This is a genomic window from Gordonia sp. NPDC058843 (assembly GCF_042743165.1).
Lineage (GTDB): Bacteria > Actinomycetota > Actinomycetes > Mycobacteriales > Mycobacteriaceae > Gordonia.
Map to the genome: position 1 here is coordinate 1 of NZ_JBHYNC010000037.1, position 49,124 is coordinate 49,124.

Annotated in this window: 44 protein-coding genes; 25 read left to right on the forward strand and 19 right to left on the reverse strand. The window is 67.2% G+C overall.

Annotated features, from left to right (window positions below):
• Window positions 1-181 precede the first annotated feature (181 nt).
• Window positions 182-673, reverse strand: a complete 492-nt coding sequence (locus ACFW3F_RS19885; RefSeq protein WP_388060426.1) for a nitroreductase family deazaflavin-dependent oxidoreductase — start codon at window positions 671-673, stop codon at window positions 182-184.
• A complete protein-coding gene (locus ACFW3F_RS19890) occupies window positions 673-1,836 on the reverse strand; it encodes a steroid 3-ketoacyl-CoA thiolase (RefSeq protein ID WP_388060428.1) in 1,164 nt (387 codons plus the stop codon). The genes ACFW3F_RS19885 and ACFW3F_RS19890 overlap by 1 nt, the downstream gene beginning before the upstream one ends.
• Window positions 1,837-2,175: 339 nt before the next feature.
• On the opposite strand from ACFW3F_RS19890, the gene ACFW3F_RS19895 reads away from it, so the two are divergent.
• The 5 genes from ACFW3F_RS19895 to ACFW3F_RS19915 all read left to right on the forward strand — a co-directional run bounded on the left by ACFW3F_RS19895 (window position 2,176) and on the right by ACFW3F_RS19915 (window position 5,798).
• Window positions 2,176-3,495 carry a cytochrome P450 gene (locus tag ACFW3F_RS19895; protein WP_388060430.1) on the forward strand — a complete coding sequence of 440 codons (1,320 nt, stop codon included), beginning with the start codon at window positions 2,176-2,178 and terminating at the stop codon, window positions 3,493-3,495.
• Window positions 3,492-3,941, forward strand: coding sequence for a nuclear transport factor 2 family protein (locus ACFW3F_RS19900; protein ID WP_388060432.1), 450 nt, complete (start codon window positions 3,492-3,494; stop codon window positions 3,939-3,941). The genes ACFW3F_RS19895 and ACFW3F_RS19900 overlap by 4 nt, the downstream gene beginning before the upstream one ends.
• A gap of 245 nt (window positions 3,942-4,186) precedes the next feature.
• Window positions 4,187-4,618 (forward strand): RNA polymerase sigma factor, encoded by a 432-nt coding sequence (locus ACFW3F_RS19905; protein ID WP_388060434.1) that lies wholly within the window; start codon window positions 4,187-4,189, stop codon window positions 4,616-4,618.
• Window positions 4,615-5,253 (forward strand): hypothetical protein, encoded by a 639-nt coding sequence (locus ACFW3F_RS19910; protein ID WP_388060436.1) that lies wholly within the window; start codon window positions 4,615-4,617, stop codon window positions 5,251-5,253. Before ACFW3F_RS19905 ends, ACFW3F_RS19910 begins: the two co-directional genes overlap by 4 nt.
• The gene (locus ACFW3F_RS19915; protein ID WP_388060438.1) at window positions 5,250-5,798 is read left to right on the forward strand and encodes a carboxymuconolactone decarboxylase family protein; all 549 of its coding nucleotides are present in this window, start codon (window positions 5,250-5,252) and stop codon (window positions 5,796-5,798) included. The genes ACFW3F_RS19910 and ACFW3F_RS19915 overlap by 4 nt, the downstream gene beginning before the upstream one ends.
• 41 nt (window positions 5,799-5,839) lie before the next feature.
• Here ACFW3F_RS19915 and ACFW3F_RS19920 read toward each other — a convergent pair whose 3' ends face one another.
• The 3 genes from ACFW3F_RS19920 to ACFW3F_RS19930 are packed head-to-tail and all read right to left on the reverse strand — an operon-like array spanning window position 5,840 to window position 9,121.
• Complete coding sequence (locus ACFW3F_RS19920; RefSeq protein WP_388060440.1) at window positions 5,840-7,018, reverse strand: thiolase domain-containing protein; 1,179 nt, start codon at window positions 7,016-7,018, stop codon at window positions 5,840-5,842.
• On the reverse strand, window positions 7,018-8,067 hold the full coding sequence (locus tag ACFW3F_RS19925) for a thiolase domain-containing protein (RefSeq protein ID WP_388060442.1): 1,050 nt from the start codon (window positions 8,065-8,067) through the stop codon (window positions 7,018-7,020). Before ACFW3F_RS19925 ends, ACFW3F_RS19920 begins: the two co-directional genes overlap by 1 nt.
• A 16-nt stretch (window positions 8,068-8,083) precedes the next feature.
• A complete protein-coding gene (locus ACFW3F_RS19930; protein WP_388060444.1) occupies window positions 8,084-9,121 on the reverse strand; it encodes an OB-fold domain-containing protein in 1,038 nt (345 codons plus the stop codon).
• An 87-nt stretch (window positions 9,122-9,208) separates the two neighbouring features.
• Here ACFW3F_RS19930 and ACFW3F_RS19935 point away from each other — a divergent pair, with 87 nt between their 5' ends.
• Entirely contained in the window at window positions 9,209-10,246 is a 1,038-nt protein-coding gene (locus ACFW3F_RS19935) for an LLM class F420-dependent oxidoreductase (protein WP_388060446.1), read from the forward strand.
• Window positions 10,247-10,340: 94 nt separating this feature from the next.
• Here the strand turns inward: ACFW3F_RS19935 and ACFW3F_RS19940 are convergent, their stop codons facing one another.
• Window positions 10,341-11,162, reverse strand: coding sequence for a crotonase/enoyl-CoA hydratase family protein (locus ACFW3F_RS19940; RefSeq protein ID WP_388060448.1), 822 nt, complete (start codon window positions 11,160-11,162; stop codon window positions 10,341-10,343).
• 109 nt (window positions 11,163-11,271) lie between these two features.
• Between ACFW3F_RS19940 and ACFW3F_RS19945 the strand changes: the two genes are divergently transcribed.
• Window positions 11,272-12,897: an acyl-CoA synthetase gene (locus ACFW3F_RS19945; RefSeq protein ID WP_388060450.1), complete on the forward strand. Its 1,626-nt coding sequence runs from the start codon at window positions 11,272-11,274 to the stop codon at window positions 12,895-12,897.
• A gap of 23 nt (window positions 12,898-12,920) precedes the next feature.
• Window positions 12,921-14,060 carry an NAD(P)H-dependent flavin oxidoreductase gene (locus tag ACFW3F_RS19950; RefSeq protein ID WP_388060452.1) on the forward strand — a complete coding sequence of 380 codons (1,140 nt, stop codon included), beginning with the start codon at window positions 12,921-12,923 and terminating at the stop codon, window positions 14,058-14,060.
• Between the two features lie 56 nt (window positions 14,061-14,116).
• Here ACFW3F_RS19950 and ACFW3F_RS19955 read toward each other — a convergent pair whose 3' ends face one another.
• From ACFW3F_RS19955 to ACFW3F_RS19975, 5 genes are all read right to left on the reverse strand, one after another.
• Window positions 14,117-14,869 (reverse strand): DUF1275 family protein, encoded by a 753-nt coding sequence (locus ACFW3F_RS19955; protein WP_388060454.1) that lies wholly within the window; start codon window positions 14,867-14,869, stop codon window positions 14,117-14,119.
• A 460-nt stretch (window positions 14,870-15,329) separates the two neighbouring features.
• The gene (locus ACFW3F_RS19960; RefSeq protein WP_388060456.1) at window positions 15,330-15,923 is read right to left on the reverse strand and encodes a hypothetical protein; all 594 of its coding nucleotides are present in this window, start codon (window positions 15,921-15,923) and stop codon (window positions 15,330-15,332) included.
• Window positions 15,924-16,457: 534 nt separating this feature from the next.
• The gene (locus ACFW3F_RS19965; protein ID WP_388060458.1) at window positions 16,458-18,008 is read right to left on the reverse strand and encodes a long-chain-fatty-acid--CoA ligase; all 1,551 of its coding nucleotides are present in this window, start codon (window positions 18,006-18,008) and stop codon (window positions 16,458-16,460) included.
• The gene (locus tag ACFW3F_RS19970) at window positions 18,005-19,129 is read right to left on the reverse strand and encodes an acyl-CoA dehydrogenase family protein (protein ID WP_388060460.1); all 1,125 of its coding nucleotides are present in this window, start codon (window positions 19,127-19,129) and stop codon (window positions 18,005-18,007) included. Before ACFW3F_RS19970 ends, ACFW3F_RS19965 begins: the two co-directional genes overlap by 4 nt.
• Before the next feature lie 25 nt (window positions 19,130-19,154).
• The gene (locus ACFW3F_RS19975; RefSeq protein WP_388060462.1) at window positions 19,155-20,357 is read right to left on the reverse strand and encodes an acyl-CoA dehydrogenase family protein; all 1,203 of its coding nucleotides are present in this window, start codon (window positions 20,355-20,357) and stop codon (window positions 19,155-19,157) included.
• A 147-nt stretch (window positions 20,358-20,504) separates the two neighbouring features.
• On the opposite strand from ACFW3F_RS19975, the gene ACFW3F_RS19980 reads away from it, so the two are divergent.
• The 13 genes from ACFW3F_RS19980 (at window position 20,505) to ACFW3F_RS20040 (ending at window position 34,858) form a co-directional block, all read left to right on the forward strand.
• The gene (locus ACFW3F_RS19980; RefSeq protein WP_388060464.1) at window positions 20,505-20,699 is read left to right on the forward strand and encodes a ferredoxin; all 195 of its coding nucleotides are present in this window, start codon (window positions 20,505-20,507) and stop codon (window positions 20,697-20,699) included.
• Between the two features lie 82 nt (window positions 20,700-20,781).
• Complete coding sequence (locus tag ACFW3F_RS19985; protein ID WP_388060466.1) at window positions 20,782-21,672, forward strand: 3-oxoacyl-ACP reductase; 891 nt, start codon at window positions 20,782-20,784, stop codon at window positions 21,670-21,672.
• A 63-nt stretch (window positions 21,673-21,735) separates the two neighbouring features.
• Window positions 21,736-22,500, forward strand: coding sequence for an MlaE family ABC transporter permease (locus ACFW3F_RS19990; RefSeq protein WP_388060468.1), 765 nt, complete (start codon window positions 21,736-21,738; stop codon window positions 22,498-22,500).
• A gap of 3 nt (window positions 22,501-22,503) precedes the next feature.
• Window positions 22,504-23,355 (forward strand): MlaE family ABC transporter permease, encoded by an 852-nt coding sequence (locus tag ACFW3F_RS19995; protein WP_388060470.1) that lies wholly within the window; start codon window positions 22,504-22,506, stop codon window positions 23,353-23,355.
• A 3-nt stretch (window positions 23,356-23,358) separates the two neighbouring features.
• Window positions 23,359-24,534 (forward strand): MCE family protein, encoded by a 1,176-nt coding sequence (locus ACFW3F_RS20000; RefSeq protein WP_388060472.1) that lies wholly within the window; start codon window positions 23,359-23,361, stop codon window positions 24,532-24,534.
• Window positions 24,527-25,585 carry an MCE family protein gene (locus ACFW3F_RS20005; RefSeq protein WP_388060474.1) on the forward strand — a complete coding sequence of 353 codons (1,059 nt, stop codon included), beginning with the start codon at window positions 24,527-24,529 and terminating at the stop codon, window positions 25,583-25,585. The genes ACFW3F_RS20000 and ACFW3F_RS20005 overlap by 8 nt, the downstream gene beginning before the upstream one ends.
• Window positions 25,582-26,802, forward strand: a complete 1,221-nt coding sequence (locus tag ACFW3F_RS20010) for an MCE family protein (protein ID WP_388060476.1) — start codon at window positions 25,582-25,584, stop codon at window positions 26,800-26,802. Before ACFW3F_RS20005 ends, ACFW3F_RS20010 begins: the two co-directional genes overlap by 4 nt.
• Before the next feature lies 1 nt (window position 26,803).
• Window positions 26,804-28,078: an MCE family protein gene (locus ACFW3F_RS20015; RefSeq protein WP_388060478.1), complete on the forward strand. Its 1,275-nt coding sequence runs from the start codon at window positions 26,804-26,806 to the stop codon at window positions 28,076-28,078.
• The gene (locus ACFW3F_RS20020; protein WP_388060480.1) at window positions 28,075-29,358 is read left to right on the forward strand and encodes an MCE family protein; all 1,284 of its coding nucleotides are present in this window, start codon (window positions 28,075-28,077) and stop codon (window positions 29,356-29,358) included. Before ACFW3F_RS20015 ends, ACFW3F_RS20020 begins: the two co-directional genes overlap by 4 nt.
• Window positions 29,358-30,791 carry an MCE family protein gene (locus ACFW3F_RS20025; RefSeq protein WP_388060482.1) on the forward strand — a complete coding sequence of 478 codons (1,434 nt, stop codon included), beginning with the start codon at window positions 29,358-29,360 and terminating at the stop codon, window positions 30,789-30,791. Before ACFW3F_RS20020 ends, ACFW3F_RS20025 begins: the two co-directional genes overlap by 1 nt.
• Window positions 30,788-31,699 (forward strand): hypothetical protein, encoded by a 912-nt coding sequence (locus tag ACFW3F_RS20030; protein ID WP_388060484.1) that lies wholly within the window; start codon window positions 30,788-30,790, stop codon window positions 31,697-31,699. The genes ACFW3F_RS20025 and ACFW3F_RS20030 overlap by 4 nt, the downstream gene beginning before the upstream one ends.
• Window positions 31,700-31,776: 77 nt before the next feature.
• The gene (locus ACFW3F_RS20035; RefSeq protein WP_388060511.1) at window positions 31,777-32,403 is read left to right on the forward strand and encodes a hypothetical protein; all 627 of its coding nucleotides are present in this window, start codon (window positions 31,777-31,779) and stop codon (window positions 32,401-32,403) included.
• Window positions 32,404-32,743: 340 nt separating this feature from the next.
• On the forward strand, window positions 32,744-34,858 hold the full coding sequence (locus ACFW3F_RS20040; protein ID WP_388060486.1) for a heavy metal translocating P-type ATPase: 2,115 nt from the start codon (window positions 32,744-32,746) through the stop codon (window positions 34,856-34,858).
• A gap of 30 nt (window positions 34,859-34,888) precedes the next feature.
• On the opposite strand, the gene ACFW3F_RS20045 is transcribed toward ACFW3F_RS20040, so the two are convergent.
• Both ACFW3F_RS20045 and ACFW3F_RS20050 read right to left on the reverse strand, forming a co-directional pair.
• Entirely contained in the window at window positions 34,889-35,455 is a 567-nt protein-coding gene (locus ACFW3F_RS20045; protein WP_388060488.1) for a TetR/AcrR family transcriptional regulator, read from the reverse strand.
• A 1-nt stretch (window position 35,456) separates the two neighbouring features.
• Window positions 35,457-36,698, reverse strand: a complete 1,242-nt coding sequence (locus ACFW3F_RS20050; RefSeq protein WP_388060490.1) for a cytochrome P450 — start codon at window positions 36,696-36,698, stop codon at window positions 35,457-35,459.
• 192 nt (window positions 36,699-36,890) lie between these two features.
• On the opposite strand from ACFW3F_RS20050, the gene ACFW3F_RS20055 reads away from it, so the two are divergent.
• Complete coding sequence (locus ACFW3F_RS20055; protein WP_388060492.1) at window positions 36,891-37,811, forward strand: hypothetical protein; 921 nt, start codon at window positions 36,891-36,893, stop codon at window positions 37,809-37,811.
• 474 nt (window positions 37,812-38,285) lie between these two features.
• On the opposite strand, the gene ACFW3F_RS20060 is transcribed toward ACFW3F_RS20055, so the two are convergent.
• From ACFW3F_RS20060 to ACFW3F_RS20075, 4 genes are all read right to left on the reverse strand, one after another.
• A complete protein-coding gene (locus ACFW3F_RS20060; RefSeq protein WP_388060494.1) occupies window positions 38,286-38,996 on the reverse strand; it encodes an FABP family protein in 711 nt (236 codons plus the stop codon).
• A gap of 200 nt (window positions 38,997-39,196) precedes the next feature.
• Window positions 39,197-39,502 (reverse strand): DUF1416 domain-containing protein, encoded by a 306-nt coding sequence (locus ACFW3F_RS20065; RefSeq protein WP_388060496.1) that lies wholly within the window; start codon window positions 39,500-39,502, stop codon window positions 39,197-39,199.
• A 5-nt stretch (window positions 39,503-39,507) separates the two neighbouring features.
• Complete coding sequence (locus tag ACFW3F_RS20070; protein ID WP_388060498.1) at window positions 39,508-40,347, reverse strand: sulfurtransferase; 840 nt, start codon at window positions 40,345-40,347, stop codon at window positions 39,508-39,510.
• Window positions 40,348-40,759: 412 nt separating this feature from the next.
• Window positions 40,760-41,617, reverse strand: coding sequence for an LmeA family phospholipid-binding protein (locus ACFW3F_RS20075; RefSeq protein ID WP_388060500.1), 858 nt, complete (start codon window positions 41,615-41,617; stop codon window positions 40,760-40,762).
• A gap of 212 nt (window positions 41,618-41,829) precedes the next feature.
• On the opposite strand from ACFW3F_RS20075, the gene ACFW3F_RS20080 reads away from it, so the two are divergent.
• Together ACFW3F_RS20080 and mshD are read left to right on the forward strand one after the other, a co-directional pair.
• Window positions 41,830-42,645, forward strand: coding sequence for a winged helix-turn-helix domain-containing protein (locus tag ACFW3F_RS20080; protein WP_388060502.1), 816 nt, complete (start codon window positions 41,830-41,832; stop codon window positions 42,643-42,645).
• On the forward strand, window positions 42,626-43,543 hold the full coding sequence (gene mshD, locus ACFW3F_RS20085; RefSeq protein ID WP_388060504.1) for a mycothiol synthase: 918 nt from the start codon (window positions 42,626-42,628) through the stop codon (window positions 43,541-43,543). The genes ACFW3F_RS20080 and mshD overlap by 20 nt, the downstream gene beginning before the upstream one ends.
• A gap of 15 nt (window positions 43,544-43,558) precedes the next feature.
• On the opposite strand, the gene ACFW3F_RS20090 is transcribed toward mshD, so the two are convergent.
• On the reverse strand, window positions 43,559-46,180 hold the full coding sequence (locus ACFW3F_RS20090) for an alpha/beta fold hydrolase (protein ID WP_388060506.1): 2,622 nt from the start codon (window positions 46,178-46,180) through the stop codon (window positions 43,559-43,561).
• Window positions 46,177-47,511 carry a lipopolysaccharide biosynthesis protein gene (locus tag ACFW3F_RS20095; RefSeq protein ID WP_388060507.1) on the reverse strand — a complete coding sequence of 445 codons (1,335 nt, stop codon included), beginning with the start codon at window positions 47,509-47,511 and terminating at the stop codon, window positions 46,177-46,179. Before ACFW3F_RS20095 ends, ACFW3F_RS20090 begins: the two co-directional genes overlap by 4 nt.
• 410 nt (window positions 47,512-47,921) lie before the next feature.
• Between ACFW3F_RS20095 and ACFW3F_RS20100 the strand changes: the two genes are divergently transcribed.
• Window positions 47,922-48,833, forward strand: coding sequence for a glycosyltransferase family 2 protein (locus tag ACFW3F_RS20100; protein ID WP_388060509.1), 912 nt, complete (start codon window positions 47,922-47,924; stop codon window positions 48,831-48,833).
• Window positions 48,834-49,124: the final 291 nt, after the last annotated feature.

A 49,124-nucleotide genomic window follows, 5' to 3' on the forward strand; every position in this document is an offset into this window, starting at 1 on the left:
CTTCGAGGCTCGTCGCTTGCGCTCCTCGCACCTCAGGGAGCAGGGGTTATGCGGTTCTTTCGGATCAGGGAGCAGATCGGGGCTCCTCGCACCTCAGGGAGCAGATCGGGGCTCCTCGCACCTCAGGGAGCAGAACGGCGCTCCTCGCACCTCAGGAACCAATGGTTCTGCGGGCGACCGCTCAGCGGGCGGGTTCGCAGATGACCACCGGGATCGTACGTTCTGTCCACGCGGCGTAGGTGTCGTAGTCCGCGTAGGTGTCGACCAGATCGGGCCAGAGGTCGGCGCGCTCGGCGTCGGTGGCGGTGCGCGCGACGAGCTCGTACTTCTCCTTACCGAGCTGGATCGTGACCTGCGGATTGTCCCGAAGGTTCAGATACCAGGCGGGATTCTTTGCCGAGCCGCCCTGGGAGGCCACCACCACGAACGAGTCACCGCGCCGCAGGTAGATCAGCGGTGCGGTGCGAGGTTGTCCCGACTTACGGCCGATGGTGGTCAGCAGACACACCGGGGCCGGCTTCCGAAGTCCCGCGCCGACGCGCCAGGTGCCCCCGATGCGACCTCCCGTCGCCTTGTACAGCGCGGTGTTCGCCTTCGAGCCCAGCTTGATGAACTTGCTGACGACCGGCGAATCGAGTTGTGCCGGTTTGTTGTCCGGATCGAAGGCAGGCATCAGATCCGCTCGATGATGGTGCCGGTGGCCATCGCGCCGCCCGCGCACATCGTGACCAGCGCAGTCTGACCGTCGCGACGCTCCAGCTCGTGCAGCGCGGTGGTGATCAGTCGAGAGCCGGTGCTGCCCACGGGATGCCCCAGAGCGATGGCGCCGCCGTTCACGTTGACCTTGTCCAGGTCGGCGCCGTGGACCTGCGCCCAGCTGAGTACCACGGATGCAAAGGCCTCGTTGATCTCGACGATGTCGATGTCGGACAACGACATACCCGACTTGGCCAGGACGCGCTCGGTCGCCTGGACCGGACCGTCGAGATGGAAATGCGGCTCCGAGCCGACGAGCGCCTGCGCCTTGATGCGCGCGCGTGGGGTCAGACCCAGCTCGCGTGCCCTGGACTCGTCCATGATGAGTACGGCTGCCGCGCCGTCGGAGATCTGCGAGGACGTCCCGGCGGTGTGGATACCGCCCTCCAGAACGGGTTTGAGCGTGGACAGTGATTCGAGGGTGGTGTCGCGCAGTCCCTGATCGCGGCTGACGTCCAGGACGTTCCCGGTCAGTTCGCCCTCTTTGGTGCGCTCGGGCGCCTTGAGGCTCAACACCTCGCGATCGAAGCGGCCCTCGTCCCATGCGTGACGCGCGTTCCGCTGACTGCGTTCGCCGAGCGCGTCGATGTCGGCGCGCGTGATGCCTCGACGCTTGGCGATTCGCTCGGCCGCCTCGAACTGGTTGGGCATGTCCACGTCCCACGAATCCGCGTGATAGGGGCCGGCGTTGGTGCCGACGTTTGCGCCGAGCGGGACGACGGACATGGTCTCCACACCGCAGGCGAGGCCGATGTCGATCGCGCCGGCGGCGATGAGGCCGGCGATCAGATGATTGGCCTGCTGTGCCGAGCCGCACTGGGCGTCGATGGTGGTCGCCCCGGTCGCCTCCGGTAGGCCCGCGGACAACCATGCCTTGCGCGTGATGTTCCCGGCCTGGGCGCCCGCCTGGGTGACGCAGCCGCCGATCGCCTGTTCGACGAGCGCCGGGTCGATGCCCGCCTTCTCGAGGAGGCCCCGCTGGGTGATCCCGAGCAGCTCCTCGGCGTGCAGGCCCGAGAGCCAGCCGCCACGCTTGCCGATCGGCGTCCGCGCCGCTTCCACGATGACCGGAACGCCCATGGTCACTCCTTCGTTGGTCCAGTGAACCCCGTTGCGCACGGAGTTGGCCTGTCGACGGGGTGCCGAGGCCGCTGAGTTCACGCTAGAACACGTTCTATGTTTGCGTCTATGGTGGGCCCAGAACCTGTCCCTGGACGCCACCCGGGGGCTCTGCCCGAACGACCGCGTCCGCGCTGCACGATGGCGAATGTGGCCGAGTTCGCGACCGAACGCCGCAGGTGGGGGCCGCGGACGTGCGGCAAAACTAGAACAAGTTCTCATCCGGGGGTGTCGTACGCGTCACAGTGTGCTTGAATGTGATTGAAACAGGTTCTAAATCTCTCAGCGAGGTGGTGTGACGTGACCCAGGCCCAGAGCGCCCCGATCGGCAGCGAGCCGACCCCGGCGGATTCTGCGCGCACGAGCCCTTCCGACGTCGTCGCGAAGTGCCCGTTCATGGAGCAGGAAGGGTGGGATTTCACCAACCCAGACCTGCTCGAGCAGGGAATTCCCGTTCAGGAGTTCGCGCAGCTACGCAAGACCGCGCCCGTCTGGTGGAATGCCCAGGCGTCGGGCAAGGGGGGTGGTTTCCACGACGGCGGCTACTGGGTGATCTCCAAGCACGCCCATGTCCGCGAGATCTCCAAGAACAACGAGGACTGGGAAACCAACGCCAACGGCGTCATCATGCGTTTCGACGACGAGATGACCGCCGATCAGATCGAGATCACCAAGGCGTTGCTGATCAACCACGATCCGCCGGAGCACACGCGTCTGCGCAAGCTGGTCTCCAAGCTCTTCACCCCGCGAGCTGTGCACTCATTGGAAGAGAAGCTCGACGACGCCGCACGCGAGATCGTCGCCCGGGCCGCGGAAAAGGGCAGTGGCGACTTCGTGAAGGACGTCGCCGTCGACCTGCCGCTGCTGGCCATCGCAGACCTGCTCGGCGTGCCGGAGGCGGACCGGGAGAAGCTGTTCGACTGGTCGAACTCGATGATGAACGCGGACGACCCGGATTACACGACGGATCCGCAACAGGCGAACGCCGAGATCCTCGGTTACGGCTACACGATGGCCGAGGAGAAGCGAAAAAACCCCGGCGAAGACATCGTCACCACGCTGGTGAACGCCGACATCGACGGTCAGTCGCTCGACGAGACCGAGTTTGGGTTCTTCTTCATCCTCCTGACCGTGGCCGGCAACGAGACCACGCGTAACGCGATCAGCCACGGGATGAACGCCTTCCTGGACAACCCCGATCAGTGGGAACTGTTCAAGAAGGAGCGTCCGGCGACCGCGGTCGACGAGATCGTCCGATGGGCGACCCCGGTCAACTGCTTCCAGCGGACGGCCAAGCGGGACACGCAGATCGGCGGCGTCGACATCGCCAAGGGTGAGCGCGTCGGCATGTTCTACGGCTCGGCGAACTACGACGAGGACGTCTTCGATGATCCGTTCTCGTTCAACATCATGCGCGACCCCAACCCGCACGTCGGGTTCGGCGGCAACGGTGCCCACTTCTGCGTCGGTGCGAATCTGGCGCGGATGGAGATCAACCTGATGTTCAACGCGCTGGCCGACATGGTGCCCGACATCACGAAGCTCGCCGCACCGCGCCGCCTGCGGCACGGCTGGATCAACGGGGTCAAGGAACTCCGCGTCGACTACGGCACCAAGTGACCGCGGCAGAGGAGGCACCGGCCTACCTCGGGATCGACCGGGAGAACCATCCCGCAGTCGTGGCCGGTCGTCGTTCGCGTGAGTTCGTCGAGTCCCGGGACAAGCAGGCCTGGATCGACAACTTCGCCGTCGACGCCACAGTCGAGGACCCGGTCGGGCCGTCGATGTTCGACCCGGAAGGCGTCGGATTCCGTGGACACGATCAGATCTCCGAGTTCTGGGACAAGTCGATCGGGACGACCGAGAGCATCGAGTTCCGCTTCGACGAGGAGATCATCTGCGGGAACGAGGTGGCCTACATCGGCAGCATCGTGACCCACATCGCCGGTCACGTCTCCGAGGCTCGGGGGGTGTTCACCTACCGCGCCGATGCGGAGGGGAAGCTGTCGGCACTGCGCGCCTTCTGGGAGGTCGAGAAGACGATCAACTCGGTGCGCAAGGCCTGAAAAAGGCCGCAACACAGTCCGCCGCGGGCGGGACAGGTGACATCACCTGTCCCGCCCGCGGCGTTTTCGTGATCCGCCGTTACAGGCCGGGGGTGGCGACGGAAGATGTATCGAGGCGGTTCGCCGACCGCTGCTGTGCCCGCCGATGCGAGAGGTGAGACAACTCGAAGACCGGGGCGATCGACGAGTTCGACGCGGTGTACCGCGAACACGTTGCGAGTGTGTGGCGCTACGTGCGGACGCGCGTGCCGTCGACTGCCGACGCCGATGATGTCACCGGAGAGGTGTTCGCCAGGGCGGTACGTTCCTGGAATCGATTCGACGCAGGGCGGGGCACGATCGGCGCATGGCTGATCGGCATCAGCCGCCACGTCGTCGCAGACTGGTGGTCACGGCAGTCGCGGGAGGTGCCGGTGGCGGAGATTGTCGCCGACGGCGACCGCACCACCCCGCCGCGCGGCGACCCCGAGGCGGCGATGCTGCGGGCGGCCGACGTCGACGACGTCCGCAGCCGGTTGTGGCTGCTGACCGACAGGGAGCGTGAGGCGGTGACCCTTCGATTCGCGACCGAACTGACGTCGGAGGAGATCGGCGCCGCGATGGGTATATCGTCGACCGCCGCTCGGATGCTGGTCCATCGCGGTGTGGCGAAGCTGAGGGAGGTGATGTCGCGATGACATCACGAGACCCCGATGATCGGCGCTCACAGCGCGGGGATGCGTTCGACCCTGCACACGTCGCGGCTGCCGAGCAGCTCGACGATGCGATCTCAGCCGTCCTCGCCGGACGGCAGGGGGCGGGATCGCCGGCTCCGGAACTGCGATGGCTGGCCACGGCGTTTCGCCCGGACCCGCCCGACTCCACCTACGCCGAGGTAGACCGGCGGGTCCGGATGTCGATGACCGCGCAGACGAGTCGCCTGCGCTGGACGGCGGCGCAGGTGGCCGCCGCGGTGCTCGGCGTGATCCTCGTCATCCACGGGATCGGGAACATGGTTGCCGGCGAGTGGATCTCGACGTCGCTCGGCGAACCGTACAACCAGCATGCGATGGTCGACGGGGGGTTGGCGTTCATCGCCCTGGGTGCATCGGTCGCCGTCGCCTCGACACGTCGGCGCTGGCTGCCCGTCGCGGTCATCGTGGGTGTGCCCCTCGGGCTCGTCATGGGTGGGCGTGGTGTTCACGAGATCGGTGTCTTCGCCTGGGGGGCGGTGGCGCACGGCGCGGTCGGTGTGGCCGCGCTGGTGCTGCTGGTCACATATGTCCTGGGCCGGCGTTACAACCGGCGGACGGATCGGGAAGGACGGGTATGAGAGCACTGCATCGAATCCGGAACTATGTACGCGCGATGGGTCGGGCTCGCCGCCATCGCACCGAGCTGGTGGGTCATCTCGCACGACGACCGCTGGTGGCCGGGGCGACGGTCGGCATGGAGAGCGCGATGCTGCTCTCCAACCGGATGGACCCGAAACTGAAGGAGCTGGCCGAACTCAAGACGGCGGGCATGGTCAGCTGCGAGTTCTGCCTCGACATCGGCTCGGCGCTCGCGTCGGGTGCGGGCATCACCGAACAGCAGCTGCGCGATCTGCCCCGCTTCCAGGAGTCGACCGCCTACACCGACCTCGAGAAGCTCGTCATCGGCTATGCCGAGGCCATGACGAGTACGCCGGCCGTCGGCGAGGATCTCGCGGAGCTGCGTCGTCGGCTGGCCGTACATCTGTCGGAGACGCAGATCGTCGAACTCGCCATGACCGTCGCCTGGGAGAACCAGCGGGCACGTCTGAACCAATCGCTCGGCGTTCGGCCCACGGGGATGTCCGACGGCCTCGCCTGTGCTGTACCCGAACACATTTCGTAGCCTTCATGCGCACATGGCGCATGAAGGCTACGAGATCCGCCTCAGTGCAGGGGCTTGTCGGCGCCGACGAGCCACATCGAGAAGTATTGCGAACCACCGCCGTACGCGTGCCCGAGGGCCTTGCGGGCGTCCGGAACCTGGTGGTCGCCGGCCTTGCCCATGACCTGGATGGCGGCCTCGGCGAACCGGATCATGCCCGACGCCCCGATCGGGTTCGACGACAACACGCCTCCGGATGCGTTCAGCGGGATGCGGCCGCCGATCTCGGTGTCGCCGGCCTCGGTGATCTTCCAGCCCTCGCCCTCCGCGACGAAGCCGAGGTTCTCCAGCCACATCGGCTCGAACCAGGAGAACGGCACGTAGATCTCGGCGGCGTCGATCTCCTCGAGCGGGTTGCTGATCCCGCCGGCCTTCCACAGCGCCGCGGCCGCGTCGCGTCCTGCCTGCGGGCTGACGACGTTGCGGTGCGCGTAGGACAGCGGCTCGGTGCGCATCGCGGTGGCGTGGATCCACGCCACCGGATCGCCCCCGGCGGTTGCCGCATCGGCGACCTCTTCGCTTCCGATGACGACCGCGCACGCCCCGTCCGACGATGGGCAGGTCTCGTCATAGCGGATCGGATCCCACAGCATCTGCGAGCTCATGACCTTCTCGACGGTCTGGTCCGGCTGGTGCAGATGAGCAAGCGGATTCAGCGCTCCGTTGCGACGATCCTTGGCGGCGACCATCGCACCGATGTGCTCGGGAGCCCCGGACTGCCGGATGTAGGAGCGCACGTGCGGCGCGAAGAAGCCACCCGCGCCGGCGCCCACCGGCTTGGTGAATGGTACCGGGATCGACAGGGCCCACATCGCGTTGGACTCCGATTGCTTCTCCCAGGCCACGGCCAGCACCCGCTTGTGTACTCCCGCGAAGACCAGCGACGCCGCAACGTTGGCCGTCGAACCGCCGACCGAACCCGCGGTGTGCACTCGGATGAGGCGTTTGCCGACCGCGCCGATGGCCTCGGCCATCGCGAGCTCGGGCATCATCGAACCCTCGAAGAGGTCCGGTGCCTTGCCGATGACGATGGCGTCGATGTCGTCGAGCGACACCTTGGAGTCGAGGAGCGCGGCGTCGATGGCCTCACGGACCATGCCCGCCATCGTGACGTCGGACCGTTTGGCTACATACCGTGTCTGCCCGGTGCCCAACACCGCGGCACGATTGTTGTGTCCCATCAGTTCTCGCCTCCCGAGTTCGTTTGGGCACTCAGGGTGACCACCATGTTCTGTTGCAGGAGCGGACCACTCGACGCATGAGCGACCGCGGTCCCGGCGTTGCCGCCGATGATCTCGTTGGCCGCGTAACCGATGCGCTGCAGACCGGCGGAGAACAGCGAGTTGCCCGCCAGGGAACCGCCGGAGGGATTGATCCGCACCGAGTCGGGCAGACCGAGCGCGTTGCGGACGATGATCTCCTGATGCGTGTACGACGCGTTGATCTCGGCGACGTCGACCGCGCGGCTGCGGCCACCGAATGCGGTGTCGCCGGCCAGCTTCGTCGACGGCGAGACCGTGAGGTCGCGAGCGCCGAAGTTGGGCGTGTCGATGCGGTGGTCCCATCCGGTGACGAAGGCGGGGTTGGCCACCAGCTCGCGGGCTTTGCGTTCGCTGGCGATGACGACCGCGGCTGCGGCGTCGGTGTAGGGCGCGATGTCATGCTGCCGCAACGGGTTCGCGACGTAGTCACGACCGAGGAGTTCGTCGACCGAGCCACCGAAGGTGCGCGCGCCGACCTCGGCCATGTCGGCTTCGGTCCACACGCCCGCGTCGAGACCGGCGCGTGCCTGCAGGGCACCGAGGGAGCGGGCGTCCGGGTGCAGCGGGGCGACGGTGTAAGGATCGGTTTGCAGGGTCAGCGTCTGATCGGCGTTGCCGGCGGTGGCCTTGCCGAAGCCGTAGGCGAGGGCGAGGTCGACCTCGCCCGTCGCGATCTTCACCCAGGCCTCGTACAGCGCCCACGCGCCGTCCATCTCGACGTGTGACTCGTTGATCGGCGGCATGGCGCCGATCGAGTCGATCGCGGAGATGAACGAGAATGCGCGTCCGGCAAGGTAGTCGGAGGAACCGCTGCACCAGAACTCGATGTCGGTGCGGACGATGCCGAGTTCGGCATAGAGCTTGTCGAAGCAGGGGATCAACATCTCGACACCGTTGGTGGTGCCGTGGGAGCCGGCGATGTTGGGGCTGTGCGCGAAGCCGATGATCGCGATTGGTGGCAGTGTCATCAGAGGTGGTCCTTCATCACAGGTGGGCGCGGTAGGTGTCGTACTCGGCGTCGGGCTCGCCGGTGGGCGCGAAGTGGCTGATGTTGCCGATCGAGTATTCCCACTCGTTCTCCGGGAGCCAGACGGCCTTGACGCGCATGCCCATTCGGACGTCGGTGGCCTCGCAGTCCAGGATCAGGTGCAGGAACGGGATGTCGGCGCCGTCGAGGAGCACGTAGGCCGCCACATAGGGCGGCTTGATCCGCTGCCCCTGGAAGGGCACGTTGACGATGCAGAAGGTGGTGACGATGCCGGTGTGGGCCAATTCGACACGCTCGGACGCCGGTGAACCGTCGGCGGGGCTGACCCCACGGGGTGGGAAGTACACGCGTCCGGCGTCGACGCCCGACCCGATGCGGGTGCCGATGAGCTTGCCCGCCTTGAGGCCTTCGAGATAGACGGACTCTTCTTCGTTGGCCGAGTGCGTGATCTCGGTGCTGACCGGGGTGGGGATGATGACGAGCCCCGTCTCGGCGCCCTTGGGGGCATCTGCGGTGTTGGCCGGTGCGGTGGCGGGCTCCTCGCCGGGTGCGAAGTGCGCGATGTCATCGATCCGGCCGATGCGCGCCGCGCCGAAGACCGCGTGAACCCGCATGCCGGTCGACACCTCGTCGGGCGAACCGACCGAAACCGCATGCAGCAGTGTGGTGTCCGCGCCGTCGAGACGGATCAGCGCCCACGCGAACGGGGTGTCCAGTGGTTGGCCCGGCACCGGCTCGGGATTCCACGTCCAGGTGGTCACCGTGCCGACGGTCGACACCTCGACGAACTCGGCGGACTGCGCGCCGGTGACGGGGTCGAATTCGACCGGGGGGACCGAGACCTTGCCGTCACTTCCCTTGGACCCGATGATCCGGCCGTCGCGTAGCGCGAGCGCGAACTGGCTCAGGACCGGGCCCAGCGACCGTGTGTAGTCGAAGGAGTTGGTCAGGGGAGCGGTCAGGATGGGGGACTTCGGCTCGGGCACCTCGGCAACAGGATTCGGGGCGGCCGGCGACGATACGCTCGTGGTCACGTCTTCGAGTAGAACACGTTCTAGTATTGGACACAAGATGCATGTCAGGCCGTGGGAATCTGCGGCCGCACTGGAAAGGGAGTGCCGGTGAAGCTCGGTCTGCAACTGGGGTACTGGGGTGCCGATCCGATTCGAGAAGCGCCGGAGTTGATCGCGGCCGCGGAGGAGTGCGGATTCGACGCCGTGTTCACCGCGGAGTCGTGGGGATCCGACGCGTACACGCCGCTCGCGTGGTGGGGTGCCGCGACCTCGCGCATCCGGCTGGGTACCGCGGTGGCCCAACTGTCGGCCCGCCCACCGACCTCTCTCGCCATGCATGCGCTCACCCTCGACCACCTCTCCGGCGGCCGGCACATCGTCGGGCTCGGGGTGTCGGGTCCGCAGGTGGTGGAGGGTTGGTACGGCGAGCCGTTTGCGAAGCCGTTGGCGCGCACCCGTGAATACGTGCGAGTCGTGCGGGACGTGCTCGCCCGGCAGGACAAGGTGACCAACGCGGGCCCGCACTATCCGCTGCCGTATCCGGGTGACGCACCCGGGGCAACCGGGCTCGGGAAACCCCTCAAGCCGATCACGCATCCGCTGCGCGCCGACCTACCGATCTGGTTGGGTGCCGAGGGCCCGAAAAACGTCGCGCAGACTGCCGAGATCGCCGACGGGTGGCTCGCCATCTTCTTCAGCCTCGGCCTTGCCGACCAGTACAACTCGTGGCTCGACGACGGATTCGCCCGTCCTGGTGCCCGGCGCTCGCGGGAGGATTTCGAGGTGGCCGCGACGGTCCAGGTGGTCATCACCGACGATGTGCCCGCGGCGATCGACCGCTACCGGCCGTCGACCGCCCTGTACGTCGGTGGAATGGGCGCCAAGGAGAAGAACTTCCACGCCGAGTTGTACAAGCGGATGGGTTACGCCGATGCGGTCGACGAGATCGTGAGCCTGTTCCTTGCCGGCAAGAAGGCCGAGGCGATGGCCGCGGTGCCCGACGAGATGGTTCGCGAGACGATGCTCGTCGGCACGGCCGACGAGGTGCGTGCACAGATCAAGGAATGGGAGGCGGCCGGGGTCACGATGCTGATGGTCACCGCCCGCGACAGCGCCACGATCCGGGAGCTCGCAACGCTGGTCTGAACGCGAGATCGCCACCTCCGCGCGGAAATCGCGGCCCTCGGGCTCGCGGCTCGTGTCGGAGGTGGCGATTCGGCAGTGGGTCGACGTCAGGGGGTCATTCCCCGGTGAACTCCGGCGCGCGCTTCTCGGCGAACGCGCGGGGTCCGACCTTGGCGTCCTTCGATTTGAAGACCGAGATCCCGATCTTCGCGTCGAGCTCGAAGGCGTCGAGTTCGTGCAGGCCCTCGGTGTCACGGATGGTCTTGAGGATGCCCTGCACCGCGAGCGGGCCGTTCGCCGCGATCTTCTCGGCCAGGTCGAGCGCCTTGTCGAGAGCGGTGCCGTCGTCGACGACGTGACCGATGAGGCCGTACTCGAGCGCTTCGCGGGCGGTGATGTGGCGACCGGTCAGCAGGATGTCGCAAGCCACGGTGTACGGGATCTGCCGGACGAGCCGAACCGCACTGCCGCCCATCGGGTAGAGACCCCAGCGAGCCTCGGAGACACCGAATTTGGCACTCTCACCGGCGACCCGGATGTCGGTGCCCTGCAGGATCTCGGTGCCCCCGGCGATCGCCGGTCCCTCTACTGCGGCGATGAGCGGCTTGGTGAGGCGGCGTCCCTTCAGCAGGGCCGGCAACGACGCCGGGTTCCACGCACCCGAGTCGACGGTGTCGCCGGGTGCGTTCTTGTTCATGCTCTTGAGGTCGGCGCCCGCACAGAAGTACCCGCCCGCACCGGTGAGGATGGCCACCCGGATGTCGGGGTCGGCGTCGACCTGATCCCACGCCTCGGTCATGATCCGCATCATCTCCGTCGACAACGCGTTGCGCGCCTCCGGGCGGTTCATCGTCACGATGAGGATGTGCCCGCGCTTCTCGATGAGGCACTCGGGCGCCTTCTCGGTGACGGACTCGGCGGGGGTGGTTGTGGTCATCGCTGCACTCCGGTGTCGCTGTGCTGGGGTGGTGTCGCTGTGCTCAGGTGATCGCGGCGGCGAAGATTTGCCGCTTGCCCAGAACGATAACACGTTCTAATTTTGAACCATGGCCTACACGATCGCCGACCTCATCGAGCATGCCGTCGACCTGGTTCCCGAGCGCATCGCGCTCGAGTCCGGAGACCGCACGCGCTCCTACGCCGAACTGGAGGCGCGGTCGAACGCCCTCGCCCACCGACTGCGGGAGCTGGGTGTCCAGCCCGGTGACCGAGTGGGGCTGTACAGCAGGAACACCATCGAGTCGGTGGAGGCGATGGTCGCCATCTTCAAGGCGCGCGCGGTCATGGTCAACGTCAACTACCGCTACGTCGAAGCCGAGCTCGAACACATCTTCACCGACTCGGGGATGAAGGTGCTGATCCACGAGCGCAGCTTCGCCACACGCGTCTGCAACACGTTGCCGAAGTCGCCGGAGCTCGCGCATCGGATCGCCATCGAGGACGGTTCGTCGGTCGACCTGTGCTGTGACGGTCATGGCGACGCCATCCGCTTCGAGGACGCGATCGCGGCGTCGTCGACCGAACGTGACTTCGAGGAACGCAGCGACGACGACCTCTACATGCTCTACACGGGCGGCACCACCGGGAAGCCCAAGGGCGTGGTGTGGCGACAGGTGGACGTGTGGCGTGTTCTCGGCGGTGGAATCGACTGGTACACCAGCGAACCCGTACCCGACGAATGGCATCTCGCCAAGACCGGTGCCGAGGGCGGGCAGCTCGTCCGCTATCCGATCCCGCCGTTCATCCACGGCGGTTCCCAGTGGGCGATCTTCCAGTCTCTGTTCGCTGGTGGAAAAGCTGTGGTGTACCCCGAGTTCAGCGGTTCCGCGGCGTGGGACATCGTCGAGCGGCACAAGGTCAACGTCGTCTTCATCACCGGAGATGCGATGGGACGCCCCATGATCGAGGCGCTCGAGAACGGCGGGGAGCGCGACCTGTCGAGCGTGCTGTCCGTTGCGTCGTCGGCCTGCCTGTTCTCCCCGAGCGTCAAAGAACAGTTCCTGGACCGTTTCCCGAACTCCGTCATCATCGACGCGATCGGTTCGTCGGAGACCGGTTTCGGCGGGATGGGCGTCGTCGCCAAAGGCACTCCGCACACGGGAGGCCCGCGCGTGAAGGCCGACAGCGAGACCCACGTCCTGCGCGAGGACGGCACTCCGGTCGAACCGGGCAGTGGTGAGGTCGGGGTCCTTGCACGGTCGGGCCATGTGCCGCTGCGGTACCACAATGATCCGGAGAAGTCGGCCAAGACGTTCCGCGTCTTCGACGGTGTGCGGTACTCGTTGCCCGGTGACAACGCGGTCCTCGAGGCCGACGGGACGATCACCATGCTGGGCCGCGGGTCGGTGTCGATCAACACCGGCGGTGAGAAGGTCTTCCCCGAAGAGGTCGAGGGCGCGCTCAAAGCCCACCCCGACGTGTTCGACACCGTTGTCGTGGGTGTCGCCGACGATCGGTGGGGCCAGCGGGTCGCCGCGGTCATCGCCACCCGGGACGGTGCGCGACCGTCGCTCACGAGTCTCAACGACGTGGTCCGAAAAGAGCTGGCCGGCTACAAATGTCCGCGCAGTGTGTGGTTCGTGGACGAGATCAAGCGTTCTCCTGCAGGCAAACCCGACTATCGCTGGGGAGCTTCGGTCACCACCGAGCGTCCCGCCGACGAAGCGCTGTAGAGCGCCGAAAGCGAGCTGGCATCATGCGCACTGAACTGGCCGAGAAGTTCGGCATCGAGTATCCGATCTTCGGATTCACCCCCAGCCAGGACGTGGCCGCGGCGATCAGCCGCGCCGGCGGCCTCGGCGTGTTGGGCTGTGTCCGCTTCAACGAGGCCGAGGAGCTCGACGAGGTCCTCGAGTGGATGCACGAGAACACCGACGGCAAGCCGTTCGGGGTCGACATCGTGATGCCCGCCAAGATCCCGACCGAGGGCTCCAAGATGGACCTCGACTCGATGATCCCGCCGGAGCACCGCGCGTTCGTCGAACGCACCCTCGACGATCTCGGCGTCCCGCCCTTGCCGGGTGGTGAACGGATCGATGCGGGTGTGCTCGGCTGGCTGCACTCGGTGGCGCGTTCGCACGTGGATGTCTCGATGGAGCACCGGCGGAAGTACGGGCAGATCAAGCTGATCGCGAACGCCCTCGGGTCACCGCCGTCGGATGTCATCCAGACCGCGCACGACAACGGTGTGTTGGTTGCGGCGCTGGCGGGTGCGAAAGAGCATGCGCTGCATCATGTCGAGGCGGGTGTCGACATCGTCATCGCCCAGGGTTACGAGGGTGGCGGACACACCGGCGAGGTCACCTCGATGATCCTGTGGCCCGATCTCGTCGATGCGGTCGGCGACACTGCGCCGGTTCTCGCCGCGGGTGGTGTCGGCAGCGGGCGGCAGATCGCCGCGGCCATCGCCCTGGGTGCGCAGGGCGTGTGGATGGGCACGTACTGGTTGACCGCGGCCGAGTACAAACTCGGTGTGCCCGAAGGGTCCGATGAGCCGTCGACGGTTCAGCAGGCCTTGCTCAAGGCGACCTCGCGCGACACCGTGCGGCGCCGAATCTACTCGGGAAAGCCTGCGCGACTGCTGAAGACGGCCTGGACCGACGCCTGGGACGCCGACAACGCGCCGGACCCACTACCCATGCCGTTGCAGAACCTGCTGGTCGCCGAGGCGCATGCGCGCATCTCGCAGGCCGACAACCCCGACGTGGTCGCCATGCCGGCCGGTCAGATCGTCGGACGCTGCAACGCGATCACGCCGGTTGCCGACCTCATCGCCGACCTCGTCAGCGAGTACGACGAGGCCGTCGGCCGGATGAACAAGACGCTGGGCGGTTGAGGACTCCGGGGCACTCGCGAACGGACGCGGCAGGTCGGCGGCGCGGGAACGTCATGTCAGCGGACGTCGGCACGCAAGAACTTCGGATGATCCAGGCGCCAGGTGATCGTCGCGACGACCACCGCGACCACGGCCAAAGTCAGCAGCGAGTTCCGTTCGTCGAAGGCGTTGAACAGCAGGCCGCCTAATCCCGCACCGGCGAGGAATCCCGCATAGGTGCTCAGGTGAGCGACCCATCCCCATCGCTTGGCGCCGGCCACGTGCAACCCGGCGCCCTGGCCGATCTTCACCAAAGTGCCGGTCACATAGGACAAGGGCATGACGACCTCGCCTTTGCGGCTGATCGAGGTGTTGAGTGCGCCGAGACCGAACGCCAGGCAGAGGACCGGGCCGGCGCCGAATTCGCGATTGCCGTTCTCCAGGCCGATGTCGATCAGCCACGCCGCGATCGTCGAGCCCGCGGTCAGCATCGTCGCCCCGTGCCGGGCCTTGCGCCACACGTACATCCTGGCCAGGGTGGCCACGAACACGCCGAAGACGAATACCACCACGGTGAGCAGAGCTGTGAAACCGAGCCGATGCGCCCCCTTGACGTGCTCGAGCACCAAGCGTTCGCTGTTGCCCGTCATGAATGTCACGTACCACCCGGAGGAGTACAGCCACGCCGCTGCGCCGGTGGCGCCGGCCAACGCGGCGAGGACGGCTGCGAGAACCATCTCCCGCCCGTCGTAGAAGGGGCCCAGCAACTCCTTTCGGGTTGAATCCCTGCGAGATTCGGCAGAGGTTGCGGTGCGTTCGACAATGGTCATCGGGTCGGATCCAGTCCTGTCGGTAGGGCTGCGGTCGTGATCGGCCTTCGAACGGGGAGTCTGTCCCGGCGGCATTGGCGGTTCGGTTTCCCTACTTCCAGAGCACCCGAAGTCCACCGGATGTGCCACGTGAAACCGACCACAGGGCGAGCCGGCTGGGGGAGTTGGTCACCGTTGGACGCGTCAGCGGAACCGGCAGGCTTGCGCGACCGTCGCCACGCGGAGGCGGCCCCCTTGCTGGTTGAGTGGCGGCTCGGACTCGGGCGGGGGTGACCACTCCCTGCTGGTTGAGCCGGCACCGAGCGCAGCCGCCGGGCCGAGCAAGCGACGCAGGAGCGCGTCGAGGTCGAGGAGCCGTGTCGAAGCCACCTGGAGACCGGGCAAGTGACCTCGACGGACGTGCGTCTCCGGCCGCGGCCGGACCTCATCTGCTGCCGCGGGCTGCTCGACGCGTAGGTCGCTACGGCGAGGTGTATTCGCCCCACAGGTCGTCGACGATGTCGGCGACATCGGGTGGCAGGCAACTCGCGTCGTGGCAGGGTCCCGGCGGCATGGGGGTCGGCGCGATCAGGGTGCCCACCTCGGCGGGAAGCACCAGCCGCGTGGTTTGTGCGGTCGACGGCTTTCCGGTGGGGCCCAGGGTGCCCCACTGTTCGACGCCGTCGACCCCCGGCACGGTGGTGCATCCCCAGTACAGGTCGTAGGCGCCGTCGGGAAGGGCGGTGGACCCGGTCGGGCCGTCATCGAACACCTCCAGCGCCACGGTTCGGGTCCCGCCGGGCGCGATCAGAGAGCGCGGGTCAACCGGGTTGACGTACCCGAAGGGTGGTCGGGACTCGCTGTCGGCCGCGGACCCGGCCGGCAGCCCGAACAGCTTGCATCCGATCACCGCCGCGGACCTGTTCGTGATGGTCACGGTGACCGCGTTGCCCGACGCCGATTGGGCGATGGTGACATCGCGGGGGGCGGCGTTCGCTACTGCGGGGAAGATCATTGCCGCGGTTACGCATACAAGTGCGGCTCCGAGTGTGCGGGGCAGGTGTCGACCGGTCATGGAATCAGATCCCCTCGTCGTGGGTGCTGGTGCCAGTGTCACTCACTCGGAGCGCGAATTCGCGATCAATGGAGACATACACCGTCACCGGGTGGGCGGACGTGTCGAACGGTGGTGGGTTTACTCGACGGCGCGGTGGGCCCGCCGCCAGCCAGAAGGCGGTGAGATTGGCAACATCGGAAGATCGGTATGACGTTGTGTCCGGAAACCGGGCACAACGTCATACGGATTCTCCGGGGAGACCCTTCGAGGCTCGTCGCTTTCGCTCCTCGCACCTCAGGGGGCAGGGGGGGCACTGTCGCTTTCGCTCCTCGCACCTCAGTAGCCGTTGTGGACTCCGAAGAACACTCGCGAGCGTCCGGAATTTCATGCTCCCTGAGGTGCGAGCGAAGCGAGCCACGAAGGGGTACGCAACGTGTCTCACCAGGCCCTTCGAGGCTCGTCGCTTTGGCTCCTCGCACCTCAGGGAGCAGAGGCGGGTCGCTTCTTTCGGATTTGGGAGCAGGGGGCGCTGTCGCTTTCGCTCCTCGCACCTCAGGGCGCGGCGGGGTCTGACGTCGTCGACCGGTAGCTCCGACCGTCGCGAACCCACGTGGGCGGGGTCGTGTCAGAAGCCAGCAGTCGCTTGACGGTCTTGAAGGTCGCCGTCTCGGGGAGTTCGTCGACGATCCGCACGCGGTGCGGCCACTGCTTCGGCCCGAGATCGTCCTGGGCGGAGAGGAACTCGGCGAAGTCGCCTGCCGCGATGTCGTCGGCCACGAGGACCGCCTCGATCTCGTCGCCGATCTCCACCGGCACGCCGTGGACTGCGACCTGGCGGATCGCGGGGTGGCGCAGCATGACCCGCTCGATGGGCCCGGTACCGATGTTCTCGCCGTCGACGCGCAACCAGTCTCCGAGGCGGCCGGCGAAGTGCAGGTAGCCGTCGTTGTCCACCCAGGCGAGATCGCCCGTGTGGTAGATCCCGTCGCGCATCCGCTCGGCGGTGGCGTCAGGGTCGTTGTGATAACCGGCGAAAAGGCCCGGCCCCGAGAGGTTCACGATCTCGCCGACCTCTCCGACCGGAACGGTCTCGCCGGTCTCGACGTCGACGACAGCGGTCGGCTCACGCAGCGGCCCTAGAGCGTCGTCGGGGGTGTCGGGGGTCCGGGTGATGGCCACCCCGCCCTCGGTGGAACCGAAACCGTCGACGACGCGGCAGCCGAAGCGCTCGGCGAATCGGCGTCGGTCGCCGGCCGAGGCCTCGTTGCCGTACATGATCCGCAGGGGACCTGCGGCGTCGTCGGGATTCGGCTCGGTCGCGAGGATGTAGTGCATCGGTTTGCCGACGTAGTTGGCATAGGTCACGCCATAGCGGTGGACATCGTCGACGAACCCGCGTGCGGAGAAGCTGCGCCGCAACGCGATCGACGCGCCGCCGGCCACCGCGACGCACCACCCGGCGATCATCGCGTTGGAATGGAACATCGGCATCGACAGATAGGCGACGTCGTCCGGGCCGATGCCGAATCGTTCGGCGAGCATCGGGCCGCTGGTCGCGAAGGTCCGATGCGTACATCGCACGGCCTTCGGATCACCGGTCGTCCCCGAGGTGAAGATCAGCATCATGAGATCGTCCGGCGCCGGTTCGACGAGCGGCGCCGCCGAACTCGCGTCCACCGCAGCCGTCCACTGGGGCGAATCGACGTCGACGACAAGGGTTCCGCCGAGGTCGAGGCCGTCCAGAAGGTGTCGGGTGTCGTCGCCGCACAGCACGATCTGGCATTCGGCGCGGGCGATGTCGGCGACGAGGGCGGCACCCCGTCGGGTGGTGTTGAGACCGACCAGTACGAATCCGTGGCGCGCCGCCGCCGCGAACAGCGCGCTGAACTCCGGTGTGTTGGTGAGCAGGACGCCGACGTGGCGTGGAAGGTCCTCCGTCAATCGTTCCCGAAGCACCCCGGCCCGCACGGCCGCGTCGTCGAGATGATCTGCCCACGAACGAAACTCGCCCGCGAACCAGACACCACGCTCACCGACCCCGGCCAGGGGTGCGAGCAGGTCGGCGACCGTCGAGGCGCGCGTCGGCGCGACCGAGTGGTTCACGCCGGCGCGGCAGCCAGTTCGGCTCCGATGGCCCGCACCGAGGCGGTGGCCGAGCCGAGCGCGAACTCATTGTGCTTGGCGCGCAGGAAGTACCGATGCACCGGGTGGCTGGTGTCGAGGCCGACGCCACCGTGCACGTGCACGGCCGTGTGTGCCACGCGGTGGCCGGCCTCGGCTGCCCAGAACTTGGCGGTGGCAACCGCGTTCTGCAGCTCGGGGGTCCGGCCGCTCGAGTGGTCGAGCAGCCAGGCCGCCTGCGTCGTCGTGAGGGCAAGCCCCTGCGCGTCGATGTACCCGTCGGCGAGACGTTGGGCGACCGCCTGGAACGATCCGATCGCCCGCCCGAACTGCTCACGCTCGCGTGCGTACTCAGCGGTGAGCTCGAGCCCACGTTCGACGATTCCGGTCTGGTCGGCGCAGCACGCCAGGGTCGCACGCGCGACGAGGGTCGCGGCCGTGTCGGCGCCGCCGTTCAGAACGGCGTCGGCGGAGACCGGCGTGCCGTCGAACTCGACCTGCGCCGAGGGGATCAGCCCGGTGGAGAGAGTGGGGGTGACGACGACGCCCGGGGCGTCGGCGGCCACTACCAGGACGACGACACCGTCGGGTCCGGTGGCGGTGACCACGAACATGTCTGCGGCCTCGGCGTAGGGAACGTCGACCTTGACGCCGGTCAGCGCACCTTCGGCGGAGAAAGTGGTTGCCGGCGAGCCGAAGTCGGTGAGGAGATCCTCCTCGATGGCGACGGTCAGCACGGATTCGCCCGTGGCACCCGGTGCGAGGATCCGTTCACGTAGCGGGGTCGAACCCTGAGTGGCGATCACCGGCAGGGCGGCGATCGCGTGGGGTCCGAACGGTACGCGGGCCAGGACCCGGCCGAGTTCGGTGGCCACGAGCGCATTCTCGACGACACCCAGGTCGCCGCCGGCGTCCCCGGCGACCTCGGACGACAGCTCGAGGCCCAGGAGTCCGGCACCGCCGAGCTCGCGCCACAGGTCCGCGTCGAGCGCGGCCCGTGCGGCCTCCAGTTCGGCGACCCGCTCGGGGGTGCTGATCGACGTGGCGATGTCGCGGGCAAGTCCGCGGACGTCGGCGCCGGATTCGGGAAGCGAGAAATCCATTGGTGGGAATCCTTTTCAGTGAGGATCAGCGACGCTGGTGCGGCAGGCCGAGGGCGAGCATCGCGATGATGTCGCGCTGGATCTCGTTGGTGCCGCCTCCGAAGGTGAGGATCAGCGACGTGCGCTGGTAACGCTCGAGGCGCCCGTTGAGGTGTGCACCCGTGCTGCCGGTACGCAGCGTCGCGGCGGGACCGACGACCTCCATCAGCAGGCGGTAGGCCTCGGTGGCGAACTCGGTGCCGTAGACCTTCGTCGCCGAGGCATCGGCCGGGCTCGGCGATCCGCCGGAGCTCGCGACCGAGGCGATCTTCCAGTTGATCAGTTTGAGGAACTCGACCTTGGCATGCACCCGGGCGAGGTTCTGTTGCACCCACTGCGCGTCGATCACCCGGTGGCCGTCGCCGGTCTTGGTCTGCTGGGCCCACGCGACAGTTTCGCGCAACGCGGTCTGGATCGGTGCCGCGCTGCACAGCGCGACGCGCTCGTGGTTGAGCTGATTGGTGACCAGCGGCCACCCGCCGCCCTCTTCGCCGACGATCGACGACGTGGGCACCCGGACGTCCTGGTAGTAGGTCGCGCTGGTGTCGACTCCCGACATGGTGTGCACCGGTGTGTAACTGAAGCCCTCGGCGTCGGTGGGCACGATGAGCATGGAGATGCCCTTGTGCTTCTTGCCGCCGGGCTCCAGCGTCGACGGATCGGTGCGGCAGGCGAGCCAGATGTAGTCGGCGTACGCGACCAGGCTGGTCCACATCTTCTGGCCGTTGATGACGTAGTCGTCGCCGTCGCGGACCGCGGTGGTCCGAAGCGCGGCGAGGTCGGTGCCTGCTCCCGGCTCGGAGTACCCGATCGAGAAGTGCAGCTTGCCGGCGGCGATCCGAGGCAGGAAGTACGCCTTCTGCTCGTCGGATCCGTAGTTCATGATCGTCGGCGCCACGGAGTTGATGGTGAGGAACGGGACGGGTGCGCCCGCGATCGCGGCCTCGTCGGTGAAGATCAGCTGATCCATCATCGACCGGTTCTGACCGCCGAACTCGGTGGGCCAGCCCAGGGCGAGCCAGCCGTCGGCACCCATCTGGGCGACGACGTCGCGGTAGGCGTCGCCCTCGCCGAGTTCGCCGTCGCCGCCGGTGAGCGCGGCACGACGCTCGTCGGTCATGAGTCCGGAGAAGTAATCGCGGAGTTCCCTGCGGAGCTCGGCTTGTTGATCGTTATAGGCGATGCGCATCGACACTCCAAGGGGTGGATCGGCTAGCGTCCGGTCCCGGCTTATGGTCAAGTTGACAGGCGAAGTGCTCGTGCACTTCTGAAACACGTTCTAACCTGTTCTCACAGCCCAGTCAACAGGTGACCCATCGACGAGGAGACGGTTCCGATGCGTATCAAGGCAGATTTCGATCTCTGCGAGTCCAACGCCATCTGTGTGGGGATGGCACCGGACTTCTTCGACCTGGATGGTGACGACTACCTGGTCATTCTCCAGGAGGAGATTCCGGCCGACCGCGTCGAGGAACTGCGCCAGGTCGCGGCCAACTGCCCCAAGTCGGCCCTGATGGTCGTGGAGGACTGAGTTCGCCGAAAGTGCCGTTCGGTTCCATCCGATGGTGAATCATGCTAGAACAAGTTCTAGTTTTAGTTCAGGAGGATGTCGGGTGGGTTATTCGTTGGACGGTCGTGTCGCGGTCGTCACCGGTGCAGGTGCAGGTCTCGGTCGTGCGGAGGCCATCGGTTTGGCTGCGGAGGGGGCCGCGGTCGTCGTGAACGATCTCCCCGCGGCACTCGAACAGAGCGACGTGATCGACACGATCACGGCCGCCGGTGGCCGCGCGGTCGCCGTGCCCGGTGACATCGGCGACTCGGCCACCGCCACCGCCATCATGACGACGGCGACCGAGCAGCTCGGCTCGCTCGACATCGTCTTGAACAACGCGGGCGTGGTGCGCGACAAGATGCTGTTCAACATGACCGACGACGAGTGGGATCTGGTGATCCGCGTCCATCTGCGCGGTCACTTCCTGCTCACCCGCAATGCCGCATCGCATTGGCGCGCAGCCTCGAAGGAGGCGGGTGGCCCGGTGTACGGCCGAATCATCAACACCGCGTCGGAGGCCGGGCTGCTCGGTCCCGAGGGGCAGGCCAACTACGGCGCGGCGAAGGCTGGTATCACCGCATTGACGCTCTCGGCGTCGCGCGCCCTCAAGCGATATGGCGTGCGGGCCAACGCGATCTGCCCGCGAGCCCGGACGGCGATGACGGCGTCCGTGTTCGGCGAGGCGCCCACCGACGGTGTGGATCCCCTCGACCCCGAGCACGTCGTGCGGCTGGTGTCCTACCTCGCCGGCCCCGAGTCCGACGCCGTCACCGGTCAGGTGTTCGTCGTCTACGGCCCCAAGGTCACCCTGATGGCCGCGCCCACGGTCGACGAGGTCTTCGTCGCCGACGGCGACGCATGGTCCGCGGAGGACCTCGCGAAGACCCTGACGGGTCACTTCGCCGACCGCGATCCGGGACGCACTTTCTCGGCAAGCGCTCTGGTCAACTGACCAATTCGTCTGGATTGTGCGTGATAGGTTTCGCGATGGTGCGAGGGTGAAGGGGGGCCGGAGGTGCTGAGCAGACTGGCCACACCCTTGGGCGGGATCGGGGATTTCGTTGCGCTCGGGGTCGAGTCGGCGCGCGAGCTGTTCCACCGCCCGTTCCAATGGAGGGAGACCGTCGAGCAGTCCTGGGCGATCGCCCGCGTGTCGATGGTGCCGACGCTCCTCGTCGCCATCCCGTTCACGGTGCTCGTCAGCTTCACCCTGAACATCCTCTTGCGCGAGATCGGTGCGCAGGACCTGTCGGGTGCGGGTGCCGCGCTCGGCACCATCACCCAGATCGGTCCGATCGTCACCGTGCTGATCGTCGCCGGTGCGGGCGCCACCGCGATCTGCGCCGACCTCGGTGCCCGGACCATCCGCGAAGAGATCGACGCGATGAAGGTGCTCGGCATCAACCCGATCCACCGTCTGGTGGTGCCACGCATCGTGGCCTCCACCGGGGTGGCGCTGCTGCTCAACAGCCTCGTCTGCACGATCGGCATCGGCGGCGGTTTCATCTTCTCCGTCTATCTCCAGGACGTGAATCCCGGTGCCTTCGTGGCCAACCTGACACTGCTCACCGGGTTCGGCGAGCTGATGATCTCGATGGTCAAGGCGGCTCTGTTCGGCCTGTTCGCCGGGATGGTGGGCTGCTATCAGGGACTCAACGTCAAGGGTGGCGCGAAGGGCGTCGGCGATGCCGTCAACGAGACCGTCGTGTACTCGTTCATGGCGCTGTTCGTCGTCAATGTCGTCGTCACCGCGGTCGGTCTCAAGGCAACGGCGGGCTGAGGGATGGTACTTCCGTTCACCACTCGGTTCCGGACCGCGCGCGTCGCGGCCAAGCGGGCGGGCGAGGACTGGGATCAGATCGGCGATCAGGCGCTGTTCTACTGGGACAGCGTCGTGTCGATCCCACGTGCGATCACGCACTACAAGAAGGAGACATTGCGGCTCATCGCCGAGATCTCCATGGGCACCGGCGCGTTGGCGATGATCGGCGGCACCGTCGTGGTCGTGGGGTTCTTGACGCTGTTCACCGGCGGCACGATCGCGGTCCAGGGCTACAGTTCGCTGGCCAACATCGGCGTCGAGGCGCTCACGGGCTTCTTCTCGGCGTTCATCAACGTGCGCATCGCCGTCCCGGTCATCTCCGGAATCGCGCTCGCCGCGACCATCGGTGCGGGTGCCACCGCGCAGCTCGGTGCCATGCGGGTCTCGGAGGAGATCGACGCTCTGGAGACGATGGCGATCTCGTCGATTCCGTACCTGGTGTCCACGCGCATCATCGCCGGCCTGATCGCGATCATCCCGCTCTACGCGCTGGCGTCGCTGGCATCGTTCCTCGCGAGCCGGTCGGCGACAGTGTTCCTGTACGGCCAGTCGCCCGGTGTCTACGACCACTATTTCGACACCTTCCTCATACCGTCGGACATCCTGTGGTCGTTCGTGCAGGCGATCTGCATGGCGGTCGCCGTCATGCTGATCCACACCTACTACGGCTACAACGCCTCCGGCGGGCCGGTCGGCGTCGGCGTCGCCGTCGGGAACGCGGTCCGCGCATCGCTCGTTGTTGTGGTCGTGATCACACTCCTGACCTCCCTCGCCATCTATGGCGCCGATGGCAAGTTCAACCTGGCGGGCTGAGTCATGAGCAAGAGACAAGAGCGTTCACGGGCCACCCGCCGAACGGCGGCCGTGGTCATGGTTGCCGTGCTGCTGGCCCTGATCATCGGGGCGAGCGCGTCGTTCCTCGGCGCCTTCAAGGAGACCCAGCAGGTAACACTCGTGGCGCCCCGCGCCGGACTGGTGATGAACCCCGACGCCAAGGTCAAGCTCCGCGGCGTCGAGGTGGGTCGCGTCGCCGAGATCGCCGAGCGCGGCGGTGATGCCATCCTCACCCTCGACATCGCCGACGGTGACCTGGCCAGGATTCCGGGCAACGTGATCGCCGACATCAAGTCGAACACCATCTTCGGCGCCAAGGCCGTGAACTTCGTGGTGCCGGGAGAGCCGGAGGGCACGCTGACCGCGGGTGCCGAGATCCCGGCCGACCGGGTGGTCGTCGAACTGAACACCGTGTACCAGCAACTGGTTTCGGTACTCGCCCAACTGCAGCCGGAGAAGCTCAACGCCACACTCGGCGCGATCAACACGGCGCTGCAGGGTCAGGGCGAGGAGATCGGCGTCGCGCTGGAGCAGCTGACCGGGTTGCTCGGCAAGACCAATCCACATCTACCTGCCCTCAATCGGCTGTTCCGGGAAGGTGCGACCGTCACCAACGTGTATGCGGACTCGATGCCTGATCTGCTGCGCACCGTCGACAACTTCACCGTCGTCGGGAACACGTTGGTGGACAACACGTCCAACCTCGATGCGTTGCTCATCAACGCCACCGGGATGGCGAACACCATCGACGGGGTCATCGCGCCGTCGAAAAAGACGCTCATCGGTGCGCTCTCGGATCTCGATCCCATCGCCGCACTACTCGGTTACAACGCGCCCGGCATCAAGTGCTTCCTCACCGCCGGTGCGGTCGCCGCCGAGGTCGCGGCGCCGTTCCTCGGCGAGCGCAACGGCATGCTGATGCTCGACGCCGGCCTGCTTCCCGGCAAGGATCCCTACGCATACCCCTACGACCTGCCCAGAGTGGGCGTGGAAGGCCCGCCCACCTGCCAAGGGGGACTGAGCAATCCCGCCACCAAGGTGCCGGCCCCCTTCTACGTCGGCGACAACGCGCCGCAGCCCTACGAGCCCAGGACCAAGGCGAAAGTGAACTCGCAGAAGCTTTTCCAGATCCTGTTCGGGGAGCCGCCCCGTGGATAACCGCGCCCGCGCCTTCCGCGCGACCCTGATCAAGCTGGGCGCCTTCACCGTGGTGATGGTCCTGGTGTTCGTCGCACTCGTCGTCGTCTTCAGTCGTTACCGCTCCGGAGCCTCGAACGAGTACAGCGCCGTCTTCACGAGCGCCTCGGCGATCAGCTCGGGCAGCAAGGTGAAGATCGCCGGTGTGGAGGTGGGTTCGGTCGGCGGTGTCGAACTGAACCGCGCCAACGAGGCGGTCATCACCTTCAGTGTCGACCAGCAGTATCCGCTGCCCGAGTCGGTCCGCGCGCTGATCCGGTACGAGAACCTCACCGGCGACCGGTATCTCGAGCTGCAGCAGGGGAGCGGCAACACGTCGACCTTCCTGGCCGACGGCGCCGAGATCCCGGTCGGCCAGACCGAACCAGCTCTCGACCTCGACAAGCTCGTCGGTGGCTTCAAGCCGCTGTTCCGGACACTGAACGCCGACGACGCCAATGCGCTGACCAGTTCGCTAATCGCCGTGTTCCAAGGACAGGGCGGCGCGTTGAACACCCTGCTGAGCAACACCGCGTCGTTCACCGACTCGCTCGCCGACCGGGACCAGTTGATCGGCGACGTCATCGACAACCTGAACACGACCCTCGCCACGCTCGACGGCGACCGGGAGGGTCTCGACACCAGCGTGGACCTGCTGCAGCAGCTGGTGACCGGTCTCGCCGAGCAGAAGGGCACCATCGGCAACGCGCTGACGCAGACCTCCCGCGTCACCAACGGTCTCGCCGACCTGCTGGGAACCACCCGGCCGACCCTGCAGTCGATGGTGACCAACACCGGGCGCGTCTCGGAGGAACTCTTGGCCGCAGAACCGTTCATCCGAAATCTGATCTCGCGACTACCCGAGGACTACAAGATCCTGTCGAACCTCGGCTCCTACGGCGCCTGGCTCCAGATCTACTTCTGCCGCATCCGGCTGATGCTCCCGGCGCCCGGCGGTCAGACCATCCTGTACACGTCCAACAACGTCATGGGGAATTCCACGACTGCGGGCGGAAGGTGTGACGGCTCATGAGTCTTCCGTTCGGCGGCCTGTTCTCCAGCCGCAGACCCGTATCCGACGAGGCCGATGTCGCCCGCGAGGAGAAGCGCGGACAGCGGAGTCGCGCCCAGGTCGGCGTCATCGGCATCGTCGTGGTCGGTCTGGTGGTCATCACCGCGATGCAGATGGACAAGCTGCCCTACCTCTCGCCCATCAGCACCTACACCGCCTACTTCGACGATGCGGGCGGACTCACCAAGGGCGACATCGTGTCCGTGTCCGGCGTCCAGGTGGGCACCGTGGAGTCGATCGAACTGGCCGGCACCGACGCCGGGACCAAGGTCAAGGTCGGCTTCCGCATGGACGACACCGTCGAGATGGGGGCCGATTCCCAGGCCGCGATCCGAACCGAGACCGTGCTGGGCCGACGCAATCTCACGGTCATCCCGCACGGTGGTGAGCGGATCAAGCCCGGTGGTTCGATCCCGGTCGGCAACACGATCTCGCCGTATTCGCTGCAGGATGCCCTCGAAGGTGCCACCGACACCGTCGCCGACACCGACACCGACCAGCTCAACAAGGCCTTGAACACCCTGACGATCACGTTCTCCGAGACCCCGGATCAGGTCCAGGGCGCGGTCAACGGTGTCGCACGGCTGTCCAAGGCGGTCGCCGATCGCGACAACGAACTGCGGGCTCTGCTGGCCAAGGCCAACCAGGTGAGCAAGATCGTCGGCGACCGCAACGAGCAGATCAACCGGCTCCTGATCGACGCCAACGCCCTCGTCGGCGAAATCCAGATGCGCCGGTATGCGCTCAATCAGCTCATCAAGGGCATCGGTGACGTCACCACCCAGTTGCGCGGCTTCATCGCCGAGAACAACGCACAGCTCACGCCCGTCCTGGAGAAGTTCGACCGCGTCGCGACGATCCTGACCGACAAGGAGAAGGAGCTCAAGGAGACGATCGACCGTCTCGGGCCGTTCGCGAACACCTTGGGCGAGGCTGTGGCGTCGGGTCCGAACTTCGACTCTCTCGTGGGGCTCAACACCTTCGGCGACTACACCGCGATCTTCCTCAACGCCCTGCGTGGCCGGTACCCGCAGCTGTGGCAGTCGCTCCAGTACTCGAGCTTCCCGTTGCTCCCCCAGCCGTGGAGCCAGGGACCTCCGGTGGGAAGCGATCCGCCGCGCGGACCCCTGCCCACCCCGACCTATCCCACGCCCGCGCCGACCACGAGGGGGAGGTGACATGACCGTCGGAAGCATGACCATCGGACGCAAGGTGCTCTTCGGAGTGCTCGCCGTGGTTCTCGCGATCGCCCTGATCCTCGTGGGCTGGAAGGTGTTCACGAAGTCCACGACGAACACCTACACCGCCTACTTCGCCGGCGTCGCCAGCCTCTACAAGGGCGACCCGGTCCGTGTGCTCGGCGTCAACGTCGGCAGTGTCTCGGCCATCACCCCGCGGGAAAACGACGTGAAAGTCGAACTGCGCGTGGACAAAGGCGTCGACGTCCCGCAGGACGCGAAGGCGGTCATCGTCGCGCAGAGCCTGGTCTCGGGCAGGTTCGTGCAGCTGACGCCGGTCTACTCCGGTGGGCCCCAGATGTCCGACGGCGCCGACATCCCGATGGATCGCACGGCGGTGCCGATGGAGTGGGACGACATCAAGGCCCAACTCACCCGTCTCACCGAGGCAATCGGCCCAGAGGGAGCCGATCCGGGCTCGGCGGCCAAGGCCGTCAACGTCTTCGACGAGAATCTCGAGGGCAACGGGGAGGCGATCAATGCGTCGATCCGCGAGGTGTCCGACGTGATCGGCACCCTCGCATCCGGCAGCGGCGACCTGTTCGCCACGATCCAGAGCCTGCAGAAGCTCACCGAGGCACTGTCGGGCAGCCATGAACAACTCGTCCAGTTCAACGGCCGGATGGCCTCGGTCAGTTCGGTTCTCGCGGACAACACGACCGAACTCGACGAGGCGCTCAAGGGTCTGAATGCGGCGATGACCGATGTCCAGACCTTCATCGACACCAACAAGACGGCGCTGTCGTCGTCGGTGGAACGGCTGGCCGCGGCCACGAAGATCGTTGCGGACAAGGACGAACAGGTCCGGGGCGTCCTGCACTCGGCGCCCAACCAACTCGCGAACTTCTACAACATCTACAACCCGCTGTCGGGTTCGCTGTCCGGCGTGTTCGGTCTGGGTAACGGCACCAACCTGATCACCCTGCTCTGCGGTTCGATGGAATCGACCAAACGGCCCGGAACCACGATGGCAGACGTCGACAAGTGCGTGGAGATCCTCGCTCCTGTCCTGTCGTCGATCTCGATGAACTATCCGCCGTTCCTGACGAATCCGGTGCAGGGCCGGAATGCGACGCCGAACCAACTCGAGTATCAGAACTCGAGCGTCGAGGCGCGTGCCGGCGCCGGCGTGACCCGCCTGGACAACGAGACCCGGCGCGACAACCGCGGCAGCCCGCTCGGCGATCTGCTCGTGCCGTTCGGAGGTGGCCGATGAGATCGGCACGCATGCGCGGTGGGTTGGTCGCGGGAGCGGCAACGCTCGCCCTCGTCCTCGCCGGATGCTCCTTCGACGGGCCCAATTCACTGCCCGTCCCCGGCGCCGAGGGCACCGGCGGCGGCTCGTACGAGATCACCGCCCTGATCCCGTCGGCGGTCGGTCTGGTCAACAACGCACCGGTGCTCATCGACGACGCGACGGTCGGGAGCATCGGCGACATCGAGGTCGAGGACTGGAACGCGCTGGTGACGATCCGGCTCAACGACGGCGTCATCGTGCCCCGCGGGTCGCATGTCATGGTCGGGCTGACCAGCGTGCTGGGCTCGACCCACCTCGAGATCGTGCAACCCGCCGAACCCGAGGGTGGCCGGCTTGCACCAGGTGACGAGATCCCGCTCACCAAGTGTCCCGAGCAGTCCAACATCGTGACCGATCCCGCAGTGCCGGCGGTGCCCGACATCAATGCGGCACAGCAGGTGTCGGCATGTACCTATCCCAGCACCGAGCAGGTGCTGAGTTCGCTGTCGGTCGTGCTCAACGGTGGTGGGTTGTCGCAGATCGGCGACATCGTGCACGAGATGAGCCAGGTCTTCGGTGGGCGCGAGGATCAGATCAAGAAACTCATCCCTCGGCTGAACACACTTGTTGCCGACCTGAATGCGCAGAAGGGCAATATCATTCGGGCGACCGAGGGACTGGACCGGTTGTCTCGCACCATGAACGAGCAGGCCGGCACCATCGAGCGTGCGCTCGCCGACAGCCCGCAGATCCTGCAGCTGCTCGTCGACCAGCGTCAGCAGTTCCTCGACACGCTCGGTTCGGTCGCGACATTGTCGAAGACCGCGAACGACATCCTCGACGCCAACTCCGAGAACATCGTGACGATCGTCGAAGGCGTCGAACCGGCACTCGATCAGCTCCAGGCGGCCGGACCGGCGATGACCCAGTCCCTCAACATCCTGCTGACGTTCCCGTTCTACGAGCCCACGATCCGTCGAATCGTGAAGGGCGACTACGTGAACTCCGATCTCGTGCTCGACCTGACTCTCGAGCGCCTGAACAAGACGATGTTCGCCAGTCTCGGCGTCACCGGACCCGAGGGCGTCTTCGGCCGTCCCGCCGGTGCCGCCGCCCGCGGACTCGACCCGTTCATCGCACCGCTGCAACCCGGTGGTGAGCGCCTGCCCGACTCGGCCGAACCCATCCCGGCGAACATGATCCCGCAGGTGTCACCGACCACGCCCGCGGCGGTCCCGGCCGCGGGAGGTGGCCGCTGATGAAGATCACGCGTTTCGTCCGTATGCAGCTGATGATCTTCGCGATCGTGACCGTGGTCGCGATGGTCGTGATGGCACTGTTCTACATCCGCATCCCGTCGATGTTCGGCGTCGGCAGCTATCAGGTGCAGCTGCTCCTGCCCACCAGCGGCGGGCTGTATCAGAACGCGAACGTCAGCTATCGCGGGGTCTATGTAGGCAAGGTCGACTCGGTGCAGCTGACCGACACCGGCGTCGAGGCGGTACTCACGATCGAGAACAGCGCGGAGATCCCGGCTTCGGCGATTGCCTCGGTGCGCAGCGTCTCGGCGATCGGTGAGCAGTTCGTCGAGTTCACGCCGGACCCCGACGCGAGCGAGTCCGGCGGATTCCTCCAGGACGGCGCAACGGTGTCGACCGACAAGGTCCCGGTGGAGATCTCGGCCATGCTCGACCAGGCCGATCGCCTCCTCGCCGAGATCGGGGACACCCGCTTGCGGTCGCTGATGGACGAGGCGTTCGTCGCGTTCAACGGCACCGGCGAGGCGTTGCAGCGTCTGCTGGATTCGATGGTCCTGTTCGTCGACGAGGCGAACAAGAACACCGACACGACCATTCAGCTCGTCGAGCAGGGCGCACCGTTGCTGGCCACCCAATCGCGCACGGCCGACGACATCCGCTCCTGGACACGGAACGTCACCGCATTCACCGATCAGCTGCGAGCGAATCGGCCCGAGATCGGCGACATCCTGCGCAAGGGTCCGGCGACCGCGTCGAAGAGCCAGGAGCTCTTCGAATCCCTCGGTGCCTCGTATCCGCTGCTCGTGTCGAACCTCGGGACCATCGCCAAGACCCAGGTGGTGTACCTGCCGAACTGGAAACAGGTTCTGGTGCTGTACCCGCGCCTGATCAATTCGCTGATCACGGCGTTGAACACCGGTACCACACGGTTCGGACCGAACGTCAACTTCTCACTCGCCTTCCAGGACCGGCCGCCCTGCAACATCGGCTTCCTGCCCAAGGAGGACTGGCGCTGGCCGTCGGAACAGACCGCGCGTGAGCTCCCGCCGGGACTGCTGTGCCGGGTGCCGCAGAACTCCAACATCGCTGTTCGCGGTGCCCGCAACTATCCGTGCGCGGAGTTCCCCGGCCGCCGTGCACCCACGCCGGAGGAGTGCGTGACCGGCTACGTGCCGAAGCCGGGTTCCGTCGACCCGTTCCAGAGCGGCCTGCCGTTCGGCCTGAAATGGCAGCCGGCGTCCTCGGGTAGCGTGACACCGGGCACACCGAAGGACTTCGACGCGGAGCCTGCGGTGTACGCGACGACATACGATCCGGACTCCGGCGACTTCATCGGCCCAGACGGGAAGACCTACAACGCCGGGGCCGGAAGCGATCAGCAGGGACAGAGCAGTACATGGCAGACGATGATCACCGGGACGGTCACTCCGTGACACCAGACGGTTCCCGCACGACGTCCCCGGATCGTGCGGGTACGGGCGATCGCCGGAATGCAAAGCGGCCTGTGCGATCGGCGCCGATCCGGCGTGGACGTCCGGCCGCGAAGAAGCCGTCGAAAGCGGCCGGACCGGCTCCCGCTCCCGCTTCCGAGGAGCCCACGAAGTCGGCCACAGCGGCAGACTTGCCGACAGACACCGACGGTGCTGAACGGGACGCGACGTCGACGGTGTCCCTCGAGAAGCCGCACCCGGAGGCCGACGACGCCACCGCGGGTGCGATCGCGCCCGACCCGTCCGAGGTCGAGAAGACGGTCAGCTATCGCGAGCGTCGACGCGCGCGTACGGCTGCGGCGTCATCGGACTCGCGGGCGCCGAAGAGCAAGCGCCGCATCCGTTACCGCGGGTCCGGTCGTCGCTCGCCGCGGGCGATCGTGGGTGTGGTGGTGGCTCTTGTGGTCATCGTCGTATGCGCCGTCGCATCGGTGGTGTTCGCTCTCGGTATCGCGCGTCAGGACCGGACCGACGACCTCCGCGCCGAGTACTCCTCGTTCGCGTCCCAGGTTCTGGTGAACCTCACCAGCATGAATCCCGACACCGTCGACCAGACGCTCACGTCGGTGCAGGAGGACACCAGCGGCAAGGTCAAGCAGGAGGTCCAGAACAACATCCAGCAGGTGGCTGCCCTCGTGCGTGACGGCAAGTTGGAGACCCGTTCGCTCATCCTCAGTTCCGCGGTCACCAAGGCCGAACCCGACGAGGGCTCGGTGATCATGGTCTTCGGTTGGCATCAGCGCTCTCTCGACGGCGAGGTGCCCTCGCAGGAGAAGGTCTTCCGCTGGCGGGTGGACATGACGCGCATCAACGGCGACCTCAAGATGACCGACTTCGAGTGGGTGGCGTGATGACGTCGAAGTCGAAGCCGAAGTCGAAGTCGAAGTCGAAGCCGGAGCCGAAGCCGAAGTCGGGCTCGCGACTCGCGATGGGGAAGGGGCGCCTCGGTCTGGTCGCTCTCGGTGTGGTGCTGGTCGCCGTGCTGGCCATCACCGCGTTTCTCGGGTTCCGCTTCACCCAGGGGCGTGCCGTGGAGGATGCGCGCGAATCGTCGCTGGCGGCGGCGCGCGAGTATGCGACGACGATGTTCGGCTACAACGCCGAGAACGTCACCGAGCACATCGACCAGTCGATGAGCGTGCTCACCGGGCCGGCCAAACCCGAGTACACCAAGCTGATCACCGACAACAACCTCGCCGCTGAGGTGCGCAAGCAGTCGGTGGTGTCCGAGGTGACCATCCAGGACGCGGGTGTGGTGACCAACACCGAGGATGCCTCGCAGGTCCTGATCTTCATGAACCAGTCGGTGACCCGCGGCAACAAGGAACTCGTGAGCATCAACCCGTCGCGCCTCACGTTCGACATGAAGCGGGAGGGCGACCGGTGGCTCATCAACGCCATCGAGGTCATCACCGATGACACCTTCCGGTCGAAGATCGAGGTCGTCGAGTCGCTGCCGCCCGACGCGAAACCGCTGCCCGACCCGAGTTCCACGCCGTCCGGGGCGCCGCCCGCGTCACCCGGCACGTCCGGGGCGCCGGTACCAACCCCCTGACCGCCTTAATCCGTTGCGGCCCGCCGGAACCGGGCGTACCTTCGCGGGTACACAAGGAAGGAGGTGGTCTGATAGTGATTTCTCATCGGACATGTGAGGTGACCATCCGTTAGCAGTTGACCGTGTGGCATTCGTGTCGCACCGAGGCGGGATTCCCGCCGGTCGGCGCAAACGAATACCAGGTGGTCACCCGGCCCCCGCATCCCGACCTGGTCCGGTCGGCGCAGGCCCCTCGAGGGCGATGCGGGGGTCGTTCCGTGTTCGGGGCGCGGTGCTGATACCCATACGGGGTAGATGTAACCCTGGTGCAGGTACCCCCATGGGGTATATTCTGGTCCGCATGGACACTCATCACGATCACGTGCGCGCGGTATCACCGCCGGCGGCGGGCCATGCTCCCCGCGCGCACGCCGCACCCGGGCACAGCGGCCACGACGACCACAGCGGACACGTCGATCAGTTCCGGCGGCTGTTCTGGATCATGCTCGTCCTCGCGGTCCCGACCGTCGCCTTCAACGACATGTTCGCCGACATCCTGGGTTACGGGCTGCCCGACGCGGAATGGGTGCGATGGGTGTCGCCGCTGTTCGGCACGGTGCTCTACCTGTGGGGCGGACGCCCGTTCCTCGCCGGCGCGGCCGGCGAGATCCGCACCCGTCGCCCGGGAATGATGCTGCTGATCTCCCTGGCCATCACCGTCGCCTTCGTCGCCTCCTGGGGGTCGACGCTGCACCTGTTCGGCCACCAGCTGAACTTCTGGTGGGAGCTGGCGCTGCTCGTGGTGATCATGCTGCTGGGGCACTGGATCGAGATGCGATCACTCGCCCGGACGACGTCGGCTCTCGACTCCCTCGCCGCGCTGCTGCCGAACGAGGCCGAAAAGGTCGTCGGGGAGGACATCGTCTCGGTGTCGCCCGACTCCCTGGTGGTCGGCGACGTGGTCGTCGTCCGGCCCGGGGCGTCCGTGCCCGCCGACGGCGCCATCATCGACGGCTCCGCGAACATGGACGAGTCGATGGTCACCGGTGAGTCGGCCCCCGTTCGGCGAGAAGTCGGCGACGTCGTGGTCGCCGGCACCGTGGCGACCGACTCCGGACTGCGCATCCGTGTCACCGCGACCGGCGACGACACCGCGCTGGCCGGTATCGGACGTCTCGTCGCCGATGCGCAGGCCTCGTCCTCCCGGGCGCAGCGGCTCGCCGACACCGCTGCCGGGTGGCTGTTCTGGTTCGCACTCGGTGCAGCCGTGCTCACCGCGACCGTCTGGACCGCTGTCGGATCACCCGACGAGGCCGTTGTCCGCGCGATCACGGTGCTGGTCATCGCCTGCCCGCATGCGCTCGGACTGGCGATCCCACTCGTCGTCTCGATCGCAACCGAGCGGGCGGCGCGCGCCGGGGTCCTCATCACCGACCGGCTCGCCCTCGAGTCGATGCGCAACGTCGACGCCGTGCTCTTCGACAAGACCGGCACCCTGACCAAGGGAGCGCCGACCGTTCTCGAGGTCGAGCCGGCTCCGGGGTACGACCGGCGGCGGGTGCTGACCCTCGCGGCCGCCGCCGAGTCGGCCAGTGAACACCCCCTCGCGTCGGCGATCGTGCGCGCCGCCCGGGTCGAGGGGATCGACGTGGCCGTCGCCCAGAACTTCTCGTCCTCACCCGCGGTGGGGGTGACCGCGAACGTCGACGGGCACGAGGTGCGGGTCGGTGGACCCAATCTGCTCGACGAGCACGGTGTCGACGAACTGCCCATCGCGGCGGTGTGGCGCGACCAGGGCGCAATCATCCTGCACGCGCTCGTCGACGGCCGGGTTGCGGGAGCGATCCGGCTCGCCGACGAGGTTCGCCCGGAGTCGCGCGATACCGTGGACGAACTCCATGCGCTCGGAGTCCAAGTCGTGATGATCACCGGCGACGCGCAGGCCGTGGCCGACGACGTGGCCGCACGGCTGGGAATCGACCGCGTGTATGCCGGGGTCCGGCCCGAGGACAAGGCTGCCACCGTCGCCGAGCTCCAGCGCGAGGGGCACCGCGTCGCCATGGTCGGCGACGGGGTCAACGACGCACCCGCGCTCGCGCAGGCCGACGTCGGGATCGCGATCGGCGCCGGTACCGACGTGGCGATCGGCTCGGCCGGCGTCATCCTCGCCTCCTCCGACCCGCGATCGGTTCTCTCGGTCATCGAGCTGTCCCGCGCGGGCTACCGGAAGATGGCGCAGAACCTCTGGTGGGCAGCGGGATACAACCTCGTGTCGGTGCCACTGGCCGCCGGCATCCTGGCTCCGATCGGTTTCGTCCTGCCGATGAGTGTCGGCGCCATCCTCATGTCCGCCTCGACGGTGGTCGTCGCGCTGAACGCGCAGCTGCTTCGTCGACTCGACCTGCGCCCGGAGGCGGTGACGCGTGCATCCACGGATGTCCGTGGCTCGGTTGGCACTGCTCGAGTCGGTCGGTGAGGCCGGTGTCGAGCGATGCGAGTGCCTGACTCAGGTGCCGGCGAGGATCGGTGTGATGTACCGGGACACGTACGAGGCCTGATCGGTATCGGCCGGCTCGGGCATCACGATCAACCCGATGATCGTGCGCGTCAGCCACCGCGCCGTGCCACTCAGCTCCGCCCCGGGTACAGCGCCCACGACCTCACCGAGAAAGGTCTCGAGCGCGGCCGTGATCGCGGTATGGGAGATCGCGAGTTTGGCCGGCAGACCCGCGTCGATGGCAAACCACGGCCCGAGGGCGGGGTCGTCTCGGATCAGGTTGAGCGTCAGCATTATCGCTTCGGTGATTCGAGCATTCGCATCGGTTGTCGCCGCCGTCTTCTCCATGACCTGACGGAAGATCCGTTCGGTTGTCGACCGGATGTAGGCACTGAGGATCTCGTTGCGGGTCGGGAAGTAGCGGTAGAGAGTCGCGCGTGAGCAGCGAGCGGCAGTCGCTATGTCCGCCATGGTCACGGCGTCGACACCGTGGCGGGCGAACAACTCCTCGGCGACCCCGAGCAAGCGGGCCTCGGCCGCCTCGGCCCGTTCGGCATCAATCCAGCCCTGCGCCACGTCAGCGGCTCATCCGCATGGGCACGACGGTGGGTCGTCGTACGTAATTGCCTTCGGCATACTCGATTCCGGCGACGTCGACTTCGAACTCGGGGAAGGCGGCCAGTAGCTCGTCGAGGGCAACACGCGCCTGCAGGCGGGCCGCGGCCGCGCCCAGGCAGTGATGCGCGCCCTTGCTGAAGGTCAGGATCTGTTGGGGTGCCCGGTGAATGTCGAGGTCTGCGGCGTGGTCGCCCCACCGGCGTTCGTCGCGGTTTGCTGATGCGTACAGCAGCAGGACCTTGCGGCCGCGGGGGATCGAATGGTCGGCGACGTCGACGTCGGTGCTGGTCATCCGAGCCAATCCCTGCACCGGCGAGGTGAGTCGTAGGAACTCCTCGATGGCCTCGGGGAGGAGGTCTGGCTGTTCGACGAGTTCGCGGCGCTGGTCGGGATGGGTACTCAGCAATTCAGCGGCCCCGCCGAGCATGCCGGTTGTCGTGTCATTGCCGCCGGCGACCATGGTGAACGTGAACGCCAGAATCGACAGCAACCCACTGGGATCGTCGTCGGGGTTGTCGGCGAGACCGGCGGCGACGAGGTGTGAGACGGTGTCGTCGCCGGGCTCGACCCTTCGCCGTTCGATGAGACCGGCGAAGTAGCCCGACATCTCGCCGACCGCGTCGGCCGCGGTGACCATCGCCGCGGCGAGATCACCACCTGGATTGGCCCCCACGATCGATTCTGTCCATCGATCGAACTGTGCGCGGTCCTGATCGGGCACTCCCAGATAGTGGGCCACCACCATGGATGGCAGTGGCTTGAACAGATGCTCGACGATGTTGAGATCTTCGCCGGTACGTATCTGAGACAAGCGGTCTCGCACGAACTCTCGGACCAGCGGCTCCACTTCGCGGACCTGTGTGGGGGTGAATCCCCGGGACACGAGTTTGCGGAACCGCGTGTGCACCGGCGGGTCGAGCATCACCATCGGCGGGTTGTCCTGCATGCCGATCGCCTCGAGCTCGTTGTAGGTCACGGTCAGCCCGCCACCGGAGACGAAGTCCGACGAGTTCATCGCCGCCGCGGCGACATCCTCGTAGCGACTGAGCACGTAGTAGTCACTGTCCGGGTTGTCGTCGGGGACCACCCGATGAACCGGGGCTTCGTCGCGCAGGGCGCGATAGCACTCGAAAGGGTCCCGCCAGGTCTCCGCCGAACGCAAGATGAACCTCGACGCCGGGTTGGACATAATCGATGTCATGTCTCATCGATAGGTCATATGGTTGATTGTGTCAACATTGTAGTAGTGCGAGATGGGCAAGTAGGGCGCCGGCGGCGGTGGCGCTTCGCGGTGGTGATTCGCGTAGCGCACTACGCACGAGATCTGCCGTCGTATGGGGTGGACTCGGGTATCACCACGGCTCAGGCCGATAGCTCGGAAGTCGAGGAAATGATGTCAACCACCACTGCGGTCGCCGACCATGTCCGCGAGCTCGAATCTGTCGAAAGGTATTGGGGGCCAACTGATCCGGACTTCGGTGCGGCCGTGCCGCCGCGGTTCGCCTTCGCCGACCCGCATGCCGCCGGCCTGTTCCATGCCGTGGGCTCCTCCGCGGTCGATGGTGTCGACGATTCCCGCATCACCCTCCACAACCGTGGCGCGCAGGAGGTGGCCGCCGTGATCATCCGAGTCGACGGCGCCTCGCACGTCGAGATCATGCCTGCAGGATCGGAAGTTGTTCTACCGGAGAGTGATTCGCTCACCTACGTCCAGGCGCCGCGGACCGGTGATGGCCGCCCGGTGCTGTTCGGTGCGGTGTGGGTGCGAGATGGACGGGTGGTGCCGGTGACGATGCCGATCCCGACCCTGCGCGAATTCCTCGATCAGCGGTACCTCACCCCGTGGAGCGCGGAGTGGAACGGTGGGGTGTCCGGGCGACAGGTCCTCGACGCCGCTGCGGACGGCGTCTCATACCAGTACCGGACGGGCGGCGCGTCGTTCATCGTGCGCAACTCGGGCCGCGACTGGGTCGGCGTGGTGCATCGATCCGGCACGGACCTCACCTTCGTCGAATGTCCGCCGGGTGACCGGGTGGTTTTCGAACTGTCGCCGCACTCCGCGCGAGCCGAGGTGTTCTCGGTCGTCGGTCGCCGTGTCGGCGGAACGAGCGGGCGCGGCCCGTACATGTCGCCGTCGGGGACGGTGCATCCCGGCTGGTCGGGGCGCCCAGGGGAGGCGACCGCCTACGGCTCGGTCGTCGTCATGCTGGGATCGCCCGTGTACAGCGCACTACCGAGACGGAATCTGTACATGGCGTTCTCGGATCGGCGGACCCTTCGTGGCTCGTCGCTTTCGCTCCTCGCACCTCAGTAGCTCCGGCCTAGCGGCCGTCGTGGACCACGAAAGAACACTCGTGAGTGTCCGAAATCCATGCTCCCTGAGGTGCGAGCGAAGCGAGCCACGAAGGGTGTAGCAACGTGTCTCACCAGGCCCTTCGTGGCTCGTCGCTTGCGCTCCTCGCACCCCAGGGAGCAGGGGTTATGCGGTTCTTTCGGATTAGGGAGCGATGGGGGCGTCGCGTCTTTCGGACCAGGGAACAGCAGTTATGTAGGTTTTCGGTTCGGGGAGCAGGGGACCGTGCCGCCGGGAGCGAAGCGAGCGGGGTTGGTGTTGCGGCCGCCGGGAGCGAGGCGAGCGGGGTTGGTGTTGCGGCCGCCGGGGGCGAGGCGAGCGGGGTTGGTGTTGCGGCCGCCGGGAGCGAGCCGACCCGCGCTCCCTGAGGTGCGAGCGAAGCGAGCCACGAAGGGCCTCGTGACGTACCTCGTCCGGGCCGATCGCTGAGGTGGTTCAGCCGACGTGGCGGCGGAGTTTGGCGGACAGTCGCGGCGTGAGGTCGCCGTCGGCGTCGACACGCTCCTCGACGTAGGCGAGGTCGCCGTCGGCGACGAGTCCATATAGACGCTTGGCGCCGCCGGTGCGCCGGCCGGACTCCGCCTTGATGACGACGTCGGTGGCGAGTTCCCAGGTGGTCTGGTTCAGCGGGGTGCCGTAGAAGAGTTCGACCGAGCCCTCGGCGTGTGCGAGGAGCAGCTCGATCGTGTCGTCCTCGGCGACCCGCCAGAACCCGGATTCACGGAGGTCGGGCCGCCGATAAGCGGCGTCCTCGTCGATCACCCATGAGCGGGATTCCCAGGAGAGGAAGTTCTGACCGTCATGGGAGACGACGATCTGCTGGGCGAAGTGGTAGTCGGTGTCGGTCTCGGGATCGTGCCCCTCGCCCTCGCCACGCCATACGCCGACCAGCGGCAGGACGGCGAGCAGGCCGGGGTGGAGATCGGCACCGAGACGCAGGTTGGCGGTGTCGGCGGGCAGCGGCAGATCGTCCCACGTGGGGACGTTGCGTTCGCGGCTTCCGGACTCGACGGCGCGCGCCTCGGCCTGGCTGATCGCCGCGTCACCGGACCGGCGGGGTTCGGAGAGTGCGTCGGTCGACCCGTCGCCGGCTGGTTCCGAGTCGCTCGGGCCGTCGGCCGTCGTGCCGTCGGACGGGGACGTCACGACTCGTCGGTCACCAGGCGGTACAGGGTGTAGACACCGAACCAGGTGATCAGCACGGCGGCCAGGATCAGCAGGATTTCGAAGAAGAGGACCACGAGAGAAATTCTAACCCCGGCCCGGCCAGGACGTTCCGCGGGGCCGGAACGAGACAGCCCGGTCACCGCGAGTGCGGTGACCGGGCTGTCGGGTCGTGCGTGGCATCACTTCGAGACGGTGATGTCCTTCTCGTGGATGCCGGGGCCCTCGGGACTGATCGACACGTCGCCGTTGCCCACCGCGGACAGGGCGCGCAGCGTCCAGGTGCCGGGGGCGGCGAAGAAACGGAAGTCGCCGGTCGGCGATGCCACGACCTCGGCGGTGAACTCACCGGTCGAGTCGAGCAGACGCACGAAGGCGCCGGCGACGGGCGAACCCGAGCCGTCGGTGACCTGTCCGGTCAGGACGGTCTCCTTCTCGACGTCGACGCCCGCGGGCAGCTTCTGTCCCTGCTTGGGTGCAGCACACATATCTCTTACTTTCCTTCTCCGAGTTCGATCGGGACACCGATCAGCGAGCCGTATTCGGTCCAGCTGCCGTCGTAGTTCTTGACGTTCTGGTGGCCGAGCAGTTCCTTCAGGACGAACCAGGTGTGGCTGGAGCGCTCGCCGATGCGGCAGTAGGCGATGGTGTCCTTCGAGCCGTCGAGGCCGGCCTCGCCGTAGAGCTCCGCGAGCTCCTCGTCGGACTTGAACGTGCCGTCCTCGTTGGCTGCCTTGCTCCACGGCACGCTGATCGCGCCGGGGATGTGGCCGGGACGTTGGCTCTGCTCCTGCGGGAGGTGGGCCGGCGCGAGGATCTTGCCCGAGAACTCATCCGGGCTGCGCACGTCGACGAGGTTCTTGACGTTGATGGCGTCGACGACCTCGTCGCGGAATGCGCGGATGCTGAGGTCGGGCTCGGCGGCCTTGTACTCGGTGGCCGGGCGGCTGACCGGGTCGCTGGACAGCGGGCGGCCGTCGAGTTCCCACTTCTTGCGGCCGCCGTCGAGCAGCTTGACGTCGTTGTGGCCGTACAGCTTGAAGTACCAGTAGGCGTACGCGGCGAACCAGTTGTTGTTGCCGCCGTAGAGGATCACGATGTCGTCGTTGGCGATTCCACGCTCGGAGAGCAGCGCGCCGAACTGCTCGGCGTCGACGAAGTCGCGGCGGACCGCGTCCTGCAGGTCGGTCTTCCAGTCGAGCTTGATGGCGCCGGCGATGTGGCCGCCGTCGTAGGCCGAGGTGTCCTCGTCGACCTCGACGAAGACGGTCTTGTCGGCATTGAGGTTCTGCTCAGCCCATTCGGTGCTGACCAGGACGTCGGAACGTGCCATGGCGGTGTCCTTTCCAGTGGATCTGTGATGGTCGTCGATCAGATGGAGATGGTGGAAACAGTGAGGCGCGAAAGGGATTCCCGCGTTCTCGGCGGAGATGATGAGCGCGGGGGACGGCGCACGGAATCGAGGATTCAGACCTCGGTGGAGACGCCCCCGTCCTCATCGACGATGTGGGCGCCCGACTGCTCACGCAGTACGGATGGTCACACCGTCAACGGCGAGTGCGACAACAACAGTCGGCGACGCGACAGAAGTCGATCGCCCGGCGTCGTGTGAGCAAGTACTCACGGCGCTGCTGCATGACCACGAGGGTACAACAGAGCCGATGGTGGGCCCAACGGCCGGGGTGCTTTGCCGCCGGTGCCACCAGGAACCGGTCTGAACTGCTCAGAGTGTCCTCGGGTGGCTGTCAGAAGCGGTCGGGGCGGACCGACCTCGGGCCGGAATCGCCGACGAGTTGGACGTCGCCGCCGAAACTCTCCGCGCGCTGGGCCTCGACATCCCAGGCCATCGGCAGGCGGGGGAGCGTCATGCTGAACCGGTCGAGTACCGCCGTGCGCAGTTCGGACGGGACGTCGGCATCGACGTGGCGTTCGGGACCTGTGTAGAAGCCGGTGGCCCGGATGTCCAGCGCGCCGTCGACGACGGACAGGTCGACGGACACACTCACCCGCACCTTCGGGCCGTCGTAGGCCGACGCCGAGGGCGGATCGGCGGGATCGAGGCCGTCGTGGGGTGGGAGCGCGACCGTGCCGGTGAACACGACGCCGCTCTCGCGAGTGACGATGCCGTCCTGGGGGCCGCCGGCGCCCGCCCTGCCATCCGGGCCCGGGGTGCTGACGGTCAGGTCGACGATGCGCAGATAGCGAGCCAGAGTGACGGCGTCGAGGCGGGTGTAGGCCGAAATCGAGCTGGTGTGGAGAACATCACTCGCGGCGAAACCGCTGCCGTCGGCGACGTCGAACGGGCCGAGTGAAGCCCCCAGTTCGCCGCGGCAGACACCGCGTACGGGCTCGCATCCCGGCAGTTCGACCCCGCGCGCGGCGATCGTGGCGCCCGCGAACCGACCGTCGGACTTCCGCGAGCTGAACGGGAAACCCGCGATCGTGACCTCGGGATCGAAAGTCACGCGGGGGGATTCGGCGAGGGCGCGGGAGAGCTGATACTCCGCACGGACGGCGGCCCCGACGTCGACGCCGACCGCGACACCCACCGCGGCCAGGGCGACGACCACACCGATGACGAGCACTTTCCGGATGCGCGGCATACTCGGCCGATCACCCTCCCCGTCGTCGTCATCGGGCGGTCGAGGTCGCCTTGTTAACAGCCAACCGCCCCGGTGGCGCTATTCTGTCACCTATCTCGCACACGTTGGTAAGGCGGCGTAAACAAACGCCGAGCCCACGTGCGGGTGGCGTTCACGTCGTGGTGAGCGATCTGGATGGTCCGGGACGGGGACGAACGAGATCGGAGTGCTTGGTGGATCTCTTGTTGTTGACGGCCGACCCGAATCCGGAGTCGGTCTTGCCGTCGTTGTCGCTGCTCGCGCATACGGTGCGGACCGCTCCGACCGAGGTGTCGTCACTCATGGAGGCGGGGAACGCCGATGTGGCCCTGGTCGACGCGCGCGCCGACCTGGCCGCGGCCCGCGGATTGTGCCGCCTCCTGGGCAGTACCGGTTCGTCGGTGCCGGTCGCCGCGGTGCTGACCGAGGGCGGACTCGTCGCGGTCAACGCGGACTGGGGCATCGATGAATTCCTGCTGCCGGGTACCGGCCCGGCGGAGCTCGACGCCCGTCTGCGCCTGCTCGTGGTGCGCACCCGAGGGGTCGCGGCGGAGGAGTCCTCGGGCAAGGTCACGCTGGGTGAACTGGTCATCGACGAGGGGACCTACACCGCGCGCCTGCGGGGTCGTCCGCTCGACCTCACCTACAAGGAGTTCGAACTCCTGAAGTACTTGGCGCAGAACGCCGGTCGGGTGTTCACCAGGGCGCAGCTGCTGCAGGAGGTGTGGGGGTACGACTTCTTCGGCGGCACCCGCACGGTCGACGTGCACGTCCGGCGACTCCGCGCCAAGCTCGGTAGCGAGCACGAATCGCTGATCGGCACCGTCCGCAACGTGGGATACAAGGCCGTGCGGCCGACGCGCGGGCGGGCCGCGGTCGCCGACCCCGACCTGTCGGACGACGAGCCGGCGGGTCCCGGTCCGGTGGCCTCCGGCCACGCGGACTACGACGACGCTCTCGACGGTCCCGATCCCTTCGACGAGGAGTTCAGTGCCAGCGCCGGGAACTGATGACCTGCAGGTGCAGCGAGGCGCCCTGCCCGACGACGTCGCGGACCTGGCCCACCGTCTGGTGCGCGACGCGACAGCGTCCGACGGGGTCGCACCGCTCTCGGAGGGTGCGGTCAGCGCCATCGACGCCCCCGAGGGATCACCGGTCGTTCATGTCTGGTCGCCGGCGGGATATGCCGTCATCGTTCCCGGTCGTGACGACGAGCCCGCCATGATCGAGGCGGTCATCGACCCGGCGCGTCGGCGGGAGGGACATGGTCGGGCATTGCTCGACGCGGCATTCAACGCCGTCCCCGCCGCCGAGTCGGGGTCCGGGGTGCGGGTGTGGGCGCACGGCGACCTACCCGGTGCGGTGGCGCTCGCCGCGTCCATGGGTCTGACGAAGCGTCGTGAACTGCTGCAGTTGCGACGCCCGGTCGGGGCCGGTCACGACCTCCCCGAACTGGTCGTCGATCCGACGGTCGAACTGCGAACCTATGCCGGACCATCCGACGACGCCGAGATCTTGCGCGTGAACAACGCGGCCTTCGACTGGCACCCCGAGCAGGGGGGCTGGTCGCCGGACCAGATCCGCGAACGGGTCGACGCGGACTGGTTCGATCCGGAGGGACTGTTCCTCGCTTTCGACCGCGCCGACGACGGTGCGGACAAGCTTCTCGGATTCCACTGGACCAAGCGACATGACGCGGATCTCGGCGAGGTCTACATCGTCGGCGTCGATCCCGCGGCGCAGGGCCGCGGGCTGGGCCGGCTGCTCACCCTCGCCGGACTACACCATCTCGCGCGTCGCGGTGTCTCGGAGATCAACCTCTATGTGGAGGGTGACAACGTCGCCGCGCTGCACACCTACGAGCGGCTCGGATTCACCCGATACGCCGTCGACGTCGCCTACGGCTGAGTCTGCCGGTTCGCGTCACGACTCCCGGCCGCCCAGGGTGGCGCCGATGGCGTCGACGATGTCGCCGATGTGGGGTTCACGCACGACGGACAGATGATTGCAGTCGAGCCGGAGGACGTCGACGTCACCGGTCACGATGTGACGCCGCCAGACCGACGGGTCGTCACGGTTCTCGCTGCCCTGCACCACCAGTACGCGGCCCGAATACGGGCGGGGACGATGCAGACGCGCGACCCGGACGCCCAGTTCCTCGAGGGCCTGCGCGTCGGCGGTCGGCGAGGTCTTGACCACACCGGCGAGCGGGACTCGAATACGGCGTCGCCACAATTCTCTGCGGGGGAGCGGTTCGTACACCGGTGCAGTGGTGAGGGAGGGGTCGGCACGCTTGGCGCGATGCAGAATGCGAGGCGGGACGAACGTGTCCACCACGACGACGAGGTCGACGCGCTGTCCGTCTGCCTCGAGCCGCCGCGCTGCTTCCAGGGCGATGAATCCCCCCAATGAGTGGCCGACGAGGATGTAGGGCCCCTCGGGCTGGATTCGGCGCAGGTCCCGAAGGTGACGGCGCACGGCGGCGTTGACGGTCCAGTCGGGAATCCCGCGGGTGTCCAGGCCGTGCGGCGCGAACGCGAAAACCGGTCCGACTCCGTCGAGTTCGCCGATTCGGTCGGCGAAGGGCACGAAGGTGAGGGCCGAGGCGCCCGCACCGGTGAAACAGAAGACGGTGCGTCCGTCTCCCCGGCGCAATGGGATCGTCGTGGGTGCCAGGCGGGTGTCTCGCCGGGTCCGCGATCCCGTACCCGACCCGACGGTGCGCGCGGCGAGGATCGTCGCGAGTTCCGCGACAGTCGGTGCCGAGGCCATGTCGGACTGGGTGAGGGACACGCCGTGAGAGGAATTCAGGCGCACCATGATTTGCTGGATCGTCAGCGAATCCGCGCCCAGCGCGTAGATGTTCTCGTTCCGTCCGACGACGTCCAGTGCGAGTTCACGCGTCCAGATCGCGGCGACGGATGTCTCGAGTTCGCCTGTGACCGGGTCGATGTGGCGTTGCGGCTCGGGCAGGGCCGTGCGATCCACCTTGCCGCGGGCGTTGCGGGGCAGGTCGGACAGTTCGACGATGTGCGCCGGGACCATCCACGGCGGCAGCGCGTCACGCAGCCGGGCACGCAGCGCGGCGGTCGGCGGCGTGCGCCGACTTCCCTCGGGGACCACGTAGGCAATCAATTCGACTGTTTCGCCGGATGTCTCGCGCGCGATCACGACGGCCTCGGAAAGATCGCCCTCCCGTAGGAGTGCCGCGCTCACCTCCGCCGGTTCGACGAGGTAACCGCGGATCTTCACCGCATCGTCGGCGCGACCGAGCAGGATCAGGTCGTCTCCGTCGAACCGGCCCTTGTCGCCGGAGTGGAACGTGCGTACCCCGTCGTCGGTGACGGAGAACCGGCCTGCGTCGCCGGCGGGGTCGAGGTAACCGAGAGCGATGTAGCGGGACGAGATCGACACCCGCCCGGACGGGTCGATCGTCACCGCCTTGTGGAGTGCCGGGGTTCCGGCGGGTAGCGGCCCGCTTCGGGCGGGGTCCCCGGCGCGGACGTCGAGGTGCCCGATCGCGTAGGTCTCCGAGGAACCGGCCCAGTTGGTGACCGTCGCCTGCGGTGCCAGTACGAGTGTGGCGGTGGCGGATTCACCGGTGAGAGGCTCGCCGGTGGTGATGATCCGCTGCAACGTCGACCACGCGGGGTGGACGGTGCCGGACGAACTCGCGCGGACCAGGGTGCGCAGCAGGGACGGGGTGAGGAAGACGGTGTGGATCTCATCCGCCGCGATCATGTCGAGCATGTCCGTCGGCGTACCCTGCCGCGGGTCGGCGACGAGGACATCGCACCCGCTCAGCAGTGAGCCCAGCAGGGCGTTGAGCCCCCCGCCGAAACTGATCGGCATGCACAGGGCGACGCGCAGGCGGTGATCGAGCCCGAAACGCTCCCGCATGAACATCGAGTCGCACAGCCACATGGCTCCCGGTTGCAGTACGCCCTTGGGAGCGCCGGTGGACCCCGACGTGAACTGGATGTTCGCGACCTCGAAGGCCGCGTCGGATGGCAGCGGTGTGCCGCCCGGCTCGGTGGTGTCCGGTGCCGACGGGGTGCCGACCAGGACGTCGAACGTCGCCGCGACCGGCAATCCGATCCGGGTTCCGCAGTCGCGCAGCCGGTTCAGGTGATCGGCGTCGGCGATGGCAAGTCCCGGGGGCCGACCGTGCGTCCGCAGCGCGGCGAGGATCGCATCGATCCGGTCCGCGGGCAGCGCCGTGTCGAGCGTGACCAGCGGCCGCCGCGTCAGGAAGACGCCGAGGACCACGGCGACGGTGTCCGGCGACAGGCCGAGCTGGACGACCACCGGACCACGTTCGGCGGGTTGCAGCTCCCGGATCGTGGCGGCGACGCCCCTCGCGGTGTCGAGGAGTGCGCGATAGCTGATCTCGGTGCCCTGCAGGCGGAGTGCGATCGCGTCCCCGTAGCGGTCGGCGGCCGCGGTGATCGCATGCGCCAGGCCACCGCCCAACTCGGGTTGGGTGGTGCCGGACTCGGTGGCGGGTATCGCGGCGACGAGGCCACGCGTGGTGTCGATGGTCATGGTGTGGTCGTCCTCGCCGAGAGCTCGGCAGCAGTGGTGGTGGGGGTCAGGGCCCGGCGGATGAGCCGGAGGCCGGGTACGAGTAGCAGGATCACGACGGCGACGTTGGCCGTGAGGTAGACATAGCCGACGCCGATGATGCCCCACTGATCGGCGCCGAAGACGATGCCGCACAGCACGATCACGCCGAACACGCCCTGCACGCCGACCGCGAGCCGGAGCTTTCGGCGAACGCGCGCCAGGGCGGTGTAGATCGTCACGAACGACACGGTCGGCAGGGTGAGCGCCATCAGACGGATCAGATCGGTGCCCTCGTCGGCGTACTGGGGTCCCATGATCGCGAGAATCCAGGGCGCGGTGACGAACAGCACGACACAGCCGATGACCCCGGCGCCGCCGCACAGGGCGATGAACCGGAGGGTGGCCGACCGGAGATCGGCGTCGGGCTCCGCGGCGGTCGCCACGAAGGGCGCCGAGGTCGCGTGCAGGAGGATCGCCGCGGTGTTGACGACCAGCCAGCAGATCGAGAAGTAAGCGTTCATCTCGGTACCCAGGCGCGCCACGATGACCAGCGGCACGATGAGCGGCACGACCACCCCGACGGCCGTGATACCCAGTGAGCCGGCATAGAACTGGGCGATCTCACCCGGCCGCGGCAGTGTGCCCGGGCCGGTCATCGACCGGGCGGTGCGGCGGATCGCGCTCAGGCCGACCCACGCAGCGATCACCGCCGCGGGCAGAACCCAGGCCCAGAAGACGGCGAAGCCGGTGGCGATCGGGATGAACGCCGTCACCAGGACCAGTTTGATGGTCGACTGGGAGATGTTCTTGGTGGCGACGGTCCGCGACCGGCCCAGGCCGATGAGCGTCTGGTCCTGGATGGCGAAGATGCCGAGGACGGCCACGAAGAGCGGGAAGAGCCAGGTCTCCCACGGACTCATGAACAGGGAATCCACCGGCCCGAGGAGAACGAAACCGAGGCCGAGCAGAAGTGCGGCACCGATGATCACCAGACGTCCCGATGCGATGATCCGGGGCGCATTGCCTCCCGCGACCGGCAGGAAGCGTTCGTAGAGACTGCCGATGCTGAGATTCGACAGGGTGGCCAGCAGGGTTGCCGAGGTGATGAGCGCCGACGCCCGGCCCACTTCGGCGGTGGTGTAGCCACGCGCGGCGATGGTCCAGAAGACGAATCCCAGCACACCGGTCGCAAGGCTCGACGTCATGACGGCCATGATGTTGAGGCCCACGCCCGTCTGGTCGCCGAGTAGACGGCCCGGGTTCCTGGTGAGCCCCCGACGCGTCCGGATGCGACGCTGGGTGACGGTCACGGCCGGGCCCCGAATCTGTGTGCGGTCGCCGTGACTGCCGCGCGAGCGACATCGCAGTGGTCGAAGGATCGTCGAGACGGCATGTGCGCGTCGAACACTGACATCTCCGATCATTGATCCGGCGGTCTGGTGAATCTGGCAGGGCGCGCGGATCCGAGATGAGGGTAGCCTATCCTGAAGCCCGCTTCCATTCGACGTCGCGGGATTCGGTGTCGGCGACAGGGCGTAACACCGCCGGGCGGGGGTTGGGGCAAATGATCCCGACTCCGCCTGCGCGAGTCCGATTTAGGCGGTTCGTATGAACCTGATCACAAAGTAAGAGAAGGCTTACCTTACTGGTTATGCTCATCGGGCTGGGCGTCAAGGGGGGCGCTTCATGGCTCAATGATGACGCGAATCGCGCTGGAGGAATGGTGGCAGACTTGATCGACGCGGAGAACGGCACGGGGGGTGCCGAGCCGGCGGTGCTCGACGACATGACCGAGTTCGAGAACGAGCTCGACGTCCATCGGCCAGGGGGCGCGGAGACGTCGCAGTCCCGCCCGGAGATCGTGGAGGTCGTCGAGATCGGCGCGGTCTCGCAGGTCGTGGAGACGGCGAGACCGACTGTCACCGTGGTCATCCCGACGCGGAACGAAGCGCTCAACCTGCCGTACGTGGCCGAGCGGATGCCGCCCGTGGACCAGATCGTCGTCGTCGACGGTGCGTCGGTCGATGGAACGGTCGACGTCGCGCGGTCATTGTGGCCCGACGCCACGATCGTCTCGCAGACCCGATCGGGGAAGGGGAACGCTCTCGCGTGCGGCTTCGAGGTGGCCACCGGCGACATCATCGTCATGATCGATGCCGACGGCTCCACCGACCCTGCGGAGATCCCCGACTTCGTCGGGGCGCTCGTGGCGGGTTCCGACCTCGCCAAGGGCAGCCGATTCTCCCTGGGTGGCCACAGCGACGACATCACCGCTTTCCGCCGCGCCGGCAACAAGGGGCTGAACTGGCTCGTGAACCGGATCTTCGCCACCTCGTTCGCCGATCTCTGCTACGGCTACAACGCATTCTGGCGCCGACACCTCGAGGTGCTCGACCTTCCGCTCACCGACTTCGACGAACCGCAGTGGGGCGACGGATTCGAGATCGAGACGATCATCAACGTGCGTATGGCCCGCAGCGGCCTGAAGATCCGCGAAGTCGGCAGCCGGGAATCCAAGCGAATCCACGGACGCAGCAACCTCAACGCGCTGACCGACGGTATGCGCGTGCTTCGGACCATCGGCTTCGAGCGTCGGTTGCACCGCGACGCCAAGGCGTCGGCTCTCCGCTGACTGGACCGAGAGACCCTCTGCCGCAACGGTAGAAACCACGCGTGACGAAACGCCGGTGACCCGATGGTCGCCGGCGTTTCGCATGAGGCGGTCGGCCTGAGGTCTGGGTGTCAGAAGCAGAGGGGCTCGTCGCTTGCGCTCCTCACACCTCAGGGGGCCTCGTCGCTTGCGCTCCTCGCACCTCAGGGGGCCTCGTCGCTTGCGCTCCTCGCACCTCAGGGAGCGGAGGAACCCCTTGCTCCCTGAGGTGCGAGCGAAGCGAGCCACGAAGGGTGTAGCAACGTGTCTCAC

Bases quoted from the DNA above. Each gene is read 5' to 3' on its own strand.
- ACFW3F_RS19885 (WP_388060426.1), bottom strand. From the start codon at position 673: ATGCCTGCCTTCGATCCGGACAACAAACCGGCACAACTCGATTCGCCG.
- ACFW3F_RS19890 (WP_388060428.1), bottom strand. From the start codon at position 1,836: ATGGGCGTTCCGGTCATCGTGGAAGCGGCGCGGACGCCGATCGGCAAG.
- ACFW3F_RS19910 (WP_388060436.1), top strand. From the start codon at position 4,615: ATGACATCACGAGACCCCGATGATCGGCGCTCACAGCGCGGGGATGCG.
- ACFW3F_RS19915 (WP_388060438.1), top strand. From the start codon at position 5,250: ATGAGAGCACTGCATCGAATCCGGAACTATGTACGCGCGATGGGTCGG.
- ACFW3F_RS19920 (WP_388060440.1), bottom strand. From the start codon at position 7,018: ATGGGACACAACAATCGTGCCGCGGTGTTGGGCACCGGGCAGACACGG.
- ACFW3F_RS19925 (WP_388060442.1), bottom strand. From the start codon at position 8,067: ATGACACTGCCACCAATCGCGATCATCGGCTTCGCGCACAGCCCCAAC.
- ACFW3F_RS19940 (WP_388060448.1), bottom strand. From the start codon at position 11,162: ATGACCACAACCACCCCCGCCGAGTCCGTCACCGAGAAGGCGCCCGAG.
- ACFW3F_RS19945 (WP_388060450.1), top strand. From the start codon at position 11,272: ATGGCCTACACGATCGCCGACCTCATCGAGCATGCCGTCGACCTGGTT.
- ACFW3F_RS19950 (WP_388060452.1), top strand. From the start codon at position 12,921: ATGCGCACTGAACTGGCCGAGAAGTTCGGCATCGAGTATCCGATCTTC.
- ACFW3F_RS19955 (WP_388060454.1), bottom strand. From the start codon at position 14,869: ATGACCATTGTCGAACGCACCGCAACCTCTGCCGAATCTCGCAGGGAT.
- ACFW3F_RS19960 (WP_388060456.1), bottom strand. From the start codon at position 15,923: ATGACCGGTCGACACCTGCCCCGCACACTCGGAGCCGCACTTGTATGC.
- ACFW3F_RS19970 (WP_388060460.1), bottom strand. From the start codon at position 19,129: ATGGATTTCTCGCTTCCCGAATCCGGCGCCGACGTCCGCGGACTTGCC.
- ACFW3F_RS19975 (WP_388060462.1), bottom strand. From the start codon at position 20,357: ATGCGCATCGCCTATAACGATCAACAAGCCGAGCTCCGCAGGGAACTC.
- ACFW3F_RS19980 (WP_388060464.1), top strand. From the start codon at position 20,505: ATGCGTATCAAGGCAGATTTCGATCTCTGCGAGTCCAACGCCATCTGT.
- ACFW3F_RS19995 (WP_388060470.1), top strand. From the start codon at position 22,504: ATGGTACTTCCGTTCACCACTCGGTTCCGGACCGCGCGCGTCGCGGCC.
- ACFW3F_RS20000 (WP_388060472.1), top strand. From the start codon at position 23,359: ATGAGCAAGAGACAAGAGCGTTCACGGGCCACCCGCCGAACGGCGGCC.
- ACFW3F_RS20010 (WP_388060476.1), top strand. From the start codon at position 25,582: ATGAGTCTTCCGTTCGGCGGCCTGTTCTCCAGCCGCAGACCCGTATCC.
- ACFW3F_RS20015 (WP_388060478.1), top strand. From the start codon at position 26,804: ATGACCGTCGGAAGCATGACCATCGGACGCAAGGTGCTCTTCGGAGTG.
- ACFW3F_RS20020 (WP_388060480.1), top strand. From the start codon at position 28,075: ATGAGATCGGCACGCATGCGCGGTGGGTTGGTCGCGGGAGCGGCAACG.
- ACFW3F_RS20025 (WP_388060482.1), top strand. From the start codon at position 29,358: ATGAAGATCACGCGTTTCGTCCGTATGCAGCTGATGATCTTCGCGATC.
- ACFW3F_RS20035 (WP_388060511.1), top strand. From the start codon at position 31,777: ATGGGGAAGGGGCGCCTCGGTCTGGTCGCTCTCGGTGTGGTGCTGGTC.
- ACFW3F_RS20040 (WP_388060486.1), top strand. From the start codon at position 32,744: ATGGACACTCATCACGATCACGTGCGCGCGGTATCACCGCCGGCGGCG.
- ACFW3F_RS20050 (WP_388060490.1), bottom strand. From the start codon at position 36,698: ATGACATCGATTATGTCCAACCCGGCGTCGAGGTTCATCTTGCGTTCG.
- ACFW3F_RS20055 (WP_388060492.1), top strand. From the start codon at position 36,891: ATGTCAACCACCACTGCGGTCGCCGACCATGTCCGCGAGCTCGAATCT.
- ACFW3F_RS20065 (WP_388060496.1), bottom strand. From the start codon at position 39,502: ATGTGTGCTGCACCCAAGCAGGGACAGAAGCTGCCCGCGGGCGTCGAC.
- ACFW3F_RS20070 (WP_388060498.1), bottom strand. From the start codon at position 40,347: ATGGCACGTTCCGACGTCCTGGTCAGCACCGAATGGGCTGAGCAGAAC.
- ACFW3F_RS20075 (WP_388060500.1), bottom strand. From the start codon at position 41,617: ATGCCGCGCATCCGGAAAGTGCTCGTCATCGGTGTGGTCGTCGCCCTG.
- ACFW3F_RS20090 (WP_388060506.1), bottom strand. From the start codon at position 46,180: ATGACCATCGACACCACGCGTGGCCTCGTCGCCGCGATACCCGCCACC.
- ACFW3F_RS20100 (WP_388060509.1), top strand. From the start codon at position 47,922: ATGGTGGCAGACTTGATCGACGCGGAGAACGGCACGGGGGGTGCCGAG.